Annotated in this window: 54 protein-coding genes (2 of these 54 only partly in view); 34 read left to right on the top strand and 20 right to left on the bottom strand. The window is 65.0% G+C overall.

What is annotated here, in order from left to right:
• The 7 genes from KUV82_RS03875 to KUV82_RS03845 all read left to right on the top strand — a co-directional run.
• Positions 1 to 93 carry the 3' end of a chemotaxis protein CheW gene (locus KUV82_RS03875; protein WP_219955580.1) on the top strand. It extends 342 nt beyond the left edge of the window, so the window shows 93 of its 435 coding nt (coding positions 343-435); its start codon lies beyond the left edge, outside the window; its stop codon occupies positions 91 to 93.
• Positions 94 to 149: 56 nt separating this feature from the next.
• Positions 150 to 515 (top strand): response regulator, encoded by a 366-nt coding sequence (locus tag KUV82_RS03870; protein ID WP_219955579.1) that lies wholly within the window; start codon positions 150 to 152, stop codon positions 513 to 515.
• An 11-nt stretch (positions 516 to 526) separates the two neighbouring features.
• Positions 527 to 1624, top strand: coding sequence for a chemotaxis-specific protein-glutamate methyltransferase CheB (gene cheB, locus KUV82_RS03865; RefSeq protein ID WP_258319840.1), 1098 nt, complete (start codon positions 527 to 529; stop codon positions 1622 to 1624).
• The gene (locus KUV82_RS03860) at positions 1615 to 2478 is read left to right on the top strand and encodes a CheR family methyltransferase (protein ID WP_219955578.1); all 864 of its coding nucleotides are present in this window, start codon (positions 1615 to 1617) and stop codon (positions 2476 to 2478) included. The genes cheB and KUV82_RS03860 overlap by 10 nt, the downstream gene beginning before the upstream one ends.
• A 106-nt stretch (positions 2479 to 2584) precedes the next feature.
• The gene (locus KUV82_RS03855; protein WP_258319839.1) at positions 2585 to 4123 is read left to right on the top strand and encodes a putative bifunctional diguanylate cyclase/phosphodiesterase; all 1539 of its coding nucleotides are present in this window, start codon (positions 2585 to 2587) and stop codon (positions 4121 to 4123) included.
• Positions 4120 to 5937 carry a methyl-accepting chemotaxis protein gene (locus KUV82_RS03850; RefSeq protein ID WP_258319838.1) on the top strand — a complete coding sequence of 606 codons (1818 nt, stop codon included), beginning with the start codon at positions 4120 to 4122 and terminating at the stop codon, positions 5935 to 5937. Before KUV82_RS03855 ends, KUV82_RS03850 begins: the two co-directional genes overlap by 4 nt.
• Before the next feature lie 58 nt (positions 5938 to 5995).
• Positions 5996 to 7339 carry a methyl-accepting chemotaxis protein gene (locus KUV82_RS03845; RefSeq protein WP_219955577.1) on the top strand — a complete coding sequence of 448 codons (1344 nt, stop codon included), beginning with the start codon at positions 5996 to 5998 and terminating at the stop codon, positions 7337 to 7339.
• Positions 7340 to 7405: 66 nt separating this feature from the next.
• Here the strand turns inward: KUV82_RS03845 and KUV82_RS03840 are convergent, their stop codons facing one another.
• Both KUV82_RS03840 and KUV82_RS03835 read right to left on the bottom strand, forming a co-directional pair.
• On the bottom strand, positions 7406 to 10732 hold the full coding sequence (locus tag KUV82_RS03840) for an amidohydrolase family protein (RefSeq protein ID WP_219955576.1): 3327 nt from the start codon (positions 10730 to 10732) through the stop codon (positions 7406 to 7408).
• A gap of 31 nt (positions 10733 to 10763) precedes the next feature.
• Positions 10764 to 11792 carry a LacI family DNA-binding transcriptional regulator gene (locus tag KUV82_RS03835; protein WP_219955575.1) on the bottom strand — a complete coding sequence of 343 codons (1029 nt, stop codon included), beginning with the start codon at positions 11790 to 11792 and terminating at the stop codon, positions 10764 to 10766.
• A 131-nt stretch (positions 11793 to 11923) separates the two neighbouring features.
• On the opposite strand from KUV82_RS03835, the gene KUV82_RS03830 reads away from it, so the two are divergent.
• The 6 genes from KUV82_RS03830 to KUV82_RS03805 all read left to right on the top strand — a co-directional run bounded on the left by KUV82_RS03830 (position 11924) and on the right by KUV82_RS03805 (position 17939).
• A complete protein-coding gene (locus KUV82_RS03830; RefSeq protein ID WP_219955574.1) occupies positions 11924 to 12229 on the top strand; it encodes a PilZ domain-containing protein in 306 nt (101 codons plus the stop codon).
• Complete coding sequence (locus tag KUV82_RS03825) at positions 12226 to 13614, top strand: hypothetical protein (protein WP_219955573.1); 1389 nt, start codon at positions 12226 to 12228, stop codon at positions 13612 to 13614. Before KUV82_RS03830 ends, KUV82_RS03825 begins: the two co-directional genes overlap by 4 nt.
• A gap of 92 nt (positions 13615 to 13706) precedes the next feature.
• Complete coding sequence (locus KUV82_RS03820) at positions 13707 to 15215, top strand: flavin-containing monooxygenase (protein ID WP_219955572.1); 1509 nt, start codon at positions 13707 to 13709, stop codon at positions 15213 to 15215.
• A gap of 33 nt (positions 15216 to 15248) precedes the next feature.
• Positions 15249 to 16007: a competence/damage-inducible protein A gene (locus tag KUV82_RS03815; RefSeq protein ID WP_219955571.1), complete on the top strand. Its 759-nt coding sequence runs from the start codon at positions 15249 to 15251 to the stop codon at positions 16005 to 16007.
• A 52-nt stretch (positions 16008 to 16059) separates the two neighbouring features.
• Entirely contained in the window at positions 16060 to 17028 is a 969-nt protein-coding gene (locus tag KUV82_RS03810; RefSeq protein ID WP_219955570.1) for a hypothetical protein, read from the top strand.
• Complete coding sequence (locus KUV82_RS03805; protein WP_219955569.1) at positions 17025 to 17939, top strand: GNAT family N-acetyltransferase; 915 nt, start codon at positions 17025 to 17027, stop codon at positions 17937 to 17939. The genes KUV82_RS03810 and KUV82_RS03805 overlap by 4 nt, the downstream gene beginning before the upstream one ends.
• Before the next feature lie 103 nt (positions 17940 to 18042).
• On the opposite strand, the gene rplA is transcribed toward KUV82_RS03805, so the two are convergent.
• The gene (gene rplA, locus KUV82_RS03800) at positions 18043 to 18735 is read right to left on the bottom strand and encodes a 50S ribosomal protein L1 (protein WP_219955568.1); all 693 of its coding nucleotides are present in this window, start codon (positions 18733 to 18735) and stop codon (positions 18043 to 18045) included.
• A gap of 4 nt (positions 18736 to 18739) precedes the next feature.
• On the bottom strand, positions 18740 to 19171 hold the full coding sequence (rplK, locus tag KUV82_RS03795) for a 50S ribosomal protein L11 (RefSeq protein WP_219955567.1): 432 nt from the start codon (positions 19169 to 19171) through the stop codon (positions 18740 to 18742).
• Positions 19172 to 19531: 360 nt separating this feature from the next.
• Between rplK and KUV82_RS03790 the strand changes: the two genes are divergently transcribed.
• The 3 genes from KUV82_RS03790 (at position 19532) to KUV82_RS03780 (ending at position 23451) form a co-directional block, all read left to right on the top strand.
• Positions 19532 to 20479, top strand: coding sequence for an aspartyl protease family protein (locus tag KUV82_RS03790; RefSeq protein ID WP_219955566.1), 948 nt, complete (start codon positions 19532 to 19534; stop codon positions 20477 to 20479).
• A 98-nt stretch (positions 20480 to 20577) separates the two neighbouring features.
• Positions 20578 to 21480, top strand: coding sequence for a hypothetical protein (locus tag KUV82_RS03785; RefSeq protein ID WP_219955565.1), 903 nt, complete (start codon positions 20578 to 20580; stop codon positions 21478 to 21480).
• A gap of 282 nt (positions 21481 to 21762) precedes the next feature.
• The gene (locus tag KUV82_RS03780) at positions 21763 to 23451 is read left to right on the top strand and encodes an alpha/beta hydrolase (RefSeq protein WP_219955564.1); all 1689 of its coding nucleotides are present in this window, start codon (positions 21763 to 21765) and stop codon (positions 23449 to 23451) included.
• On the opposite strand, the gene nusG is transcribed toward KUV82_RS03780, so the two are convergent.
• Both nusG and secE read right to left on the bottom strand, forming a co-directional pair.
• Positions 23444 to 23980, bottom strand: a complete 537-nt coding sequence (nusG, locus tag KUV82_RS03775) for a transcription termination/antitermination protein NusG (RefSeq protein ID WP_219955563.1) — start codon at positions 23978 to 23980, stop codon at positions 23444 to 23446. The genes KUV82_RS03780 and nusG overlap by 8 nt on opposite strands.
• 30 nt (positions 23981 to 24010) lie before the next feature.
• The gene (gene secE, locus KUV82_RS03770; protein WP_219955562.1) at positions 24011 to 24214 is read right to left on the bottom strand and encodes a preprotein translocase subunit SecE; all 204 of its coding nucleotides are present in this window, start codon (positions 24212 to 24214) and stop codon (positions 24011 to 24013) included.
• 254 nt (positions 24215 to 24468) lie between these two features.
• Here secE and KUV82_RS03765 point away from each other — a divergent pair, with 254 nt between their 5' ends.
• Complete coding sequence (locus KUV82_RS03765) at positions 24469 to 25992, top strand: alanine/glycine:cation symporter family protein (RefSeq protein WP_219955561.1); 1524 nt, start codon at positions 24469 to 24471, stop codon at positions 25990 to 25992.
• A gap of 78 nt (positions 25993 to 26070) precedes the next feature.
• Here KUV82_RS03765 and KUV82_RS03760 read toward each other — a convergent pair whose 3' ends face one another.
• The 6 genes from KUV82_RS03760 to KUV82_RS03735 form a co-directional block, all read right to left on the bottom strand.
• Positions 26071 to 26220, bottom strand: a complete 150-nt coding sequence (locus tag KUV82_RS03760; RefSeq protein WP_219955560.1) for a hypothetical protein — start codon at positions 26218 to 26220, stop codon at positions 26071 to 26073.
• 48 nt (positions 26221 to 26268) lie between these two features.
• Positions 26269 to 27432 (bottom strand): glycosyltransferase family 87 protein, encoded by a 1164-nt coding sequence (locus KUV82_RS03755; protein ID WP_219955559.1) that lies wholly within the window; start codon positions 27430 to 27432, stop codon positions 26269 to 26271.
• A gap of 104 nt (positions 27433 to 27536) precedes the next feature.
• Positions 27537 to 29360, bottom strand: coding sequence for a DUF885 domain-containing protein (locus KUV82_RS03750; protein WP_219955558.1), 1824 nt, complete (start codon positions 29358 to 29360; stop codon positions 27537 to 27539).
• Positions 29361 to 29465: 105 nt separating this feature from the next.
• Positions 29466 to 29864, bottom strand: a complete 399-nt coding sequence (locus tag KUV82_RS03745) for a hypothetical protein (protein WP_219955557.1) — start codon at positions 29862 to 29864, stop codon at positions 29466 to 29468.
• An 8-nt stretch (positions 29865 to 29872) separates the two neighbouring features.
• Complete coding sequence (locus tag KUV82_RS03740; RefSeq protein ID WP_219955556.1) at positions 29873 to 31432, bottom strand: flavin-containing monooxygenase; 1560 nt, start codon at positions 31430 to 31432, stop codon at positions 29873 to 29875.
• Positions 31433 to 31509: 77 nt separating this feature from the next.
• Positions 31510 to 32352, bottom strand: coding sequence for a MipA/OmpV family protein (locus KUV82_RS03735; RefSeq protein WP_219955555.1), 843 nt, complete (start codon positions 32350 to 32352; stop codon positions 31510 to 31512).
• Positions 32353 to 32466: 114 nt separating this feature from the next.
• Between KUV82_RS03735 and KUV82_RS03730 the strand changes: the two genes are divergently transcribed.
• The 7 genes from KUV82_RS03730 to KUV82_RS03700 all read left to right on the top strand — a co-directional run bounded on the left by KUV82_RS03730 (position 32467) and on the right by KUV82_RS03700 (position 41089).
• A complete protein-coding gene (locus KUV82_RS03730; RefSeq protein ID WP_219955554.1) occupies positions 32467 to 33183 on the top strand; it encodes a hypothetical protein in 717 nt (238 codons plus the stop codon).
• 62 nt (positions 33184 to 33245) lie between these two features.
• Positions 33246 to 34421, top strand: a complete 1176-nt coding sequence (gene crtY / locus KUV82_RS03725; RefSeq protein ID WP_258319837.1) for a lycopene beta-cyclase CrtY — start codon at positions 33246 to 33248, stop codon at positions 34419 to 34421.
• Positions 34418 to 35968 (top strand): phytoene desaturase, encoded by a 1551-nt coding sequence (locus tag KUV82_RS03720; protein WP_219955552.1) that lies wholly within the window; start codon positions 34418 to 34420, stop codon positions 35966 to 35968. Before crtY ends, KUV82_RS03720 begins: the two co-directional genes overlap by 4 nt.
• Positions 35969 to 35976: 8 nt before the next feature.
• Complete coding sequence (locus KUV82_RS03715) at positions 35977 to 36558, top strand: LOG family protein (RefSeq protein WP_219955551.1); 582 nt, start codon at positions 35977 to 35979, stop codon at positions 36556 to 36558.
• A gap of 32 nt (positions 36559 to 36590) precedes the next feature.
• A complete protein-coding gene (locus KUV82_RS03710) occupies positions 36591 to 37577 on the top strand; it encodes a phytoene/squalene synthase family protein (protein ID WP_258319836.1) in 987 nt (328 codons plus the stop codon).
• 37 nt (positions 37578 to 37614) lie between these two features.
• The gene (locus KUV82_RS03705; RefSeq protein ID WP_219955550.1) at positions 37615 to 39486 is read left to right on the top strand and encodes an acetyl/propionyl/methylcrotonyl-CoA carboxylase subunit alpha; all 1872 of its coding nucleotides are present in this window, start codon (positions 37615 to 37617) and stop codon (positions 39484 to 39486) included.
• Positions 39487 to 39541: 55 nt separating this feature from the next.
• Complete coding sequence (locus tag KUV82_RS03700) at positions 39542 to 41089, top strand: acyl-CoA carboxylase subunit beta (protein WP_219955549.1); 1548 nt, start codon at positions 39542 to 39544, stop codon at positions 41087 to 41089.
• Between the two features lie 166 nt (positions 41090 to 41255).
• On the opposite strand, the gene KUV82_RS03695 is transcribed toward KUV82_RS03700, so the two are convergent.
• Positions 41256 to 42521, bottom strand: coding sequence for a multidrug effflux MFS transporter (locus tag KUV82_RS03695; protein ID WP_219955548.1), 1266 nt, complete (start codon positions 42519 to 42521; stop codon positions 41256 to 41258).
• Positions 42522 to 42588: 67 nt separating this feature from the next.
• Here KUV82_RS03695 and dinB point away from each other — a divergent pair, with 67 nt between their 5' ends.
• Positions 42589 to 43707, top strand: a complete 1119-nt coding sequence (dinB, locus tag KUV82_RS03690) for a DNA polymerase IV (protein ID WP_219955547.1) — start codon at positions 42589 to 42591, stop codon at positions 43705 to 43707.
• Here the strand turns inward: dinB and KUV82_RS03685 are convergent.
• The 4 genes from KUV82_RS03685 to KUV82_RS03670 form a co-directional block, all read right to left on the bottom strand.
• Positions 43704 to 44174 carry an NUDIX domain-containing protein gene (locus tag KUV82_RS03685; protein WP_219955546.1) on the bottom strand — a complete coding sequence of 157 codons (471 nt, stop codon included), beginning with the start codon at positions 44172 to 44174 and terminating at the stop codon, positions 43704 to 43706. The two genes, dinB and KUV82_RS03685, sit on opposite strands and share 4 nt — an antisense overlap.
• Entirely contained in the window at positions 44162 to 44782 is a 621-nt protein-coding gene (locus KUV82_RS03680) for a 6-phosphogluconolactonase (protein ID WP_219955545.1), read from the bottom strand. Before KUV82_RS03680 ends, KUV82_RS03685 begins: the two co-directional genes overlap by 13 nt.
• 75 nt (positions 44783 to 44857) lie before the next feature.
• Complete coding sequence (locus KUV82_RS03675; protein ID WP_219955544.1) at positions 44858 to 45319, bottom strand: Dps family protein; 462 nt, start codon at positions 45317 to 45319, stop codon at positions 44858 to 44860.
• 91 nt (positions 45320 to 45410) lie between these two features.
• On the bottom strand, positions 45411 to 45974 hold the full coding sequence (locus tag KUV82_RS03670; RefSeq protein WP_219955543.1) for a hypothetical protein: 564 nt from the start codon (positions 45972 to 45974) through the stop codon (positions 45411 to 45413).
• Positions 45975 to 46053: 79 nt separating this feature from the next.
• Here KUV82_RS03670 and KUV82_RS03665 point away from each other — a divergent pair, with 79 nt between their 5' ends.
• Entirely contained in the window at positions 46054 to 46848 is a 795-nt protein-coding gene (locus tag KUV82_RS03665; RefSeq protein ID WP_219955542.1) for an SDR family oxidoreductase, read from the top strand.
• Positions 46849 to 46882: 34 nt separating this feature from the next.
• On the opposite strand, the gene KUV82_RS03660 is transcribed toward KUV82_RS03665, so the two are convergent.
• The 3 genes from KUV82_RS03660 to KUV82_RS03650 form a co-directional block, all read right to left on the bottom strand.
• A complete protein-coding gene (locus KUV82_RS03660) occupies positions 46883 to 47134 on the bottom strand; it encodes a DUF6356 family protein (protein ID WP_219955541.1) in 252 nt (83 codons plus the stop codon).
• A 23-nt stretch (positions 47135 to 47157) separates the two neighbouring features.
• Positions 47158 to 48207, bottom strand: a complete 1050-nt coding sequence (locus KUV82_RS03655; protein ID WP_219955540.1) for a YeiH family protein — start codon at positions 48205 to 48207, stop codon at positions 47158 to 47160.
• A gap of 143 nt (positions 48208 to 48350) precedes the next feature.
• Positions 48351 to 49019: an OmpW/AlkL family protein gene (locus KUV82_RS03650; protein ID WP_219955539.1), complete on the bottom strand. Its 669-nt coding sequence runs from the start codon at positions 49017 to 49019 to the stop codon at positions 48351 to 48353.
• Positions 49020 to 49198: 179 nt separating this feature from the next.
• Here KUV82_RS03650 and KUV82_RS03645 point away from each other — a divergent pair, with 179 nt between their 5' ends.
• The 8 genes from KUV82_RS03645 to KUV82_RS03610 form a co-directional block, all read left to right on the top strand.
• Positions 49199 to 49867 carry a helix-turn-helix domain-containing protein gene (locus tag KUV82_RS03645; protein WP_219955538.1) on the top strand — a complete coding sequence of 223 codons (669 nt, stop codon included), beginning with the start codon at positions 49199 to 49201 and terminating at the stop codon, positions 49865 to 49867.
• An 82-nt stretch (positions 49868 to 49949) separates the two neighbouring features.
• Positions 49950 to 51614 carry a cytochrome-c oxidase, cbb3-type subunit I gene (ccoN, locus tag KUV82_RS03640; RefSeq protein ID WP_219955537.1) on the top strand — a complete coding sequence of 555 codons (1665 nt, stop codon included), beginning with the start codon at positions 49950 to 49952 and terminating at the stop codon, positions 51612 to 51614.
• A gap of 126 nt (positions 51615 to 51740) precedes the next feature.
• On the top strand, positions 51741 to 52439 hold the full coding sequence (gene ccoO / locus KUV82_RS03635; protein ID WP_258319878.1) for a cytochrome-c oxidase, cbb3-type subunit II: 699 nt from the start codon (positions 51741 to 51743) through the stop codon (positions 52437 to 52439).
• The gene (locus KUV82_RS03630; protein ID WP_219955535.1) at positions 52436 to 52600 is read left to right on the top strand and encodes a cbb3-type cytochrome oxidase subunit 3; all 165 of its coding nucleotides are present in this window, start codon (positions 52436 to 52438) and stop codon (positions 52598 to 52600) included. The genes ccoO and KUV82_RS03630 overlap by 4 nt, the downstream gene beginning before the upstream one ends.
• Entirely contained in the window at positions 52590 to 53501 is a 912-nt protein-coding gene (gene ccoP / locus KUV82_RS03625; protein WP_219955534.1) for a cytochrome-c oxidase, cbb3-type subunit III, read from the top strand. Before KUV82_RS03630 ends, ccoP begins: the two co-directional genes overlap by 11 nt.
• Positions 53488 to 55086 (top strand): cytochrome c oxidase accessory protein CcoG, encoded by a 1599-nt coding sequence (gene ccoG, locus KUV82_RS03620; RefSeq protein WP_258319835.1) that lies wholly within the window; start codon positions 53488 to 53490, stop codon positions 55084 to 55086. The genes ccoP and ccoG overlap by 14 nt, the downstream gene beginning before the upstream one ends.
• A 3-nt stretch (positions 55087 to 55089) precedes the next feature.
• Positions 55090 to 55536: a FixH family protein gene (locus KUV82_RS03615; protein WP_219955533.1), complete on the top strand. Its 447-nt coding sequence runs from the start codon at positions 55090 to 55092 to the stop codon at positions 55534 to 55536.
• Positions 55533 to 56001, top strand: partial view of a heavy metal translocating P-type ATPase gene (locus KUV82_RS03610; RefSeq protein WP_219955532.1) — the start only. It continues 1655 nt past the right edge of the window; the window shows 469 of its 2124 coding nt (coding positions 1-469); it begins with the start codon at positions 55533 to 55535; its stop codon lies beyond the right edge, outside the window. Before KUV82_RS03615 ends, KUV82_RS03610 begins: the two co-directional genes overlap by 4 nt.

Below are 56001 nucleotides of genomic sequence, written 5' to 3'. Positions count from 1 at the left end.
GCCGCGCGGGGCATGGTCGAAACCGACGGCGGTCCCACCCTGCTGATCGACGTCGAGGCGCTTGTTTCCGGGCCCGTCGCAAGGGCTGCTTAAGCGATTAGTTACTCACCGGCGGTACGATAAGCCGGAAAGCACCAGAGGTCATTGAAATGAAAACCTGCCTTATCGTCGACGATTCGCGCGTTATCCGCAAAGTCTCGCGCCACATCCTCGAAACGCTCGATTTCAAGGTCGAGGAAGCCGAGAACGGTCAGGAAGGCCTCGACCGGTGCAAGGAAACCATGCCGGACGTCGTGCTACTCGACTGGAACATGCCGGTCATGACGGGGATCGAGTTCATCACCCAGCTGCGCAAGCGTGAAGGCGGTGACAAGCCCAAGGTCGTTTTCTGCACCACGGAGAACGACGTCGCGCATATCCGCGAAGCGATCAGCGCCGGTGCCGACGAATACGTCATGAAGCCGTTCGATCACGAGACCCTGCAGATCAAGCTCCAGCTTGTCGGCATGGCTTGAGGAGGCGTGACATGGGCGCGCTCCTCCGTTCCGAAGACCTAGAGGCGGGCAAGACCCGCAAGCCCTGCGCCGATCCGGTGCGGGTGATGATCGTCGACGATTCCCTGACCGTGCGCACGGTGTTCTCGCGCATGATCAAGCAGGAAACCGACATGCGCATCGTGGCCACGGCCACCACGGCGGAAGGCGCGCTTGCCGAACTCGCCGTGGCCAAGCCGCACGTCATGATGCTCGACCTGGAAATGCCAGGCATGGGCGGCCTTGAAGCGCTGCCCAAGATCATGGCTGCGGCGCCCGACACCAAGGTGCTGGTGATTTCGTCGCTGACTGCCGATGGCGCGGAGGCGACGGTCAAGGCGCTCTCGCTGGGAGCAGCCGATACGATGCTGAAGCCCCGTCCGGGCGGCTTCAACGAGGATTACAAGGCGAACCTGCTGGGCAAGATCCGCGCGCTCAAGGGCATCAAGCCTGAAGAGAAAGCCAAGGTCGTCCCCGCCACGCCTGTCAAACGACGCGCCGCCAAGGCGCCGCAGGTGGTCGCCATCGGCGCCTCGACAGGCGGCATTCACGCGCTGAACCTGTTCCTGCGCCAGGTGCCGAAAAATTTCGATCTTCCGATCCTGATCACCCAGCATCTGCCGGCCAGCTTCATTCCGGTGTTCGCCAAGCAGATGGAAATGGCCGCAGGCCGCGAGGCCGTGCTGGCGGACGAGGGTGTCGAGATTGAACGTGGCAAGATCTACATCGCGCCGGGCCACGGCCACATGGTCGTGCGCAAGACCGCCGGCCGCCTTGTGACCGCCCTCGCCTATCATCCGGTCAAGAGCGGCTGCACGCCGTCGGTCGATCCGATGTTCGAAACGCTTGCCGAAGCCTGCGACGGCCATGTCGCCGGGGTCCTCTTGAGCGGCATGGGCCGCGACGGCACCGATGGCGCGCACTCGATCGTTTCGGCAGGCGGCAGCATCTACGCCCAGGACGCCGACACCTGCGCCGTGTGGGGTATGCCGCGCGCCGTGACCGAGCTGGGCCTGGCGACCGCCGTCCTTCCGCCCGCCGAACTGGCGGACAAACTCCTCGCCGGAGCAGGAGCGGCCGCATGGCAGTAGAAGACGCTTCGCACCGCATTATCGGTGAGTTGCTTGCGCAGCGTACAGGACAGCAATTGACGGAAGGGCGCCGCTGGCGAATTTCGAGCGCCCTGTCCGGCCTCTTCCGCGAATTCGGTATCGAGAACGTCGACCAGCTTGCCTGTATGCTTGAGCGTCCGGGCGAACACCGCCTCGCCACTCGCGTTGTAGAAGCGCTGCTCAACAACGAGACCTATTTCTTCCGCGACCACGCCTATTTCAACATTCTGTCGAACCACGTCCTGCCCGACCTCGCACGCAAGCGCGAGGCGACCAAGCGGCTGACGATCTGGTCGGCTGGCTGTTCAACCGGGCAGGAAGCGCTGAGCCTGGCGATGATCTTCGCCGAGCAGCCGGGGCGCTGGCAGGGCTGGACGATCGAGATTCTCGGCACCGACGTGTCGAGCAAGGCGATCGAGACCGCCCGCAGCGGCCTCTACACGCAATTCGAAATCCAGCGCGGCATCAGTGTCGCGCAGATGCTGAACTTCTTCGCGGAGACCAAGGGAAACTGGCAGGCCTCGGACAAGATCCGGTCGATGACGCGCTTCCAGCAGCACAACATCCTCGAATTCCCGCCCTCCCCGGGCCGTTTCGACCTCGTGATGTGCCGCAATGTCCTGTTGTATTTCGACCCGAAGACGCGAGCAGCCGCTTTCGATCGTCTAGCAAGCGGCATTGCGCACGACGGCTGGTTGATGCTGGGCGCGGGCGAGACCGTGGTCGGCCAGACCGACAAGTTTGCTCCCGCTTCGTGCGGTTCGTCGCTTTACACACCGGTTGCCAGCGATGCGGCAAAGGCCAGACCGCGCCTTCGGGCGGCCGCGTCCTGACCCGCAGCGAAACTTACCGAACAGGGTAAACCGAACGTTTACGCTTCCTTAGCGAATGCGCCGTAATCCCGGATCTTGGGTAGCAGATAGGGGCGTTAGTCAGGGGATGAACGTGGGATCGTACACGTCAAAGGAAAGCGGCAACACGCAGACCATGATCTTTGGTCCGATTGCCGCGCTTGGCACGATTTTCGTGGCCACCTGGCTCGCCGCCGTGCTCAACCGCTATCTGGCCTTTGCTTCGCCCTACACGGTGCTTGGCATTGGCACTCTCGTCTTCACCAGCGCCACGGCCATCTGCGCCTGGCTTGGCGTGCGTCACTTGCGCTATGTCGACAAGCTGTCCCGCAGCGACAGTCTCACGCAACTGCCGAACCGGCGTGCGCTCCACACCGACATCCAGCAAGAATACAAGCAGGGGCACGAAGTCGCCCTCGCCATGATCGATCTCGACGGCTTCAAGCTGATCAACGACCATTACGGTCACTTCGTCGGCGACGCCGCCATTCGCGAGTGCGCGGAAATCTTCAAGCAGGTGAGTGACGGCGAAGCCAAGGTCTACCGCCTGGGCGGCGATGAATACGCCATGATGATTGGCGGGCCGGTTGCCGGCACGCTGCTCGAAGGTCTCAGCCGCCGCGTCATCGAACGCCTCGCCAAGCCGGTCCACGTCGAAGATCGTCGCCTGACCCTTGGCGCCAGCATCGGCCTCTCGCGCCGCACGCCGCAGGACGAGGTGACCTCGTCCGAACTGCTGCGGCAGGCCGATATCGCCATGTATGCGTCGAAGCGCGGCGGCAAGATGCGCTGCACCTGGTTCAACCCGGCCTTCGATCGCAGCCGCGAGCAGATCAAGGAAATGGACGACGAGCTGCGCAACGCGCTCGCCAACAACGAATTCCGGCTCAACTACCAGCCGCTGGTCGACAGCACATCGCGCATGGTGGTGGCGGTCGAGTGCCTGATGCGCTGGGAACGCCCCGACGGCAAGCGCGTGGGCCCGAACATCTTCATCCCGGTTGCCGAGGAAAGCGGCCTGATCAACTCGATCGGCCTGTGGGTCCTGCGCCAGGCCTGCTGCGATGCACTCGACTGGGACGACATCACGTTGTCGGTCAACATTTCGGCCGCGCAGCTGCGCAACCCGGAATTCCCGATCCAGCTCGGTCACATTCTTGAGGAGACGGGCTTCGATCCCGAACGCCTCGAGCTCGAAATCACCGAGACCTGCCTGGTGCTCGATCCGGTGGTTGCAGAGCGCAGCCTGGCGGTCATCCGCGGCTTCGGCGTCAAGATATCGCTCGACGATTTCGGCACGGGTTACGCCTCGATCGGCTTCCTGCGCCAGTTCCGCTTCGAGAAGCTCAAGCTGGATCGCAGCCTGGTCGTCCAGGCAAGCGAAGACGATGGCAGCCGCGCCATGATGCTCTCCAGCATCACCGTGGCACGGGCCATGAAGATGGGCGTCACCGCCGAGGGCGTCGAAACCGAAGAACAGGCCGACATGGTCCGCGCCGCAGGCTGCGACCAGATCCAGGGCTGGCTCTATTTCAAGGCGATGCCGGCCGAGGAAATCGCCCAGCATCTTGGCAAGCCCGTTGGCCTGCCGCTCGATATCAAGGACGAGGACAACAAGGTCGCATGAGCGCACTGCAAGACATGGTCAACGGCATGGTTGCCGAGCACGAGGCCGCGCCCGGAGACATTCGCCGCGAGGTTGAAACCGTATCGCAGTTCGACGGTATCGTCGAACAGCCCGAGGACGTTTCCGACGACTACGAAGCGCCCAAGGGCGTCAAGGGCTGGCTGTACAACAAGTCCGTCGGGGAGAAGCTGCGCGCAATCTCCATGGGCAATATCGCCGTCGTATTGCTGTGCCTGATCGCCACCTGTGCCGGGGGCTACTTTGCGCTGGAAGCGCGTGCGGAGCGCATGGCCATTCAGAGCGCAGCGCTTGCAGCCGAACGCATGATCGCCGATGTCGATCAGGGGCGCCTGTTCGTGCAGCGCTACACGGTCAGCCGCGACAAGAACGACCTCAGTTCGGCGGCCGCATCGTTCGACGAAACCGACCGCGACCTTTCGCGCTTCAAGACGCACGCCGCAGACGTCGCGCCTAGCGTGCTGCCGCAGCTCGACGAACTCGATTCCATGCTCGCCAAGATCCGTACCCGCGTCACCGCGGCTCAACGTTCGGGCGGCTCGCAGGACCAATGGCAGGAATTCTCCGACAGCGTCTATTTCGAGGGCGAGGAATTCGTCGACGAGGCGATTGCTGCTCGCGAGGAAATCGAGCGCATCGGGGCAGAATCGGACGCCGCATCGCAGACGATGGTCATGTGGCTGTTCGTCTCGTTCTTCACGGTCGCGCTCCTCGGCATCACGATTGCCTGGATGAGTTCGCGCTACCTTGGCCGCGATGTGTCGTACACGCTCGGCCGCATGACCGACGTTGCCACCCGCCTCGCAAAGGGCGAGAAAGACATGCATATTCCTGCCACGGGCCGTCCTGACGAGATCGGCGACCTCGCCCGCGCGCTCGAAGTCTTCCTTCAGGCCGCCTGGCAGTACGAGAAAATGGCGCAAGAACGCGAAGCTCTGCGCAAGGAACGCGGCAAGGACATGGTCCGCCTCGCCCAGCAGTTCGAAAGCACTGTAGGCGACGTCGTGAACGGTGTGGCCTCGGCCTCCGCCCAGCTTCAGAGCACGGCCAGCGCCATGGCGTCTGCCGCCGAACAGGGCACCGCCCAGACCGAAATCGTAACCGCATCGATGGAAGCCGCATCCGGGGGCGCTACGGCCGCAGCCGCCGCCTCGGACGAGTTTGCCATGTCGATCGGCGAAATCAGCCGCCAGGCCTCGCACTCCGCAGAACTCGCCCGCAAGGCGACCGATGCGGCCGCCGGCGCCGACGAGACCATCTCGGCCCTCTCCTCCTCGGCTGACCAGGTCGGTCAGATCGTGGAACTGATCCAATCGATTGCCAAACGCACCAACCTGCTCGCACTCAACGCCTCGATCGAAGCGGCTCGCGGCGGCGAAGCGGGCCGCGGCTTTGCCGTGGTTGCCAGCGAGGTGAAGGAGCTGGCTGCTCAGACCAGCCGCGCTACCGAAGAGGTCGCCGAACAGATCCGCACCATGCAGAATTCGACCGGTGCGAGCGTGGGCGCGCTGCGCTCCATCGCCAGCCAGATCAAGGAGCTGGAGAGCACCGCCATCTCGATCGCCAGCGCGGTCGACCAGCAATCGGTCGCAGGCCAGGATCTTGCCCGCAGCATCGATCTGGCCGCGCGTTCGACCGACGAGGTCTCGTCCAACATCGCGCAGGTTCGCGAAACCAGCCTTGCGACGGGCGCTGCTGCCAGCCAGGTTTTGAATTCGTCGACCGAGCTTGAATCGCAGGCCACCACGCTGAAGGCCCAGGTCGCACAATTCCTGCAGCACGTGCGCGCAGCTTAACGCGATATCAAGCAATTACCTCTTAGGGTTGATGCAACCTTAAGGGGGATTCTTGGGGATGAACGCATACAATTCCAACATGGCCGACGAGCTGGTCAAGGAAATCGCCGACGTCAACGTGGGCTACACTGAAGCAGAACACGAGGGCTCAGGCCTGTCCCGCTGGTTCATGCAGAAGACCCTGGCGGAAAAGGCCAAGCTTGCATCGCTCATTTCGCTGGGCGGAATGGCGTTGATTTGCGGCTTCGCAATTGCCGGGCTGAGCTATCCTGACTTCGCATCGACCGCGCGAACCGTTGTCGTCGTCATCGGAGCCATTTCTCTTGTGGGCGGTCTTGCCAGCCTCAAGTTCATTCTCGACCAGGTCATCGATCCGTTTCTGCGTGTTTCGAGCGCAATGGCCAATCTCGCCGCCGGCGGTCGCGACATCGAAGTATCCGGCGTCGACCGTCCCGACGAGATCGGCGATCTTGCCCGTTCGCTCGAGGTGTTCCTCAAGTCCGGTCACAAGCTCGACGAGCTGTTTGCCGGCCGAAAGGAAGCTGCCGAGCAGCGCAAGGCCGAACTGATGCGCATGGCCAGCGAATTCGAGAACGGGATCGGCGATGTGGTCAGCGGTGTTGCCGCTGCAGCAAGCCAGCTGAACGCCACCGCTTCGGGCATGGCATCGACCGCCGAACAGGCCTCGAGCCAGTCGGAGCTCGTCAGCGCCTCGATGGAACAGGCAAACAGCGGTGCGACCGCTGCGGCCGCGGCTTCGGACGAGTTTGCCATGTCGATCGGCGAAATCAGCCGCCAGGCCTCGCACTCCGCAGAACTCGCCCGCAAGGCGACCGATGCGGCGAGCGGCGCGGACGAAACCATTTCAGCCCTCTCCTCTTCGGCCGAGCAGGTCGGTCAGATCGTCGAGCTAATCCAGTCGATCGCCCAGCGCACCAACCTGCTGGCGCTCAACGCCTCGATCGAAGCCGCGCGCGGCGGCGAGGCAGGACGCGGCTTTGCCGTGGTTGCCAGCGAGGTGAAGGAACTGGCCGCACAGACCAGCCGCGCCACCGAAGAGGTCGCCGAGCAGATCCGCACGATGCAGGATTCGACCGGCGCCAGCGTGGGCGCGCTGCGCTCCATCGCCAGCCAGATCAAGGAGCTGGAGAGCACCGCCATCTCGATCGCGAGCGCGGTCGACCAGCAATCGGTCGCAGGCCAGGATCTTGCCCGCAGCATCGATCTGGCCGCGCGTTCGACCGACGAGGTTTCCTCGCACATTGCCGAAGTTCGCGAGACCAGCCTCGCAACCGGGGCGGCCGCCAGCCAGGTGCTGAATTCGGCCACCGAACTCGAAGGTCAGGCAGGCGCTCTCAAGAGCCGCGTAGACGCTTTCCTGAACCACATTCGCGCAGCCTGACCGCGGCTGGACAGGTGCGCATGAATGGGCGGCCCGGGTTGATCCCGCGCCGCCCTTTTTTCGCGCCTATTCCCACCAATAGGGGCGGCGCTGTTCGCTCCCGGTGGTAACCTCGTTCATGGTCCGCGCGTCATAGAGACGGCCACCCAGCATGACGCTGTCGATCTTGTCCGAATTGCGGATGTTCTCGCTGGGATCCTCGTTGAGGACGACAAGGTCGGCCAGCTTGCCAACCTCGAGGCTGCCGATGTCGCGGTCCATGCCCAGCGAGCGCGCCGGCTCGATGGTCCCGGCCCGCAGCGCCTCGACAGCGCTCATGCCGCCGCGCGCGAAGCTCCACAGCTCCCAATGGGCGGCGACACCGGCCTGCTGGCCGTGCGCGCCGATGCTGACCTTGACCCCGCGCTGCGCGAGCTTGCGCGCTTCCCGCGCGGCTTCGTCGTCGACAAAGGCCCAGTCGGGTGCGGTGACGCGGCGCGCGGTCTGCGCCGTAAGCAGGCGCGGCGGCGTGTGCACCATGAGCGGGTTATCGAAGACGTTGGTCGCCTGGCGCCAGTAGGGGTCGGCAGCAAGCCCGCCATAGGTCACCACCAGGGTCGGGGTGTAGTTGGACTGCGAACCGGCCCAGAACTGCAGGACGTCCTCGTAGAAGACCTCACCGGGCACGTTGTGTTCGATGGTCGAATTGCCGTCGGCGATCAGGTTCATGTCCATGCCGAACAGCGACCCGCCCTCGGCAACTACCAGCATGTTCTCGGCGCGCGCGGCAGCGACAACCTGTTGGCGCTGGTCGCGCCGGGGCTGGTTGTAGTTCTTGATCGAAATACCACCCTGCGCCTTGATCCGCTGGATATGCGCCAGCGCGTCCTCATAGCTGTCGATCCGGGCATAAACGCTCGGCGCCTTGGCGCCGTAGACGATCTCGGCGGTCGAGAAGATGCGCGGGGCGAGCAAAGTGCCCGCCCGCTGGCGTTCGGCTGCGGCAAAGATCATGCTGGCGCGCGAAGACGGATCGTGGATCGTCGTCGTGCCCATGGCGAGGTTCTGGACCAGCGACCAGTTCTGCTGCGGGACAAGGTCGCCCGTGCCCTGCGGCCCGTGCGCATGCGCGTCGACGAGGCCCGGCATGATGGTCTTGCCAGCCGCATCGATCACCGTCGCGCCCTGCGGCACCTGCACCGAGGCTGCGGGGCCCACGGCGGCAATCCGGTCGCCCGTGATCACGATGGTCCCGTTCTCGATCACGCCGGCGCCGTCATCCGCCATGGTGAGGATCTTCGCGCCGGTGATGGCCACGGTGCCGCTCGGCTTGGCGGCCGCCACCGTCCGCTCGAGCGAGGTGCCGCTGGTCGGCGGCACGAAGGCGGGCGCATCCTTGTCCTTTGGCGCATTGGCGAACATCGAGGCGATGCTCGCGCGGTAGAGCACCGGCCCCATGGTCCAGGTCAGCGTGTCGCCGCCCTGGGCCCAGCCGATGTAGTCCGCCCCGCCCTTCGAGGCGCGCACGACCGGCAGCGAGCTGGCCTTTTCGCCCACCGTCACCGCTTGCCCGCCGGGCATCAGCGGCGTTGCGAAGACTTCGTAGTTCTCGCGGAATGCGACGAAATCGCCGCGCGGGCTTACATGGTACTGCGTTGCCAGGTCGCCCTGCGCGTGTACCTGCCGCGCGCCGCCATCGAGATCGGCGGAGAGCAGCTGGAGCTTGCCGTCCTTGCGACCGAGCATGAACACCCGGTCGCTGTCCGCCCCGAACTGCGGATCGGAGGTATCGCGCGCCACAAGCTGGGCCGAACCACCCGCCGCGCTCACACGATACACGCCTTCGTTCTCGGAGAATTCGGGCGAGGTCAGGTAGCCCCCGCCGCGCTTCTCGAACACGATCGTGCTGCCGTCGGGCGAGAATTTCGGCAGGGCGTAATGGCCGCGCATCCGCGTCACTGCACGCGCGCCAGAGCCGTTGGAACCGGCCACCATGATCTGGCCCAGGCCCTCATCTGTCCAGCGCACATAGGTGAGGCGGCGGCCGTCGCGCGACCAGGACGGCCACAGTTCGAGCGCGTCGCTGCCATCCGACGTCAGGCGGCGCGCCGTGCCCCCGGCGACCGGCTTGGTGTAAAGCTTGCCGAGGCTTTCGAACACGACCGTACGCCCATCGGGCGATACGCTGGCAAAGCGCGGGATTTTGGCCGTGAAACTATCGGGCGAGACCGGGATGACCGGGTGCGGTGCGTCGGCCACGCCGCGCGTGTCGTTGATTGAAAACGGGATGTCGGTCGCGCCGCTGCCATCGGCCGCCACGCGTTTGAGCTTGCCGCCGGCCCACAGGACGATGGCCTCGCCGCCGGGAACCCAGTCCATCAGCGGGTAGAAGCCATAGACCGCCCAGGTCTCCTGCATATCCATGTCGAGATCGCCGTAGATCATGCGCTGCTCGCCCGTGGCGAGGTCCTTGACCCACAGTTCGGTCTCGTCCTTGTCGCGGCGGATGAAGGCGAGGCTGCGGCCATCGGGCGACGGCTGCGGGCGCACCGCGCCGCCGAAGCCGCTGACCGCGGTGGTCACTTCGCCGGTGCCGAGCTCGTAACGCTCGATCGCGAAGGTCCCTTGCGTCGAATCCTGCGCGTATTCGAAGATCGGACCCGGCGTGACGTTGCGCGAGTAATAGACCGCCTCGCCATCGGGCGAATAGACCGGCTCGCCCAGCTCCTTCTGGAGCGCCTCGTTGGCGCGCGCGACCAGCTTGACGCCGCCTCCGCCCGAAACGTGGTAGAGCCAGATTTCGCCCGTGCCGAGCGAACGCTGGGTCGTGAAATGCTTCTTGGCGACGATGTAATTGCCGTCGGGCGACCAGCTCGGCTGGTTGAGCAGGCGGAAGGCTTCCTTGGTCAGCTGGCGCTTGTCCGAGCCGTCGGCGTTCATGATCCAGATGTTGTCGCCGCCGCCCCGATCGCTCGTGAATGCGATACGGCGGCCATCGGGCGAGAAGCGCGGCTGCACTTCCCACGCCAGGCCTTCGGCAATGCGGGTCGGCGTGCCGCCGGTGATCGGCATGGTGTAGATATCGCCCAGCAGCGAAAAGGCGAGCGTGCGGCCATCGGGCGAGACATCCACGTCCATCCACGTGCCTTCGCTGGTGCGGATGGGCACCTGGCGGATCGTTGCCCCGCGCGGCGCGGTGACGTCCCACTTTTCATCCGAGGCGGCCGTAGCCGACGCGTTCGCCGTCGCAGGCGCGGCGGAAACCGCCATGCCGGAGCCTTCGGCAGGGCCTTCTTCTGCCGAAGAGCTGACTTCCTGCTCCTCGACCGGGTTGGGGCTTTCGTCGGCATCCTGCGCATGAGCAGCAGACGACGCGAGGAGGACGGCGAGCACGGAGGTTACACTGGTTTTCATCACTCTCTCCGGATGGGAAACTGGGGGGCGGTCAGCGCACGCTTGCGCGTTCGACCAGATGGACGGCGACGCGGCGATCGGGCCGCTCGTCCTCGCTGGACAGCGCGGTGTCGACGAGCAAGAGGCCAGCCTGCGCGAAATCGGGTTCGACCGTGGTCAGCGGCGGCGCGCTGAATTCGCCCGAGCCGAGACCGTCGAAACCGATGACGCCCACATCGCCAGGCACTGCAATGCCGCGCGCGGCCAGCTCCTCGAGCGCGCCGAGGGCCATCGCGTCGCAGGCAAAGAAAAGTCCGTCGAATTTCGCGCCGCCATCGACTAGCTTGGCGATCGCGTTGCGCCCCTGCGAGACGCGGTCCTCGCCTTCGCTTACGATGGCATCACCCGGCGTGAGCCCGGCGGCCTCCATCGCGCTCCGGTATCCGTCGTAGCGCTCGCGGAACTGGCGCTGGGAAGACGTAGTATCGCCGACGAACTCGATCGCCTTGGCGCCGCTCTGCGAGAGCCGTTCCACCGCCAGGCGGCCGCCTTCGCGGTTGTCGGAACGCACCCATACGCTCTCGTCGAAAGGCGAGCCCCAGAAGGCCATCTTGCCCGATTCCTCGGCGCATTTGCGGAAGTATTCCCAGGCGGCTTCGTTGGTCGCGGTGCCGATCACGACCACGCCATCGGCCTGTCGGCGGGCGACATAGTGCCCGAAGAACTCGTCGGGCTTCGCCTGGAATGAGACCAGGGCTTCGTATCCCCGTTCTGCCGCGGCGGCGCAGGTGCTTCCAAGCAGGCTGTAGTAGAACGGGTTGATCGCCGCCGGTCCCTGCCCCTCGCGCCCGATCACCACGATCGCGATAGTCCCGGTTTCGCCGCGCCTCAGGCCGGCCGCGCGGGCGTTGACGTGGTAGCCCAGCTCCTCGGCGGCCAGTTCGACCCGGCGGCGGGTCGCTTCGGTAATGGTTTCGCTGCCCGACAGGGCGCGGCTGACCGTCGACTGGCTGACCCCGGCGCGTTCGGCCACATCGATCGAAGTGACCCGCCGCGGCGCGGGCTTATCACTGTTAGTCATTTGTTTCAGGCTCTCCCCTAGGGCTACGCTCCTAACGCAGGCCTTTCCCGAAAGCGAGAGGCAAGCCTTGCTTGCGTCACAGTGGCCTACGCCGCTATTAACTTAAGGCGCGAACCATCGAGGGCTGGAATTTGTCGGAAGAACACCGCCGTGAAACACGCCACATGGTCACGGTCGCGGGGCGTTATCGCCCGCGCCAGGGCGGATCGCGCGATGTCTGGATCAAGGACATCTCCGAATATGGCTGCCGATTCTTCGACAAGTTCTCGGTGCTGGACACCCACACCTCCATCCTTGTCCGGGTCGGCAATGTGGGCCCGATCCCTGCGGATGTGAAATGGCGCGAAGGTCATGTGGTCGGCGCCCAGTTCGAGCGACCGCTGCACCCCAGCGTGCTGGAACACATCATCCGCGAAATGGACCAGGGCGAGACTTGAGCCACCAGCCACCCGCCGCAAACCGGCGGCTAGCGCGCGGAATTGCCGCCTTCCTCGGCAGCGCAGCCATGCGCGTCGCAGTGCAAATTGCCACGCTCCCGATCCTGTTTGCCAGCTGGAGTCCGGAGCGCGTGGGGGGATGGCTGCTGCTGTTCGCCCTGCCCGCCTATTTTGCCGTCGTCGGCCAGGCCTTTGCCGGCGCGGGCGGCAATGTCGCGCTCGCTTCCGCGCAAGAGGGACGCTGGGAGAAAGCGCGCGATGCGCTGCGCGCATCCTGGCTCACATCCTCGGCGATCACCGCCACCCTTCTGGCCGCGGCGCTTGTGGCCGTGTTCGTATCGAAGGATGCGCTCTCCTCCTCTCTTGCGGTGGTGCCAGCCGATGAGCTCGTAGCGGCCGCAGCGTGGCTTGCGCTCTATGTCGCCGCCGTCGCGCAATCCGCCGTTGCCGGGATCACCTTCCGCGTCGGGCAGGCATACCCGCAATTCGTTCTTTCCAACGCGGCCGCCATGCTGCTGGAAGTCGTGGTGCTGGCCGTGTGTGTGCTGCTGTCGGACAGCTATGTCGTGCTGGCTGCCGGGCTCGCGCTGCTGCGGGTTGCGGTTGCGCTGGGCCAGTATGCCTACGGCCGAAGAGCAGCCCGCGACCTTTTCTCCGCCACGAAGGGGGATCGGCGCAAGGCTCTGCGCGAACTCATCAGGCCCACGCTTGCGTTCATGCTGCTGCCGGTCGTCTATGTCCTCAACCTGCAGGCCTACACCGTCCTTGTCGGCGCAGCCTACGGAGCCGCCGTCCTTGCCGCCTTCGTCGCCACCCGGACCATCGTGCGGCTGATCGACCTCGTAACCAACACCCTCTTCGGCATCCAGTTCTTCGAAGCGGGCTACCTCGGTGCGAACAAGCAGGCCGTGCAGCAACGCCAGCTGGCCACCATGACTCTGGCGACGCTTGCCCTCGCCATCGCGTTCAGCGTGTTCCTGCTCATCTTCGGCCCTCTCGTCCAAAGCGTCTTCACCGTCGGCAAGACCGCGTTTGCCTATGATCTGGCGCTGGTCCTGCTGGTATCGGGCACGATCCGGGCGCTGGCTGTCACGCCGCAAGCGCTGGTCTCGGCAGAGAACCGCCACGCCAGCTTTGTCGCCGTGTACTTTGCAGGCTCGATGGCCTGCCTGGTCATCGCCGCTGGCCTGGCTGCCGGCGGAGCCTCGCTGGCAATGATCCTCGCCCTGCTAATTCCTGCCGAGCTATGTCAGGCAATCCCGGCCTTTCGCAGCGCCCTGCAGCAGGTCGGGATGACCCCGAGCGGGTTCCTGCGTTCGCTCGTCTCACGCCAGCGCTTTGCGGATGTTGGCGAGCTTTGGCGCTTTCTGAAAGATCGCCCTTAGATCGAGCGCAGCACCAACTAGGTTGCGCCCTGCAACCGAGACTGGCGCAAAGGCCCAGTCTGCGTTAGGTTCGCCGTTCTTGGGAGAGTCAGATGAAAAACACGGCGACCGATTTTGATGTGATGATCGTGGGTGCGGGGATTTCCGGCATCGGCATGGCAGCGCACATGAAGGAGAAGGCGCCCGACCACAGCATGGTCATCGTCGACCGCCGCGACAACATCGGCGGCACCTGGGACCTGTTCCGCTATCCCGGCATCCGTTCGGACAGCGACATGCACACGCTGGGCTTCGACTTCGAGCCCTGGAAACACGAGAAATCGATCGCCGACGGCCCTTCGATCCTCGAATATCTCGAGCGCATCGCCGACGAGCGCGACATCCGCAAGCACATCCGTTTCGGCCACAAGGTCCTTGCAGCCGACTGGCGCGAAAACGAAGCGCGCTGGCATGTCACTCTCGAAACCACCGAGGGCGAGAAGAAGCACCTGACTGCCAACTGGCTCTACCTCGGCTCGGGCTATTACGATTATGACGAGCCTTATGATCCCGGTTTCGATTTCGGGGAGTTCGAAGGCCAGGTGATCCACCCGCAGTTCTGGCCCGAGGACCTCGATTACGCCGGCAAGAACGTGGTGGTGATCGGATCGGGCGCGACGGCGGTCACGATTGTCCCGTCGATGAGCGACAAGGCTGCCAAGGTCACGATGCTCCAGCGCACGCCGACCTGGATGTTCAGCCGCCCGGCCAAGGATGGCCTCGCCAATTTCCTGCGCAAGGTCCTTCCCGAAAAGCTCGCCTACCGGATCACCCGGTGGAAGAACATCACGCTGCAGGACTACGCCTTCAAGACCGCGCGCGACAAGCCGCAGAAGGTCAAGGATGGCCTCCACAAGCGCATCAAGAAGTCGATGGGCAAGGATTACGATCTGACGCCATTCACCCCGCCCTACAACCCGTGGGAACAGCGCCTGTGTCTGGTGCCAGACGATGATCTCTTCGAGGCGATGAAATCGGGCAAGGCCGAGGTCGTGACCGGCCATATCAAGGCCTTCGAAAAGGGCGGTGTCCGCCTGACCGACGACAGCTTCCTGCCCGCCGACATCGTGGTGACCGCGACTGGCCTCAAGCTGGCCGTCGCCGGCAAGATCGCGCTGTCGAAGGAAGGCCAGCCGATCGATCTGTCCAAGCACTTCTATTACAAGGGCTGCATGTTCTCGAACGTGCCGAACCTTGCGGTCGTGTTCGGCTATCTCAACGCCAGCTGGACGCTGCGCGCGGACATCAATTCCGACTACATCTGCCGCGTGCTGAACGAGAGCAAGGCCAAGGGTGTCGACGTGGCCGAGCCGGTGCTGACATCGGAAGCCGAAGCGGCGATTGAGGAAGATGACATCTTCGATTTCTCCTCGGGCTATATCCAGCGCGGCAAGCACATCATGCCGCGCAATTCGATCGCCTATCCCTGGCGGCTCAACCAGGAATATGTCGAGGACCGCAAGCGGATGAAGGACGATCCGGTGGAGGACGGCCTGCTCGAATTCCGCCGCCATGGCGCCAATTCGCGCGGGGCGGACGAACAGCTCGAAGCTGCGGAGTAGCATTCCGCAGCCGACCGCGTTACGCCAGAGCGCATGACCGAACGCATTTACACCGCAGGCCTTGTCGTGATCGGCGACGAGATCCTTTCCGGCCGCACGCATGACAAGAACATCGCCCAGGTGGCCAGCTGGCTGCAGGTGCAGGGCATCCGCCTGTCCGAAGTGCGGGTGGTGCCCGACGTGATCGAGCGGATTGTGGAGGCGGTGAACGCGCTGCGCGAAGGTTACGACTACCTCTTCACCACCGGCGGCATCGGCCCCACGCATGACGACATCACGGTCGACGCTGTGGCCGAGGCACTGGGCGTCGATGTGGTTATCCATCCCGATGCGAAGGCCATGCTGGAGCGGTATTACGCCAGCATCGGCAAGGAACTGACCGAGGCGCGCCTGCGCATGGCGCGCGTGCCCGACGGCGCCGAATTGATCCCCAACCGCATGTCCGGCGCGCCCGGCATAAAGCTCGGCAACATCCACCTGATGGCGGGCGTACCGCATATCACCTCCGGCATGCTCGATGCGCTCACCGGCACGCTCGAAGGCGGCGCGCCGCTGCTGTCGGAAACGGTCGGTTGCTGGACGCCCGAAAGCGAGGTCGCCGATATCCTGCGCCAGGTCGAACAGGCGCATGAGGGATGCCAGATCGGCAGCTATCCCTTCTTTCGCGAGGGGCGGGTCGGTGCCAATTTCGTGGTCCGTTCGACCAGCGAGGAGGAGCTGCGCAGCTGTGTCGACAGCCTGTGCGATGGGCTCGCCACGGCAGGCTTCGATTTCACCCCCGGCGGCATCTGATTGGCTGCCAGGGTAATCGCCCCATTAACCCTCCCGTGGTAGGGTAGCGCCCATGACGGCGGTCTATATCACCATCGACACCGAATACTCGGCGGGTCTTGCCGTGCGACTGGGTGCGCACGCGCGCCAGGAAGTGTTCGACCGCTCGGTCGCCTGCCGCACAACGGATGGCGATGTCGGGATCGAGCACCAGATGGCGGTGATGGATGCAAATGGTATCAAGGGCGTGTTCTTCGTCGACCCCATGCCCGCGCTGATCTGGGGCACAAAAGCCGTGGCCGCCGTAGTCGAACCCATCCTGAAGCGCGGACACGAGGTGCAGCTGCATCTCCACACCGAATGGCTCGAGATCGCGGGCGACGCCAACCCGCTGCGCGGCCGCACGGGCCGCAACCTCCACGATTTCAGCGAAGCCGAGCAGACCGAACTGCTCGAGCTCGCCCGCGAATACCTGATGGCCGCCGGCGCGCCGGCGCCGACGGCCTTCCGGGCAGGCAACTACGGCGCGAACGACGCAACGCTGCGGGCCCTCAAGCGCATCGGCATTCGCTACGACAGCAGCCATGTGCCCGGCATCGCTTCCTCCGATTGCCGTATCTCGCTGGGATCGAATGACCGCACGGTCGTTCGCCACCAGGGCACCATCGAAGTGCCGGTGGGATCGATCCGCAGCTTTCGCGGTCAGCGCCACGCGCAGATCACAGCCCTTTCGCATTGGGAGATGGCCGCAGCGCTGCGTTTCTGCGTCCGCGAGGGCGTCGAGATGCTCAACATCGTCAGCCACAGCTTCGAACTGATGAGCCGCGACCGCACCCGCATCAACTCGATCGTGCGCGATCGCTTCACGAGCTTTTGCGAAACGATTGCCGAGACGGCGGGGGCGCGGGGCGCGACATTTGCCAGCCGCCCACCGCAGATCGGTGACCGCACAGGAGCCGCTCAGATGCCGCACAGCGAGATCCGCAGCGCGGCGCGCATTGCCGAGCAGGCCCTATCCAACGCGCTATACGGGTCCTCGTGAGCCAGACGCAGCGCCACGCCATTCCCTTCACCATTGGCTCGCGGCGGATACTGACCGCCACGCGCACGGTGGCAACGCTCCCCTTTTCGCTGGAGGATATCCTGACCGAGCGCATGCCGCCGGTGCCTTCGCTGACGAATACCGACGGCCTGCGCGTGCTCTCGGCGCCAACTTATGCGGAGGACAGACTGCGCGAAGCCATGCCCGGCTTCGCCGTTGGCGCCTACGAGGCGTATGAGCGCAGCTACATCGATATGGCGGGCAGCTACGATGGGTACCTCGCCCGGTTCTCGGGCAAGACGCGTTCGACGCTGCGGCGCAAGCAGCGCAAGTTCGCCAAGGAGAATGGCGGCACGCTCGACATGCGGGCCTACCATTCACCGGAGGAGCTGGACACGTTCCTCAGCCTCGCCCATCCGCTTTCGCAGCGGACCTACCAGGCGCGCTTGCTCGATGCCGGCCTGCCCGAAGGCGACGACGCCATCGCGCACATGCGCGCGCTTGCAGCGCAGGATCGGGTGCGCGCTTTCCTTCTGTTTCTGACCGGGAAGCCAGTCGCCTATCTCTACCTTCCGGTGGTGGGCGACACGCTTGTCTACGCCTTCCTGGGCTATGATCCGGCGCAGGCCCAGCTCTCTCCAGGAACGGTCCTGCAGATGGCCGCGCTCGAGAGCCTGTTTGCCGAAGAACGGTTCCGCTTTTTCGATTTCACCGAGGGCCAGGGCGCGCACAAGGCGCTGTTCGGGACCGACAGCGTCGCCTGCGCCAGCTTCCTGATGCTGCGCCCTGGACTATCGAACCGCACTCTGCTGGCCGGGTTGGCGGCGTTCGATGGCGCGGTTTCGCGCGCCAAGAAGCTTATTGGCGCCACCGGTCTCGAAGCCAGCGTCAGGAAAATCCTGCGCCAATAGAAACGGGCCGGAGGTCTCCCCCCGGCCCGCTTCTTTTCTGCGTTACCGCCTTACGACTGCCTGAGTGCGCAACGCCCTCAAGCAACGAAGCGATCGGACAAACTCAGGCGCCTTCGACTTCGCCGAGGTCGACCTTGAGGCCCGGGCCCATCGACGAGGTCAGCGTGACCTTGCGGACATACTTGCCCTTGGCGCCCGAGGGCTTCGCCTTGACGATGGCGTCGGTCATGGCCTTGAAGTTGGCCTTGAGGTCCTCGTCCTTGAACGAGAGCTTGCCGATGCCCGAGTGGATGATGCCCATCTTCTCGACGCGGAATTCGACCTGGCCGCCCTTGGCGTCCTTAACGGCCTGTTCCACGTTCGGAGTCACGGTGCCCAGCTTCGGGTTCGGCATCAGGCCCTTGGGGCCGAGAACCTTACCGAGACGGCCGACGACGCCCATCATGTCCGGCGTGGCGATCACGCGGTCATAGTCGAGGTTGCCGTTCTGCATGTCTTCCATGAGGTCTTCCGCACCGACCTTGTCGGCGCCGGCGGCAAGAGCCTTCTCGGCGTTGTCGCCCTTGGCGAACACGGCGACCTTCACGTCCTTGCCGGTGCCGCTCGGGAGCGAAACCATGCCGCGGACCATCTGGTCGGCGTGGCGCGGGTCGACGCCGAGGTTCATCGCGACTTCGACGGTCTCGTCGAACTTCGCCTTGTGCTCGCGCAGCGTGGCGATGGCTTCATCGACGCTGTAGAGCTTCTCGCTGTCGAGCTTGGCGACGAGCTGCTGCTTCTTGGTCTGCTTCGGCATGTTCTTAGCCCTCCACCACGTCGAGGCCCATCGAACGCGCGCTGCCTTCGATGATCTTGGTAGCCTGTTCGATGTCGTTCGCGTTCAGGTCCTTCATCTTCGTCTCGGCGATTTCCGCCAGAGCCGAACGCTTGATGGTCCCGGCCGAAACCTTGCCCGGCTCCTTCGAGCCCGACTTGAGCTTGGCGGCCTTCTTGATGAGGAAGCTGGCCGGCGGGCTCTTGGTGGTGAAGCTGAACGAACGGTCTGCGTAGACGGTGATCGTGGTCGGGATCGGCATGCCCTTTTCGAGGCTGTCGGTCGCGGCGTTGAACGCCTTGCAGAATTCCATGATGTTCACGCCGCGCTGGCCCAGTGCGGGGCCGATCGGGGGCGAGGGGTTGGCGGTGCCGGCGGGCACCTGCAGCTTGATATAGCCGTCGATCTTCTTGGCCATGAATGGCCTCCTTTCTCACTGTCGCTCCGCCTGTTTCCAGCCGAAGCTCATGGTAAGCGGTCAAGCGGCCTGCCTCAGGCAGACCTCCCGCACGAGTTTCCCGAAGATGCCTTGGGAAGGCGCGCACATAGCGCTTTTCGCCCGGAATGCAAGCGATTCGCCCCCCTTTCGGGGGCACCGGGCCGCCCCACCAGTCGGGCGTAGTTGCCGCCTCGTCGATAGTTGCTCGCAGCGCCCCGGCGGGGTTCCTATGTTGCCAGAATGTTGAAGGGACTTTGCACAATCACCCTCGCAGCAGCGCTCTGCGCTGGCACGACCGCGTCAGCACGGCAGGCTGCGGATGAACCCATTGCAGGACGGATGGCCGACCTGCCGCCCGCCCAGATCGACCAGGAGCTGGCGATCGGGGGCGAAGAGATCGACGCGCGCAAGCTGCGCAGCCGCATGACGGTCGACGTCATGGTCAATGGCGAAGGTCCCTACAAGTTCGTGGTCGACAGCGGCGCCGACACCTCGGCCGTTGGCTCGGCGCTGGCCGGCAAGCTGGCCCTGCCCGATGGCGACCGGGTGCTGCTCCACGGCGTGACCGAAAGCAAGGTGGTCGACCGCGTGTGGGTCGACGAGCTCCAGCTCGGGCCCACCGTCACCACCAATCTCGAAGTGCCCGTGCTCGACGAACGCGATATGGGCGGTGACGGCATGATCGGCCTCGACGCGCTGGTGAACCAGAGGCTCATGCTGGACTTCGAAGACCGCGTCATCACGGTCGACGACGAACTGCGCGGCCGGGGGAACTCGGGCATGAGCGGCGACGGGATCATCGTGGTCACCGGCCGGCTCCAGCGCGGGCAGCTGATCCTCACCGAAGTGTCTGCCGGGCGCGAGAAGGTCGATGCGGTGGTCGATACCGGTTCGGAAGTCACGATCGGCAACATGGCGCTGCGCAACAAGCTGGTGCGCGGCCGGCGTGACGGCTTCCAGACGATCAAGGTCTACGGGGTCACCGGCGCGCCGATGGACATCGAATTCACCGTGATCCGCAATCTCAGGATCGGTTCGATCACCCTGCAAAACGTGCCCATTGCCTTTGCCGACATCCCGCCCTTCGCGGTCTTCGGGATCGACAAGAAGCCCTCGCTCCTGCTCGGCACCGACCTGATGGAAACCTTCCGCCGCGTGTCGCTCGATTTCGATGACCGCCGCGTGCGTTTCCAGCTGCGCAAGTGCCGCCATGCGGGGATTACCATGCGAACCTCGACCACCTCCTCGCGAATTCGGACGGACGACGAACGCGCCTGCGCGCGGTAGGCGCACTTTTTTGCGCCGCTTGTCCCATATGGGACATTCAGGGTCTCTGGAGACCTCACTAACGGACACGAACCTTTTCGAACCAAGGGATCGTGTTCATGAAAAACCAGATACTTATTGCGGCCGCCATCGCCGTGGCGGCTACGGGGATCGCCGCTTCGCCCGTGCAGGCCGGCCCCTTCGACAAGCTCAAACGCGCCGTCAAGAAGGTCGAGGAAGTCGCCGAGGACGTCGAAACCGTCGTCGAAGTGGCTGAGGAGACCGAGCGCACCGGTGGCCGCAACATCGTCGGCGCGGCCGCAGCCGTGACCGGCGGGCGCAACGCCGCAATCGCCACCGGGGTTGCTATGAGCGCGGCCAGCCGATCAGGCTGCGACGCCACCGGTGGGACGGGCCGCTGCACCGCCAAGCGCCCCGGCTATGCCGGCGTCGCTCCGACGCCTTCGGCCAAGTTCACATCGATGACCCAGTGCGCAGGCCTGCCGATCTCGAACGCCTTCGTCGGCAGGTTCGGCGACTACACTTTCCAGCAGGGTCTCTCGCAGGAAGAGCGCAGCGGCATTGTCGATCGCGAACCGGTCAGTGCCAGCCAGGGCTGCATCATGCCCTCAATGGCTTCGGGCGACGTGCTCTATCTTGAGGTGCCCGCCAAGCAGTGGGCCTCGATGAAGGGCGGCTGGAAGATGCAGTGCGTCGAAATGCGCACCGGCAAGAACGCCAACAGCGAAGCCTTCCCCCGCTGGAGCAACATCGCGGGCAAGGACATCATGCTGCACACGGGCAACTCGCTCGGCTACGAACCGACCGCCAGCGGCAGCAATTCGGACCGCTCGCGCGCCTGGGACAAGGATCTGGAGCGCCGCGGCAAGCACATGCTCGGCTTCAACATGCCCGATCTCCACAACGACAAGGGCACGGATTTCTACTGCCAGTACTACAACGCGGCCTCGGGCAAGAGCGTGGCAGCCTTTGCATACCGTCGCGGTGCCACCCGGCGCTGATCTACGACGGCGGCGCGGCCTGCACCCGTTCCTCTCCTGCGTCCCGTCGAGGTCAACGCAGGCCGCGCCACACCCATTTCACCAGGCGACCCGGGCGACCGGCCGGGGCCGGTCGCCTTCACCAGCTGCCCGGCATCGGCCATCATCCCCCTCACGGGTGTGTCCGAATGCAAGCAGCCAACTTGAATGCGGGGGCAGGCTTTCCTGCCCCCGCCTTTTTCGTGGAATTCCAAAGCACTTTCGCGTTAGCGCGGGTTTTTGCGAAGCAAGGCGACGGGGCGCATGGACAACGAAACTGACACCGCAATCCGCGACCGGTTGATCCGCGAGGCTTATGAGGTCGTCGCGCAGCCCGAACGGCTGTTCGATCTCCAGCTAAGGGTTGCGCAGGTCGCGGATGACGGCGGCGACGCGCCCGAGATGCTCGCACCCCATATCGAACAGGTCAGCGCGATTTTCGACAAGGTCCACTTCGCCGATGATGCCGACTTCGGCGGCGTCGCGCTGGGTCCCAGCGTGCATGGCGATGAGAACGGATACGATACCGTCTTCACGGTCGATGCGGCCTTGTGCGTGGTCGGCTCGCCCGCCCTTGCCGATCTTGCCGCAGGCCAGCCCCTGCCCGACTTCGCGACCGGACTCGAGCCCGACCGCCGCGCGCGCCTGAAGCGCTTTGCCGAGGGGCGCGACACACGACAATCGATGATCCTGCGCGTCCATCCGACGCCCGATGACACGCGCGGTGCGCCGATGATCGCCACGCTGCGCACCGAGGGCAGCGAGCGCAGGGTCGATTTCCGCAGGCTCAATCTGACCTGGGACGAGCAGGTTGCGCAGGAGTTCACACTCGGCATGGGGCTCAGCGCGGCGGAGAGCGAACTGATCCGCTATCTCGTCGAAGGGCGGAGCCTTGCCGATTTTGCAGGCGATCGGGAGCGATCCATCGGAACCGCGCGCAACCAGTTGAAGGCCGCCATGCGCAAGCTCGGCGTCGCCTCCCAAAGCGAACTCGTCGCGCTTTACGCAGGTTTCGCGCAGGCCTGGCGGCTGCGGCAGCTCGGTCCCGGTGGCGGGGTGCAGACCGAGATCGTGCAACATGCGGTCGCGCGGCTGGGTGACGGCAGCGAAATGGCCTTCGAGCGGTACGGCGTGCCCGGCGGCATTCCGGTGCTCATGCTGCACGGAGCGATCGAAGGGCCGTTCCTACCGCCCGACCTCGAACAGCGCGCGCGCGACGAAGGCTTCGATCTCGTCATTCCGTGGATGCCTTTCTACGCCCAGCGCAGCGCGTCGGACGACATCCTCGGCACCGTCGAGCGCTTCGCCGAGCGCGCACGGATGCTGCTCGATGCGCTGGGCATGAGCCGCTGCGTGATCCTGGCGACAAGCTTTTCCTCGGTCTACGGCCTCGCCGTGCGCGCGCTGCTGGGCGAACGTGTCACGGGCGTTGTCCTGACCGGCTCGCCCATACCCCTGCGCGATGGCCGCACCATCGCCACGCGCAATCCCTTGTGGCGCGCCCCGCTGATGCTCGCTCGCACGAGTCCGGTTTTCCTCGACATGCTGGTGCGCGCGGTCGTACGCCTATCGATGCGGGGTGAAACCTACCGCTATTTCGACCGGCTGCTCGAGAAAAGCCCGCTAGACCGCGAAACGCTGCGCCGGCCCGACGTGCAGGCGACCGTACGCCGCGCGTTCATGGCCCGCCCCGACCGCGCGGCGCGCGGAATGGCCATGGGGCTCTTGATGATCCTTCAGGACTGGTCGCGCTGGCTCGACGCGCCGGGCGCGCCGGTGCGCGTATTGGTGGGCGAGGAGGACACGATACACGACATCGCCGTCCAGCGCGAGTACTGCGCCGAACACGGGTTCGAAGCGGTCGGCCCGATAGCCGGGGCCGGCGCCTTCACGCTTTTCCAAAGGCCGGGCCTGGTGCTCGCGCATCTGCGCGAGCTGGCGCCGGTTACTTGACCAGTTCGACCTGTTCGAAGTCGAGTTCGACCGGCGTAGCGCGGCCGAAGATCGAAACCGAAACCTTGACCTTCTGCTTGTCGAAATCGAGTTCCTCGACGAGGCCGTTGAAGCTGGCGAAGGGGCCGTCGAGCACCTTGACCTGGTCGCCGATTTCGTAATCGACGCTGATTTCCTTCTTGGGCGCCGATTTGGCTTCCTCGACCCCGCCGAAATAGCGCGCGGCTTCCTTCTCGGAAATTGCCTGCGGCTTGTTGTTGTTGCCGAGGAATCCGGTCACCTTCGGGGTGTTCTTGACGAGGTGGTAGACATCGTCGGTCATGTTCAGCTTGGCGAGCACGTAGCCCGGCATGAACTTGCGTTCGACCTGGACCTTCTTGCCGCGCTTCACTTCGGTGACGGTTTCGGTCGGGACTTCGACCTCTTCGACGCCTTCCGAAAGACCAAGGCGTTCGGCCTCGGCGATGATCGAATCGCGGACCTTGTTCTCGAAGCCCGAATAGGCGTGGATGATGTACCAGCGTGCCATGTGCGTAAAACTACCCTGTCGAAATGCGGCTTAAGCGAGCGAAAGCAGCCAGCCCACAATGGCGCTGAACAGCGAATCGACCCCGAGGAAGAAGAGCGAAAGGATCACCGTGAGGATGAACACGAAGATCGCCGTGCGCACCGTTTCCTCGCGCGTCGGCCAAACGACCTTGCGCCCTTCGGTCTGCACCTGCCGGAGGAATTCCGCCGGGCTGGTCTTCTTCTCGTCTGCCATGGTCCACGTCTCTCGCGTAAAAATCGTGCCGCCTTCCGTCACGTCCCTTTCAGGTAGGGTCTCTCGCCGCCCCGGTTCAAGTCCGGGAGGGGCTTTTTCGATTCCCAATGTCGGAAGACGCCGACGCATCTAGTCCTGCGCGGCGCAAAACGCAAGCCGGGGGACTCGGCGGAAATCGGGCCTTTGCAAGCGCCCTTCATCCCACTAGCCTTGTCGCTTTCACGTCAACGGGACGCACGAGGGGAATTTTCGCAATGGCAACAGGCCAGGCACCGAGTCTGGGCGAGCGGTTGGTAGAACCGGTCACCAACGTATCGGACTTTATCTGGGGCGGCACATGGAACGGGGTCGAAGTGCTCCCCTTCCCGCCCATGACCATCATCCTGTTGGGCATCGGCCTGTGGATCATGGTCGGCCTCAAATTCTATCCCATCCGCAAGCTCGGCAGCGCCTTCGCGGGCCTGTTCGCCGGGCGCAAGAGCCAGGGCGACGGCGAGATTTCGCCCTTCGCGGCGCTTTCGACGGCGCTTTCCGGTCAGGTCGGCACGGGTAACCTCGCCGGTGTAGCCACCGCCATCGCGCTGGGTGGACCCGGCGCGATCTTCTGGATGTGGGTTACCGCCCTGTTCGGCATGGCGCTGGCCTTCGCCGAAGGTTCGCTCGCCATCCGCTACCGCGAACGCACCAGCGACGGTGTGCTGCGCGGCGGCCCGATGACCTACATCATGATGGGCCTGGGCAAGAAGTGGACCTGGCTTGCCGTTGTTTTCTGCCTCGGCACGTTGTTCTCCGCGCTGGTTACCGGCAACTCGATCCAGGCAAACGCTGTGGCCGACGGCCTCAACGAACTCTTCGGTATCGAAGAATGGCTCGGCGGGCTGATCGTCGCGATCCTCGTCTTCATCGTTATCATCGGCGGCATCAAGTCGATCGGCAATGTGGCGGAAAAGGTCGTGCCCTTCATGGCGGCGGCCTACATCGTCATGGCGATCATCGCGCTGATCCTGAACTTCGGCGACCTGCCGGAGACCTTCGGCCTGATCTTCCACGGCGCATTCAACCCGCAAGCGGCGACCGGCGGCTTTGCCGGTGCGGCGATCATCATCGCGATCCGCGCCGGTGTGGCACGCGGCCTGTTCTCGAACGAGGCCGGCCAGGGTTCGACCGCCATCGCCCACGCGGTGGCGCAGACCAACGATCCCGAACAGCAGGGTCGCATGGCGATGCTCGGCACCTTCATCGACACCGTCGTGATCTGCACCATGACGGCGCTGGTTATCCTCACCGTGCGCGGCGACTTCACCGCAGGCGGCGAAGCGGTGGCGCATGCCTGGCAATCGGACCGTGTCGGCTTCGAGATGACCAGCGGCGCCTTTGCCGCGGCCTTCCCGGTCGAGATCGCCAGCATTCCGGTGGGCACGCTGATCGCTTCGATCGCGCTGATCCTGTTCGTTTTCACCACGCTGCTGACGTGGAGCTATTACGGCGAGCGGGCGATCACCTTCCTCTATGACCGGGTGAAGGGTTCGAGCCGTGCGGGCGAGAAGAAGCTACACATGGCCTGGCGCGTACTGTGGTGCGTGGTGATCTTCCTGGGCGCTGCGCAGCCGAGCGAGCTGGTCTGGCGCCTTGGCGATATTTCCAACGCCGCGATGGCGCTGCCGAACCTTCTGGCGCTGGCTCTGCTGAGCGGCGTGGTGTTCAAGCTGGCCCAGGGCCAGAAGGACGCCGGCCCCACGCACACCGCCGAAACACCGGAAGAGCCCGAAGAGTACTAAGTCTCTTCAGGCCGCAGGGCACAAAGAAGGGGCCGGGGATCCACACGGATCTCCGGCCCCTGTCCTTTGACTGAACCGTCAGCCGCGTCCGAAGAGGCGGGCCAGGAACCCGGGCTCCTCCATCGGCTGGATCTTGCCGTGCATCTTATAGCGCAGCGAGCTGTCGCTATAGGGCTTGGGCGCAACCCAGCGATCGGGGCGGCTGCTGTGGAAGGACAAACTCGACATGGCTGATCTCCATGAAATGTCTTCCCTCCGTCCTGATGAGTAGAAACCCTAGGCCCCTGATCCGGTTCCCGAATTTCGCGCCCCGCCCCGGCTCCACACCAGCGCTAGGAGCGCAAGCGCTGCGAGCGGCATCAGGTTGACGCCGAGCGGAAGAGCCGCAGCCCGGGTGGCGTAGGGCGCGACATAGAGCGCGACGAGCGCGAGCTTCTCATAATCCCGGAAGCCGCGATCCAGACCCTGCCCGACCAACCACAGCGTGGGAAAGATCAGGAACGGCAGGTCGTAATTAAACAGGTATGGCGATGCGAGTGCGGTAGCGGCCAGCACCGCTGCTCCGGACGCCGCGGCATCGCCATGGAAGCGCCTCCAGGCAAGAAGCGAAGTTGCAACCGCCAGCAGCGCGGAAATCCCGCCAACGACCCACGCGGCGCTATCGCCGGCAAGCAGGCGCGCCTGCGAGAAGAAGGTCGTCATCCGCAGCAGGAAATCGGGGTTGATCCCCTCCATCAGCAAGGCGCTGGCCTGCCAGCTCGTGGTGTAGCCCTCGAGCGTTGCCGAGCCGAAAGCGAGCCAAGACAGCGCCACCAGACCCAGCGCCGATACTCCGGCGGCGACAAACGCACGCCATTTGCCTCCGGCGGCCAGCCAGAAGGGCGCGAGCACGGCAAGATGAGGCTTGATGACGAGCGCCCCGATCGCCGCACCCGAGAGCGCGGGCCGTTTGGCAAGCTCATGCGCAGCAAACACCAGCAGAGCCCCGGTGAGCAGGCCGTTCTGCGCATGCCCTGCCGCAATCAGCGCGCCGGGATAGGCAATTACGAGCGGCCACAGGCGCGGAAAGGCGCGCACGCTCGCCCAGGCCCAAAGACCCCAGGTCACTGCGACCCACACTAGCCAGGCGATCGGAAAGGGAAGTAGGCCAAAGGGTGCGACGGCGAACAGGAAAGGCGGCGGATTGACGAAGGCAAACCAGCCATTGCTGCCCGTCCCGGTCTGGACCCGCTCCTGGACGGCAAGGTCATACGCGCCGGCAGGGTCTCCCGCAGCCGTGACGTGTCCAGCCCCCCAGAAGGCGAGGAAGTCGGTGCCGTCAGGCCCCATCGCCTTGAGGTAGGAATTGGCCAGCAGCGCGAGGCTGGCGATAGCCAGCAGGAAGGCGTAGCCCCGCGCACGGTCGCGCGTCAGCCAATCCGCCCGGCGCAGGAAATCCATCGGCGCTCGCCCCTCACGTCACTAGTGCACGCGGAAGGGACTAGCGCGCCCGGCAGGGCCAAACCAGTTCGGGCGGGGAGCAATCCCCGCCCGCGCTTGGAAAATCAGCTGGCCTTGGAAGCGATCCAGCGGTCGATCTTGGCTTCGAGGACCGGCAGCGGAAGCGAACCGGTGTTCAGCACCTCGGCGTGGAATTCGCGCAGGTCGAAATCGTCGCCAAGCTGCCCTTCAGCCTTCTCGCGCAGTTCCTGGATCTTGAGCGCGCCGACCTTGTAGGCAAGCGCCTGGCTCGGGATGGCGATGTAGCGCTCGACTTCCGAGACGACCTCGGTGCGGGTCATGCCGGAGTTTTCGAGCATGAAGTCGATCGCCTGCTCGCGGGTCCAGCCCTTGGCGTGGAGGCCCGTGTCGACGACCAGGCGCATGGCGCGCAGCTGTTCGTCCTGCAGCGTGCCGTAACGGTTCCACGGATCGTCGAAGAAGCCCATCTCGTAGCCCAGCGTCTCCGAATAGAGCGCCCAGCCCTCGATGTAGGCGGTGTTGCCGCCAAAGCGCATGAAGGCCGGCAGCGCGTCGTTCTCGCGCGCGAGGCTGATCTGGAAGTGGTGGCCGGGCGCGCCTTCGTGGAGGTAAAGCGTGACGTTGCCGGTCGTCAGGCGGCTCGGCAGGTCATAGGCGTTAAAGTAGAAGGTGCCCGGACGCGAACCGTCGGGTGCGCCCGACTGGTAGGACCCGCCAGCCGAGAACTGCTCGATCGAGGGATCGTAGGGCTTGATCTCCAGCGGGGTCTTGGGAACCAGGCTGAAGTAGTCGCCGATCTTCTCGTCGACCTCCTTGCCGATGTCGTAATAGCTCTGAGTCAGCGCTTCGCGGCTTTCCGGCTTGAACTGCTCGTCGGTGCGCACATAGTCGAAGAACTCGTTGAGCGTACCGGTAAAGCCGACCTCCGCCTTGATCTCCTCAAGACCGCTCTTGATGCGGGCGACTTCGGAGAGGCCCAGATCGTGGAGGTAATCGGCGGTCAAGGGCAGCGTCGTGGTCTGCTCGATCAGCTGCGCGTAGAGCTTGTCGCCGCCCTTCATCTGGCTGAGGCCGACGCTTTCGCGTGCCACCGGCAGGTATTCGTCACGCAGGAAATCGCGCATGCGCGCATCGGCGGCGTAGAGTTCCTTCGTCTTCGCTTCATAGGCCGCGGTCAGGCGCGCCTTGTCTTCCTCGGAAAAATCCTCCGGGAAGTTCTGCACCGGCTTCATGTACTGCGATTCCTCGATCGGAACCGCGAGCAGCGTGTCGAGCTGCTGGACAACGTTGTTGATCGTCAGCTTGGTTTCGAGAACCCCGCTCTCCATGCCTTCGCGGAACTTGTCGATCGCACGCGCCGAGATCACGATGTAGTCGTCGTGACGCGAGAGGTTGTCCTCGTAATTGGCCAGCGTCTTGAACTGAGCAGCCGAAGCGCCGCTGGCGAAATTCGGGTAGAAAGTGTGGAAGCCCGTGAAGTGGTTCACCGGCCGCACTTCAGTGAGCGCGCGGATCTCGTCCGTCTGCGCGCGCAGCGAGGTTTCCTGGTTGTACTTGAACACGTCATAGGCGAGCTGGTCGGTCTCGCTCAGCTTGCTGCGGTCGATCAGCGCCAGCTTGGCAAGGTTCAGCTGGGTATCGAGCCGGCCTGCGTAGAATGAGCTGTCGGTCAGGAAATCACCGAGGCGGTCGGCGTTGCGATCGTCGCCGCGGAACAGGCGGCCAAGCGGGTTGAGTTCAAGGCCGCGCTTGTCGGAATCGGCGAAGAGCGCGAACAGCTTGTCGTGTTCGGTCACCTCGGCAGCGGCTTCGGTGCCGGCGGCACCATCCTGCGCGAAGGCGGGAGCGGCGGCGAGCGCAAGCGAAAGAGCGGCGCCCGAAGCAAGGGCGTGGCGAACGAGTTTCATGAAGTTTCCCCTATTGTGTATTGCCTGCGTGATACACGTACTGGACGTCAGGGCAAGCGGGCGGCCCGACGAGGGGGCAATCCGCCTCGACGGGCGACGTTGCGCCTAGGCCAGCCGTGCCAGCCCCGCGCCCGCCAGGGCCAGGCTGGCGGCCATGGTGACGATCGGCCAGAGGCGATGGGAGGCGGCCAGGTTCTTGAGCCAGACGTGGAAATAGAGATCGCTCAGCGCCATCACGACCAGCGCTTCGGCCATCATCAGACCGCCGAGCGCCTTCATGATCATCGCCAGCACATCGCCACTCGCCCAGGGGTTCATCAGGTACACCGCCGCGCCGATCGCCAGCTCGCAGAAACCGCACAGCAGCTGGAGCGCGGGCGAGGCGTCGATCTCGTCGACCATCTGGCGCCACAGGCCGGGCCGTCGAAGCGCGCCGATCGCGACGGCGATCCCGAACAGGCCGAGCAGGCTGGCGCTCCACGCCGTGGGGTCGAAGGGGTCCATGGCGTATCTTAGGCGGCGGTGGCCGCCGGCTCCTTGCTGGCGGCTCCAAGGACAGGGTCGCCCGAGTAAGCGAACTCGGGTCCGTCGAACGCGATCGCGGGGAACTCCTCGCGTTCGCGCCAATAATCCTGGTTGTGGCGCCATTCCGGCTTGTCTCCGCGGCGCGGCATCTTGTCGAGACCGCGCATCAGGTAACCGGGGTTGAAATTGTCGCTCTCGATCCAGGGCAGGATGTCCATGCCCTCATCCTCGGACCGGAAACGCACTTCGACCTGCGAGACACCGGTGTCGTGCATGTGGTTGAGCAGCCCGCAGACGAAATCGCCCATCATGTCGACGCGCAGCGTCCAGCTCGCGCGCCAGTATCCCATGACCCAGGCCGAATTGGGCACGCCGGTGTGCATGGCCCCGCGGTATGTCACGGTCTGCGACCAATCGACCTCGTTGCCGTCAACGGTGAAGGGAATACCCCCCATCACCAGCAGGTTGAAGCCGGTGCAGGCGACGATCAGGTCGGCCTCGATCTCCTCGCCCGATGACGTCATGACACCGTTTTCGGTGAAATGGTCGATCGTGTCGGTCACCATGGTCAGCTGGCCAGCGACCGCGGCGCGGAAGACATCGCCATCGGGGCAGAAGGCCAGGCGCTGCTGCCACACCCGGTACTTGGGCGTGAAATGCGGCTCGAACTCGAAATCGGGCTTGCCGGTGAATTCACGCACCAGTTCCTTGAGCTCTTCGAACACGACCTCTGGCTCTTCCCGGCACCGCTTGGTGAGCTGGTCCTGGTCGTAATTGATCTGCTGGCGGACCACGCGGTGCACGGTTGGTTCGTCGATCCCGACCTCGCGCAGCCGGTCGGCCAGCTCGTTCTTGTTCTCGTTGCAGAAGAAATAGGTCGGCGACCGCTGCAGCATGGTCACATGCGCGGCCTTCTCGGCAAAGGCGGGGACAACGGTGGCCGCGGTCGCGCCCGAGCCGATCACCAGCACGCGCTTGCCGGCATAGTCGTAGTCGGGGTCCCACTTCTGCGCGTGGACGAAATCGCCCTTGAACGCATCCAGCCCCTTCTCCTGCCATTCGGGCGGGATGTAGGGGTTCTCATGGTCGTAATAGCCCTGGCACATCCACAGGAAGGAGCAGGTGAAGGTGTGCCCTGCACCATCCGCCAAACGCGTTGCGGCTACGGTCCACAGATCTGTGTCGCGCGCATAAGCGCAGGAGGTAATCCGGTGGCCGTAGCGGATGTGCTCGCCGATCCCGTTCTCCTCGATCACCTCGCCCATGTACTTGAGGATTTCCTCGCCGCTCGCGATGGGTGCGCCCACCCAGGGCTTGAAGCGATAGCCGAAGGTGTAGAGATCGCTGTCCGATCGCACGCCGGGATATTTGTGCGTGTCCCAGGTCCCGCCGAACGTGTCCTTCATCTCAAGAATCGTATAGCTCGCCCAGGGGCACTGCTCCTGCAGGTGGTAAGCCGAGCCGATCCCCGAAATGCCTGCCCCGACGATCAGCACGTCCACATGCGTGGCCGCGCGATCGCCCTCGATCGCTCCAACAGCGTTCATACGCCTCTCCTCTCGCGAGCGATCCTATCACACGCGAGGGCGATGTGCCGCATTGATCGAAATCAAAGCGCCGTGGGTTAGAAGGTGTAGCCGATGCCCAGCGCGCCCATCCACTGATCCGCATCGCCCCGGATCGAGGTAAAGGGCGAGCGCTTCGCATCGCCCAGCATGCGCGAATAGCCGCCCATCACGATGATCGCGAGACCGCCGTCGGCGAGGTTTCCGTTGAGATCGATGCCGGCAAGCACGTTCACACCAACACGCTCCCATCCGCCGTCGGCCTGAAAGGCGGGCAGCGGACCGCCGCCGGGCACCGAATAGTAGTAATTGGCGTAGTCGTCATCGACGTAGGCAGCCCCGAAACTGAGCGAAACAGCTGCGCCGCGGCTTACCGGCGTGAAATAGGTCATCGTGGGGCTGACCACGATCCCGTCATGCGCTCCGGCGACGTCGAACACGGTGTCGACGCTGAGGCTGAGGCTGTCGTAAGGGTTCAGCAGCTCGGGGAAGCGCACGCCGACGGATGGCCCAACCTCGATTGCCGTGTCGAGCTCGCCGTAGGACAAGACGACCGCGTCTTCGATCTGTGCGGCGCGGTTCCGATTGAGGCCCACCGCGAGGCCCGCCGACAAAGTGGTGCCCTCACCCTGGTCGTTCACGAAATCGAAGGTCACGCCGCGAGCGCGCGGGCTGATGCCGACCGGGCCAAGGCGCCCCTGCACCACCGGGATTGGCGAGAAGACGTAGTCGTCTGACCCGTTGTAGCTCGGCGAATAGACCACGCCGACGCCGACCGAGAGCCAGTTGTCATCGAACACGGTCTCTTCCGCGCCAGGCAGTTCTTCTATGTCTTGGGCGGCAAGCTGGCTGCCGCTTCCAAGAGCTGCGCAGGCGGCGAGTGCATAGGTAAGCGTCTTCATTTCCGGTAATTTCCCTCTTTCGCTTCCCAACACGCAACCCTGCCTCCTGTTCCTAGCCGTGCATAAGCGCCGCCATGCATTTCTTCCGCCAAGCGCATGATCTAATGGCGAATCATGATCAAACGCCTTGCCTTTTGCGCCCTCGCCGTCTCGCTCGCCCATGCCCCGCTCGGCGCCAGCGAAGACCCCTACCAGAAGCTCCTCGATGCGATGGCGAGCGAAGAGTTCATGATGGAGGGGACCGAGGACACGATGCGCACCATGATGGTCAGCGAGTTCGAACGCGATGCGGACATGGTCGCATTCGAAGAAGAGTGCCCGGGCGTCTACTCCAGCATGACCGATGCGATGATGCCGACGCTGCTGCGCTCGCACCGCCGCGCGGTTGGCGAATACCGGACAGACTTGCTGGCGCTCTTCCGCGACCGGCTTTCGGTCGAAGATGCAGCAGGCGCAGCCGAATTCTACGCATCGGAAAACGGCCAGGCGCTTGTCAGGCTGGCGGGCGACAGCGTGCAGTACGGCAACGCCATGGACGAAATCCGCGACAGCGAAGACATGGTCGTCTCGGAAGAAAGCTTCGCGGCGGACAAGGAAGCGACCCGCAAGGAGATAAAGGCCAATCTGGAACCCGTCCTCGCACGCGAAGTCGGTCTGAAACTGCTGGGAGAGCCGTGGTTTGCGCGCTTCCTGGCGCTGCGACCTGAGATGGACGCGCTCGAACTCAAGCTGATGAACGATGACTTCACGCCCGAAGAGGACGCCGAGGTCGATGCAGCGCTTGACCGGGCGCTCACGGCGAAGATGGACGAGTGCTACCCGGCCGAGTAGTAAAAAGGGCGATTGCCGACCCTGCCCTTGCCCCCTAAGCCCATCGCGCAATGAGCGGGCGCATGATCGATATGGCGATTGTCGGAGGCGGGCTGGCCGGAGGGCTGGCCGCGCTGGCCGTGCACCGCGCCAATCCCGAGCTGCGCATCGCCCTGTTCGAGGCCGGAGACGCGTTCGGCGGAAACCATCGCTGGAGCTGGTTCACGAGCGACCTCGATCGCGATGGCACGGCGCTGCTCGGCACCTTCCGCAAGACCGAATGGCAGGCGGGCTACGAGGTTTTCTTCCCCGGCCACGCGCGCACGCTCGGCTCGACCTACCGCTCGCTCGCCAGCCGCGATTTCGACGCGGCATTGCGGCGCGAACTGCCGCAGGAGGCGATCCGCACGCGCAGCCGGGTGGCGGAACTCGCGCCCGATGGTCTGACGCTGGAAACGGGCGAGCACATCCCCGCACGCACCGTGGTCGATTGCCGCGATTTCGAGCCCTCGGCGCATCTTCGCGGTGGCTGGCAGGTCTTCATGGGCCGCCACCTGCGCACCAACGGATTGCACGAGGTTTCTCGCCCGATCGTGATGGACGCGCGGGTGCGCCAGCACGGGGCCTATCGCTTCGTCTATACGCTGCCGCTTGGTGCCGAGGAGCTCTTCGTCGAGGACACCTATTACGCCGACAGCCCCACGCTAGATCGCGGCGCGCTGTCGGGCCGCATCGATCGCTATTGCGAGCGGATGGGCTGGTGGGGCGATATCTTGGGCGGCGAGACCGGTGTCCTGCCGGTCATCACAGGCGGCGATTTTGCCGCCTACCGCCGCAGCCTTGGCGGCCCGGGCGTCGTGCGCGCCGGTGCTCGCGGCGGCTTCACCCACCCGCTGACCAGCTACACCCTGCCCTTTGCCGTCGCCAACGCGCTGGCGCTGGCGCAAGAGGCAACCCTGCCCGGCGAACAGCTCGCCGCGATGTTCGACAAGCGCGCCCGCGACCACTGGCGCGCGACCCGTTTCTACCGCCGTCTTGGCCGCATGCTGTTCGACGCGGCGAAGCCCGAGGAACGCTATCGGGTGTTCGAGCGCTTCTATCGTCTGCGCGAGCCATTGGTCGAACGGTTCTACGCCGGCCGGCCAACGCGCGCGGACAAGCTGCGCATCCTTTCGGGCCGCCCTCCCGTACCTGTGATCGCCGCAATCCGCGCGCTGCTTGGCAAGGGCAGCCCGCTCGTCCATGAAAGATCCCAATGAACGCTGAAATTACCCATCCCACGACCCCCGCCTCGTCCGATGGTCCTTTCGTACCCGCTCCCACGGGGCGCACGGCCTGCGTGATAGGCTCGGGCTTCGGCGGACTTGCGCTTGCCATTCGCCTACAATCGGCCGGTATCCAGACGACCGTGGTCGAAGCGCGCGACAAGCCGGGTGGCCGCGCGTACTTCTGGGAAAAGGATGGCTTCACCTTCGACGCCGGCCCGACGGTCATCACCGATCCCGATTGCCTCAAAGAACTTTGGGCGCTGACAGGCCATGACCTCGCCGAAGATGTCGAGCTGATGCCGGTCATGCCGTTCTACCGCCTGCACTGGCCCGATGGCACGCAGTTCGACTATTCGAACGACGAAGAGCAGCTCTTCCGCGAAATCGCGCAGCTCAACCCCAAGGACGTGGCTGGATACCAGCGCTTTCTCGAATATTCCGAAGCGGTTTACGAAGAAGGCTATGTGAAGCTCGGCCATGTGCCGTTCCTCGACTTCAAGTCGATGATCAAGGCCGCGCCCGCGCTCGCCAAGCAACAGGCCTGGCGCAGCGTCTATTCCATGGTGTCGAGCTTCGTCGACAACGAGAAGCTGCGCGAGGCGCTCTCGTTCCACACCCTCCTCGTCGGCGGCAACCCGATGAAGACCAGCAGCATCTACGCCCTCATCCACAAGCTGGAGAAGGACGGCGGCGTGTGGTGGGCCAAGGGCGGCACGAACCGCTTGATTGCCGGGATGGTCAAGCATTTCGAGCGCATTGGCGGGACCGTGCGGATGCATGATCCGGTGGTCCACATACACACGCTCGGTACGCAGGTGACCGAGGTGGAATCCCACTCGGGCTGGCGCGAACGCTTCGATGCGATCGCCAGCAACGCCGACATCATGCACAGCTACAAGGACCTGCTGGCGGGCTCCAAGCGCGGGGCGGATTACACCAAGTCCCTCTCGCGCAAGAGCTACAGCCCCTCGCTCTTCGTCGTGCACTTCGGGATCGAGGGCAGCTGGCCGGGCATACCCCACCACATGATCCTGTTCGGCCCGCGTTACAAAGGCCTGCTGGAGGACATTTACGACCACGGCGTCCTGCCGCAGGATTTCTCGATCTACCTCCACCACCCGAGCGTGAGCGACAAGTCGGTCGCTCCCGAGGGCATGAGCACCTTCTACGCGCTTGTGCCGGTCGCCCACATGGGCAAGCTGGCGGTCGATTGGGAGGAAATGGGCCCGATCCTCGAAAAGCGTATCCTCGACGAGCTGGAGCGCCGCCTGATCCCCGACATTCATTCGCGGATCGTGACCAAGTTCCACTACGCTCCGCGCGATTTCGCGATGGATCTGAACGCCCACATGGGCAGCGCCTTCAGCCTCGAACCGGTCCTTACCCAGAGCGCCTGGTTCCGCGGGCATAACCGCGACGACGTGCTCGACAACTTCTACCTCGTCGGTGCGGGCACGCACCCGGGCGCAGGCATTCCCGGCGTTGTCGGCAGCGCCAAGGCAACGGCCGGCTTGATGCTGGAAGATCTGACGGTATGAGCGCCGGCATGAAACGTCTTGCAGTTTATTGCGGCTCGGCCTCGCCAGATGATCCGCGTTACATCCAGCTCGCCTACGATGTCGGCAAAGGCCTTGCCGAGCGCGGCATCGGCGTCGTTTATGGCGGTGGCCGTCTCGGCCTGATGGGCGCCACGGCGCGCGGCGCGCTCGAAGCGGGCGGCGAAGTTATCGGCGTCATACCCGAAGCGCTCGCCAACAGCGAAGTCGCCAATCACGATTGTACCGAGCTTTACACCGTTTCGGGCATGCATGAGCGCAAGCAGCGCTTCACCGACTTGTCCGACGGCTTCGTCACCATTCCGGGCGGCGTCGGCACCATGGATGAGCTGTGGGAGGCCATGAGCTGGGCGCAGCTTGGCTATCACGACAATCCGGTCGGCCTGCTCAATGCCTTCGGCTTTTACGACGAGCTGATCGCCTTCAACCGCAAGATGGCCGAAGTCGGGTTCGTGCGGCCGGTGCACCAGGGCATTCTCGTCCACGACACCACGCTTGATGGGCTGGTCGACAAGATGGCGGCTTACGAGCCGCATACGCCGATCTTCCAGATGAAGGCCGACGACCTCTGAACAAGCCCCGCCCCCTTGTCGCCTCGCGCTTCATGAAGGCCACCCCGGCCAAGGCGGGCGGCGGGCGGCACCGGGCGGTGCTGGTCGAGAAATCGCTCGCCGCGATCGAGGAGGGCAGCCATTCCTTCGCCGCCGCCTCCAAGCTGTTCGACAAGACCACGCGCGAACGCAGCTGGCTGCTCTACGCCTGGTGCCGTCGCTGCGACGACATTGCCGACAACCAGGACAAGGGCGGCCCGCTCGGCGACCAGGGCACGGCGAAGGAAGCCGAAGACCGTGTGCAGGCGCTGCGGGTTCTCACCAAGCGCGCCTTCGAGGAACAGCCCACCGCCGACGCGGCTTTCGACGCCTTCGGCCTTGTTGCCGACGAATGCGGGCTGACGCTGGACGAAGCCTATGACGTGATCGCAGGCTTCGCGCTCGACGCCACGCGCTGGAGCCCGAAGACCGAAGCCGACATGCTGCGCTACTGTTACCACGTGGCGGGCGCGGTCGGCATCATGATGGCGCGCATCATGGGCGTGCATTCCGACGATGGCGAAACGCTCGACCGCGCCTGCGACCTCGGCCTCGCCTTCCAGATCGCCAACATCGCACGCGACATTGTCGAGGATGCGGAGGCGAACCGCTGCTACCTGCCGCAGAGCTGGCTCGACGAGATGGGCTGGGAACAGGGCGAACACGCGCTGCCCGAGAACCGTTTCAAGCTGGCGAGCCTCATGCCGCGCATGATCGCGCTAATGGAAAAGCACGAAGCGGCCTCGAAACTCGGCGCGAAACGCCTGCGCTTCCGCCAGCGCTGGGCCGTGCTTGCCGCTGCACGCATCTACGGCGCGATCGGGCGCAAGGTGCTGACCCGCGGCCAGCTCGCATGGGACACGCGCACGCGGGTGAACGCGCTGGAAAAGGCCTGGCACATGGTCGCCGCCTTCTTCGAGGCGATCTGGAACCGCCCGAGCGGCCCCGAGGAACCGATCCTGTGGTCGCGCCACGATTTCAAGCCATTGGCCGGTTGGTAGCTTGAAGCGCGGCGACGCTACGGCTAGCGCGGCGTCCATGATTTCAAAGCTCCTTATCGCCAACCGCGGCGAAATCGCCTGCCGCATCATGCGCACCGCCCGCGAGATGGGCGTTGCCACGGTGGCTGTCTATTCCGACGCCGACGCCAAGGCGCTGCATGTGCGCCAGGCCGACGAGGCGGTGCACATCGGCCCCTCGCCTGCTGCAGAGAGCTATCTCGTGGGCGAGAAGATCATCGCGGCGGCCAAGCAGACCGGGGCGGAGGCGATCCATCCGGGCTATGGTTTTCTCTCCGAGAACGCCGATTTCGCGCGCGCCGTGATCGAGGCGGGGCTGATCTGGGTTGGCCCGAAGCCTGAAAGCATCGAGGCGATGGGCCTCAAGGACGCCGCCAAGGAGCGCATGATCGCTGCGGGCGTTCCGGTAACACCGGGCTATCTGGGCGAAGACCAGTCGGTCGAGCGGCTGACCAAGGAAGCCGACGCCATCGGTTATCCGGTGCTGATCAAGGCGGTCGCGGGCGGCGGCGGCAAGGGGATGCGCAAGGTCGATGCCGCAAGCGACTTCGAAGCCGCGCTGGAAAGCTGCCGGCGCGAGGCCAAGGCAAGCTTCGGCAATGACGAGGTGCTGCTGGAAAAGTGGATCACCTCGCCCCGCCATATCGAGGTGCAGGTCTTCGGCGACAGCCACGGCAACGTCGTCCACCTGTTCGAACGCGACTGCTCATTGCAGCGCCGCCACCAGAAGGTGATCGAGGAAGCCCCCGCCCCCGGCATGGACGAGGCCACGCGCGAGGAAATCTGCGCCGCAGCCGTGCGCGCCGCCAAGGCGGTCGATTACGAGGGCGCCGGCACGATCGAATTCATCGCCGACGCCAGCGAAGGCCTGCGCGCCGACCGCATCTTCTTCATGGAGATGAACACTCGCCTGCAGGTCGAACACCCGGTGACCGAGGAAATCACCGGTGTGGACCTGGTGGAGTGGCAACTGCGCGTGGCGAGCGGCGAGCCGATCCCGCTGAAGCAGGACGACCTCTTCATCGATGGCCATTCGATAGAGGCGCGCCTCTATGCCGAGGACCCGAATGGCGGCTTCCTGCCCTCGACCGGAAGGCTCGAGCATTTCGACCTCGGCGTGGAAGGCCGGATCGAGACCGGCGTGGAAGAAGGCGACATGATCTCGCCCTTTTACGATCCGATGGTGGCCAAGCTCGTGGTCTGGGGCGAAACCCGCGCAGAAGCCATCGAACAGCTCGCGGACATAGCCGAGGATGTCGAAATCTGGCCGGTGAAGACCAACGCGGCGTTCATTGCTAACTGCTTGCGCGATGAGGATTTTGCGGATGCGCGCCTGGACACGGGCTTCATCGAAGCCAAGCTCGAAACGCTCATTTCTTCGGACGAAGCCGATGAGGACATCTGGCAAAGCGCCGCAGACTTCGTAGCGCTGGCGGAAACCGAGCCCTTCGATGACCTTCCGATCGGCCTTCGCCTGAACGCTCCAGGCGTGTTGAGCACCACTCTCACGCATAAAGGCGAGACGCGGACCGTCGCGGCGGCGACGTCGAACATCGAAGCCTTTGCGACCGGTTTTGTCGATCCGGCACGCGCCGTGGTCTTTGCAGACGGCCAGAGCTTCGTCTTCGAACGCCAGTCGCGCGGTTCGGGCGCCGCCTCCGCCGCCGACGGCGCCATCCTCGCCCCGATGCCGGGCAAGGTCATCGCGGTCGATGTGGCCGAGGGCGATGCGGTCACCGCTGGCCAGCGGCTGATGGTGCTCGAGGCGATGAAGATGGAACACGCGCTCACCGCGCCCTTCGACGGAACCGTCACCGAGCTTTCGGCTGCGACGGGCGGGCAGGTGCAGGTCGAGGCGGTGCTCGCGGTTGTGGAGCCGAAAGAAGAATAAGGCTTTCCTTTCCGCCCATCCCTTGCAAGCGTGCCCCCGAGGAGAGAGGGCACGCATGAGCTGGCAGAAAGAACTCGATGAACTGCGCGCACGCGAGGCGCTCGCCGAGCAGATGGGCGGCGAGGAGAAGGTCGCGCGCCAGCATGGCCGGGGAAAGATGGATGCCCGCGCCCGGCTCGCCGCGCTGGTCGACGACGGCAGTTTCCGCGAGATCGGCAAGATCGCGGGCAAGGGCAGCTATGACGAGGACGGCAATCTCGAGAGCGTCCTCCCCGCCCCTTTTCTCTTCGGCAAGGCGCTGATCGGCGGGCGTCCCGTCGTCGCCACGGCCGACGATTTCACCATTCGCGGCGGCGCGGCCGATGCGGGAATTTCCCGCAAGATGGTGCAGGCCGAAAAGATGGCGCATGAGCTCAAGATACCGCTTATCCGCATGATCGACGGCACGGGCGGCGGCGGCAGCGTAAAGACACTCGAACAGATCGGTGCGACCTACATTCCGGCCGTCCCGGGCTGGTCGGACGTGGTCAAGAACCTCGACACCGTGCCCGTTGTCGCCTTGGCTCTCGGCCCGACAGCAGGCCTAGGCGCGGCGCGCACGGTCGCCAGCCATTATTCGATCATGGTCAAGGGCCTGAGCCAGATCTTCGCCGCAGGCCCGGCCGTGGTCGATGGCCTTGGCGAAAGCTACAAGGGCTCCGCCGATCACCAGCAGGCCAAGGAAGATTTGGGCGGCAGCGGCATCCATACGCGCAACGGCGTGGTCGATGACGAGGTCGCAAGCGAAGCCGAGGCCTTCGCCCGCGCGCGCCATTTCCTCTCCTTCATGCCCGAGCATGTCGGCCAGCTCGCCCGCCGCGCAGAATGCGAAGACCCCGCCGACCGGCGCGAGGACTTCCTCATCGACCTCGTCCCGCGCGAGGAGAAGCAGGTCTATTCGATGCGCCGCTGCATGGATGCGGTGTTCGACCGCGGCACGGTGTTCGAGATCGGCCGTATGTGGGGCCGCGCCTGCATCACTGCGCTTGCCCGGTTGGACGGCTGGCCGGTGATGGTGCTCGCATCCGATCCCAGCTACCTCGGCGGATCGTGGGATGCGAAATCGAGCGAGAAGGTCGAACGCTTCGTGAAGCTCGCCGACCAGTTCCGCCTGCCGATCGTCCACCTGGTCGACAACCCGGGCTTCATGATCGGACGCGAGGCAGAGATGGCAGGCACGATCCGCTACGGCGTGCAGGCGATGAACGCGGTGTACAAGGCGACTGTGCCCCTCGCCTCCATCGTGCTGCGCCGCGCCTATGGCATTGCCGGCAGCGCCATGAGCAACGCTGAGACTTACCAGTACCGCTACTGCTGGCCCTCGGGCGATTGGGGGTCCTTGCCGATCGCGGGCGGGCTGGAAGTTGCCTACAAGTCCGAGCTGGAAGCCGCCGAAGACCCGGCAGCCGAGCTGGAGGCTATTCGTGCCCGGCTGGACAAGGTCACCTCACCCTTCCGCAGCGCCGAGCGCTTCAATGTCGAGGACATCATCGACCCGCGCGACACGCGCCCGCTGCTGTGCGAATTTGCAGGGCTCGCCTGGCGCAGGCTGAAGAGCGAGTAGGGGAGTTTCTTGTCGGGTGCGGGACGGACATCCATCCGTCCCTTCGGCACCGGCCCTCACCCCCACCCGGCCACCCACGGCACTATACTGATGGGTGGCCGGGTGGGGGTGAGGGCCGGTGCCGCCGCAAGGTCGGGACGCATGTCCTGACCGCACCCCAACAAACCTAATCCATATCCGGTTCGGGCGGGCCGAACAGGCTGCCGCGTTCCGAATACAGCACGAAGATCAGGCTCACACTCGCCGAGACCAGCAACGCCAGCGCAAGGGGGCGTGCGGTGCCGTCGTAGGCGTAGCCGATGGCTGCGCCCAGCAGTGCGCCGGTGGTCATGCGCAGGAAGCTCTGCGCGCTCGACGCAGCGCCGGCGATATGGCGGAAGGGCTGCATTGCAATCGACCCGAAGTTCGCACCGATGAAGCCGAGCAGGCTCATGTTCGCGGCCATCAGCGGGATGAAGGTCCACAAATCTTCGTCGGGCTGGGTCGCAAACCAAAGCTGCGCGGCGGCCACTGCAATGAAGACGAACAGCGCGGTGTGGCTCACCCGGCGCGCGCCGAAGCGTTCGACGATGCGGCTGTTGGACCAGTTGGCAAGCGCCATGCAGCCGGCGCAGATCGCAAAGAGCAGCGGGAACATGTCGCCAGCGCCAAAGGCCTCGCCGATCAGCTGCTGGCTCGAATTGATGAAGCCGAACAGCGCCCCGAACACCAGCGCGCTAGCCAGCGTGTAGCCGATTGTCGAGCGCATCGTCACGGCGCTGCGCATATTGGACGCAATGACGGAGATGTTGATCTCCTGCTTGTCCTCCTCGTGCAGCGTTTCCGGCAGGCGGACATAGACCCAGGCGGTCATCGCGAGACCCAGGACGGCCATCGAGACGAAAATCCAGCGCCAGTCGCCAAGCAGCAGCATGACCCCTTGCCCGATGCTGGGGGCGACTGCCGGAACCAGCAGAAAGATCACGAAGATGAGGCTCATCATGCGCGCCATCTTGTCGCCGCCCACGCGGTCGCGAATGATCGCGGGCGGAAGCGCGATGATGCCGGCGGCGAAGAAGCCTTGCAGCGCGCGCAGCACGATCAGCTGCTCAAAGGTCGTTACCGCCGCGCAAGCAAGTGAGAGCACGATGTAGAAAGCAAGCGCGGTGAACAGCACCGGCCTTCGCCCATAGCGGTCGGCAAAGGCGCCCGGGATCAGCGTGCCGATGCCTGCGGCGAGCAGGTAGACGCCGACCACGAACTGGCGGTCGTTGCCCTCGGCGCCCAGAGTGCTCGCCAATTCGTCGAGCGCGGGGAGGATGGCGTCGATGCCAAAGGCGTTGCAGGCCATCAGCAACGCCATCATCCAGATAAGCTCGCGCTCCCCGATCAGGGGGCGCCGGGCCGTTTCGGCCGCAGGGCGTTCTCCGCCGCTCAGAGGATCGCTTCGCATTTGCACAAAATGGCAGGTGACGGACAAGGTTCCGCTTTGCAACCCATGCGCCTATCTAGAAGGAATAATGAGTGACGCGAAAGACACGGATGAGGACGGCGAGGCGGATGGCCTGCGCAAGATTATCCATGTCGACATGGACGCCTTCTTCGCCAGCGTCGAGCAGCGCGACAATCCCGAACTGCGCGGCAAGCCGGTCGCGGTTGGCGGATCGAGCGGGCGCGGCGTGGTGGCGGCAGCGAGCTACGAGGCGCGCAAGTTCGGCGTGCGCAGCGCGATGCCCAGCGTCACCGCCAAACGCAAATGCCCGGACCTCATCTTCTGCAAGAGCCGCTTCGATGTGTACCGCGAGGTGAGCCAGCAGATCCGCGCAATCTTTCGCCACCACACCGACCTCGTCGAACCCTTGAGCCTCGACGAGGCCTATCTCGATGTGACCGAAGACAAGCTCGGCATTGGCAGCGCGACCCGTATCGCCGAGCTGATCCGGCAGGAAATCCGCGCCAAGACGAAGCTGACCGCGAGCGCCGGCGTGTCCTACAACAAGTTTCTCGCCAAGATCGCCAGCGACCAGAACAAGCCCGACGGGATGTGCGTCATCCGCCCGGGCGAAGGTGCGCAGTTCGTCGCCGGCCTGCCGATCCGCCGGTTCCACGGCGTCGGCCCCAAGGGAGCGGAGAAGATGGCGCGCCTCGGGATCGAAACCGGCGGCGACCTTGCTACCAAGGACATCGAATGGCTGCGCGCGCATTTCGGCAGCTTCGCCGACTATCTCTACCGCGCCGCGCGCGGCATCGATTTAAGACCCGTGCGATCCAGCCGGATTCGCAAGTCGGTCGGCGGGGAGCGGACCTTCAGCCGCGACCTGTCCTCCGGCAGCGAGCTGCGCGAGACGATGGAGGACATTATCGACATCGTGTGGGGCTATATCGAACGCGCTGAGGCGCGCGGGCGTACGGTGACGCTGAAGATGAAATACACCGACTTCCAGATTTTCAGCCGCGCGAAGACGGTCGACCGCGCGATCACAAGCAAGGAGGAATTCGCCGCCATCGGCCGCGCGCTGCTCGAAGAGGTGCTTCCGCTGCCCATGCCGATACGGCTGATGGGCCTGACGCTGTCGAAACTGGAGCGCGATGGCGAGGATGAGGCGCCGCGCCCCGACGCGCAGCTTTCCCTGCTTTAGCTCCTGCGCGCTTCCCAAAGCTCGAGGCGCGCCTTGGTACGCGGGCTCAGCGGCTCGGGCAGTGAGTGGGTAGGAAAGAAGCGCGCTTCGATGATTTCGCGCCCGTCGGGCTGGGGCATGGCGTCGATTACGCCGTCGAAGATGTGCGCACGGTGCGGCGCGCCGGAAAGGGTTTCCTCAATCACGCCGACAAGGCGCATGCCGTCGACCCGGCAGCCGACTTCCTCGCGGATTTCGCGGTGCGCTGCGCTTTCGGGGGTTTCCTTGCGGCCGACGCCGCCGCCCGGGAAATACCAGCCGTCCGGTCCGTAGCTGTGGCGCACCAGCAGGATTTGTCCCTGCAGGTCCCGTCCGATCACGCTTACGCCTTCGCCGGTCGTACCACGAACCTGCCGCCAATGATGGCGGACGCGGTGACCAATCTTGAGCACCAGCTGGTGCAGCGGCTTGGGTATCAGGTGAAGCATGTCACCGGTTGTTTAGCCGCGGCGAGCAGCCGCGCAACCGGAAGATCGTGTTTTTTCGCAAGGGCTTGGTCGAGAACTTCGCGCTTTTCCTCGCCCCGGATCACGAAGACCAGCACGTCGCTGGCGAGCAGCGAAGGCATGGTCAGGCTGATCCGATCGAACGGGGCCTCGGGCGGCAGGGGATCGGGCGTCAGGCGCACGACCGCCTCGCGCGCATCGACCTGCGGATCGGTGTTGGGAAACAGCGAGGCGATGTGCCCGTCGGCGCCCATCCCGAGCCAGGCGATCGCGAAGTGGGGGACCGCTTCCATTTCGGACAGCGTCACCACCTCTGCGCCTGCCGGTTCGAACAGATCGCGCAGCTTACCGGTGTTCGACGCGGGGTGATCTTCGGGGACGACGCGGTCATCGCCCGGCCACACGACCAGTCGCGTCCAGTCGAGGTCGTGGTGGAGCAGCAGCTCCATAATCGGGAAGGGAGTCGAACCGCCCGGGACCGTTATCGTGACCGGCCCCTCGCCGTCACCCATGGCCTCGCCAAGGCGCGCAGCGAGCCAGTCGGCAATGGTGGCATCGCTCGCGCCTTCGATGATTTTCGCGTTTTCCATGGGCCCTAGATACACCAAGGCCGCCCGTCCCCAAGGGGAAAGGCGGCCCGGCTGAGCGTTCGCATAGCTATTCGCTTACTTGCTCGTCTGGTTGAGGAACCAGATGCGTTCTTCGGTCTGGTCGATCCAGTCATCGACGATCCCGCTGGTGGCGTTGTCGCCCACCTCCTCGGCCGCTTCCTTCACTTCGAGCAGGCGGTCGTGGAGCACCTTGTTGTCGTCGCGCAGTTCGACCACCATCGCATCGGCGGTCAGCGTGACATCGTCCTGGTCTTTGACGCGCGTGTGCTTGGCGACACTACCGATCGAGGTCAGCGTGTATTCGTCGTTCTTGCGCACGCGCTCGCCAAGGTCGTCGATCGTGCCGACCAGCTGGGCGGCCTGTTCGTCGAACAGCACGTGAAGGTCGCGGAAACGCGGGCCCGCAACATGCCAGTGGAAGTTCTTGGTCTTGAAATAGAGCGCGGTGGTGTCTGCCAGCGCACCGTTGAGAGCGTTTACGAGACCAGCTTTCGAATTGTTGCCGAGTTCGGCCATGGGAATTCCCCTTTGTCTGATTTGACCTTTGCCTCACCAACGGCCCATCCCTCAAAGGGTTTCTCGATTAAAGGAATTCGCAGTGATCGGTTTATCCGATGATTCCACGCGCAGTCAGGCCCGTGATGATCGCCAGGGTGAAGAGGATGACCGCAAGGCCGATCCGCAGGGTGCGCAAGGGCGCCCTCTCCTCCAGTGCGTGGCCCAGTGCCCAGCCCGCAGCCACCGCTGCCCCGCCGCCTAGTGCCCCGCCCAGCCCGGCGAGCGGCCAGGATGAAAAGACAACCGCCATAGCCGCGACCAGGAAGCGCGAAGCGTCGGTCAGTTGGCGGGCAAACAGCACGATTGCGATAGCGCCCAGCGAGCGAGTGGGCTCGGCGGGCGTCTTCTCCCGATTGGGCCAGGCGCATTCGAAGGCGGCAAGCAGCAACGCGATCGCGACGAACATGATCGAGGCGTTCTCGGACATGGTCTGCGCCAGCCGGTCCCCGAACCAGGCCGCTATCGCCGCCGTGGCGGCCGAGCTGGCAAGCGCAACGGCAAGCAGCCCGTTCGAAGGCCCAAGCGTGCCCGAGAGCCGGGCGACCAGCACTTGGTCGCGCGCGCCGGTGGCGGCAAGGAAGCTGGCGACCATGGCAAACAGCAGCGATGTCATGGCGGCCCTTTCGCCTCCCCTTCCTATGCCGGTTCCCATGCGATAGCACGCAGGGAGAGGAAACCTAGGGAGAGAGAGTTTGGAACTCACAGCGGGCATGGCCGCCGTCGTCACGGGCGGCGCATCGGGGCTTGGCAAGGCGAGCGCGCAGGCGCTGGCGGACGCAGGGCTCAAGGTCACGATTTTCGACGTCAACGAAGAGGCGGGCGAGGCCCATGCCAAGGCCATCGGCGGCACGTTTGCGCGGGTCGATATCACCGACGAGCAATCGGTGGTCGACGGCTTTGAAGCGGCGCGTGCCGCGCACGGGCAGGAACGGGTCACGGTCCACTGCGCGATGACCAGCCGTCGCGGGAAGACGCTGGGTTGGGACAAGGAAAACGGGCGCTACAAGCGGCTCGAGACCGAAGACTACGCTTTCGGGGCCGAGGGCATCCTTGTTTCGTCCTACCGCATCGCCAGCCATTCCGCGCTCGGCATGGCCAACTCCGAACCGCTCAACGAAGATGGCGAGCGTGGCTGCATCACTTTGACCGCCAGCGTCGCGGCGCAGGATGGCCAGATCGGTCAGGTCATCTACGGCAGCTGCAAGGCCGGCGTGAACGGGCTGGTGCTGCCTATGGCGCGCGACCTGATGGACATCGGCATCCGCGTGAACTCGGTCATGCCGGGCATCTTCGCGACGCCGCTGATGCTGGGCATGAAGGACCGCAACCCGGCGATGTGGGCGCAATTGAACGCCTCGGTGCCCTTTCCCAAGCGGCTCGGCCATCCGGAGGAGTTTGCCTCGCTCATTTGCGAGATCGCGCGCAACAGTTACATCAACGGCCACCAGTTTCGCCTCGACGGAGCGATCCGGATGCCGCCGAAGTAGAAACCTCCACGCTCAGGGAGCGTGTCTAGAAAACCTAGATGCACCAGTCCTTCTGTTCGCCCTGGCGCCGGTCGCCGGGGCCGAACTTTTCGCGTCCGTGAATCATCTCGGCCGAGAGCTTGTGCACCGCCTTGCTGCCCGTGGCCTTGCACCAGAACGGGAAGATCCCGTGCACGATGCAGGCAAGGCCCGCCACGATCAGCCGCCGGCCAAAGCGCGAGGCGCTGGCGAGATGCTCGAAATAGCTCTCGCCGATCGAATGCGGGTGGTCGGTGAAAATGGACATGGCAGCGAATCCTCAGGGGGTGATCAAAGCGCCCACGCCACGCTGAGCGCGAGAGCGAAAGCGGTCAAGGTTGCAGCGGCTACGGGCACGAAGGCTTTCCAGCCATGCGCCAGGATGCCGGAAAGGTCCGCCTTGATCGCGGCGGCGGTCACGGCGAGCAGGAGGAAAAAGCTGGCAGCCGAGGCGCCGTATCCGGCAAGCGCGGCAGGCACGGCCACAAGGCTGTTGAGCGCCACCACCGCGACGAAGCCGGCGATGAACCAAGGCACGCCCTGGCGCAGCGAGAAGCGCTTGCCCTCGCCCTTCTGGCCCAGCACCAGCGCGACCAGCAGCAGGAGCGGCACGAGCAGCGTGACGCGCGAAAGCTTGACCACGGTCGCGACTTCGCCCGCCTTTTCCGACACGGCAAAGCCGCCGCCGATGGCCTGCGCCACATCGTGGATCGAAGCGCCGACCAGGAATCCCGCCTGCGTGTCCGAAAGCTCCAGCATGGCGGCAAGCGCCGGATAGGTTGCCAGCGCCAGGGCGCTTGCAAGCGTGACGCCCAGCACCGTGATGGCGAAGCCTTCCTGGCTGACCCGCTTGGAGCCGATGATGCTCCACAGCGCGAGCGCTGCCGAGACCCCGCAAATGGCCGTCGCGCCGCCAGCGAGCAGGCCAAACCGCAGGTCCTGGCTCGTCAGCCGGGCGGCCAGCACCCCGACGCCGATCACGCCGGCCATGATCGCGGCAAGGCCAAGGAAAGGCAGCAGTCCGAGCGCGGCTATTTCGCCGAAGGTCACGCGCAGGCCCAGCAGCACGATCCCCACTCGCAGCAGCGTTTGCGAGGCCATGTCGAGCCCCGGGCGCAGGCGCGCATCCGCGCTGGTGAAATTGAGTGCAAAGCCGATCAGGAGGCCGAGCAGGATCTGCGGCGCGCCGTAATGTTCGCTCAGCCAGAGCGCGGCGAGCGCCGCGGTCGTGACCAGCAGCAGGCCGGGGATCGGCGCGCGCCAGTTGCGCTTCTCGTCGGACGGGGCAAGCTGAAGCTCCCCGTAGAGATCGGCCATGTAGAAACTGTCGGTCGACTTCATGCCCGCGCCTTATCCCCCGTGCGGCTTTCGCCGTCGGCCGCCCTTACCGCAGCCGCGCAACAGGAGAAAGAGAAACCGCAATCCCGGGGTGGGAGGTGGTGTAAATCCCGGAATCGCGGTTTCCCAACTGCGAAGGCGCCGCCCTAGAAGCGGTAGGACACCCCGGCGCTCAGCACCCAGGGGTCGAGCTTGTGTTCGGTTTCGATCGCCAGCGTGTTGCCCGCGTACCAACGCGCCGTGGTGTCGACGAAGTACTTCTTCGCGTCGAGCGAGACGCCGAACCCGCTGTCGCCGACCGGGATGTCGAAGCCGGCCTGCAGCACGAATCCGAACTCGTCCGACAGGTCCGTGTCGGTCACGCCCAGCGGCACGGTCGCCGCGCCCGGCTTGTCGCTGATCCAGAGGAAGTAGGTGACGCCTGCACCGACATAGGGCGTCACGCCGCCAGCGGGGATGTGGTACTTGGCCGTGAACGTCGCCGGGATAAGGCGCGCGTTCGAAACCAGCTCGGCACCCGGCAGGCCGGACACGGCGTCCACATCGTGCTGCGTGAAGCAACAGATCGTCTCCACAGAGAAATTGTCGGTGAAGAAGTATTCGATGGCCACCGTCGGCACGACATTGTCGTTGGCTTCGGTCTGCGTGGTCGCGGGCAGGCCGACGAGATCGACATTCACATCGGTGATCTTGCCATCGGGCGCGACATAGGTGCCGAGCAGTTTGACCTGTACGTCGCCGGCTTCGGCCAGCGCGACAGAAGGCGATGCGAGGCAGGCCAGCGCACCGATCAGGGCAGCGGTCTTGGTCTTCATGGAATTGTCCATCCTTGCGAAGCAGCGACCGCCCCGTGCGGTCCAGGATGTTTGCTTCGCCCTGGCCGCTCTCTTGCCGAAGCCCCCGGCCCGGTCTTTGACGGAGATCAAGGAATGGCGCGAAGGCGTGCGCCAACCAGCGGCGCATGGTTCAAACCCTCGACAGACCCGAATCCCTGATGGCGCGGCTTGGCGCCGATGATCGGCGCGACGGCCTCCACCTGGCCCTATTGGCCGAAACCGACGGCCTTTGCGTGGAGAAAGACGAGCGCGCATCCTTGGGCGAGCGCGGCGACCGGCTTGTCTTCATCGCCAAGGGGTCAATGAAGCTCGTCGCCCATGCGTCGGATGCACGCGATCAGATCGTCGCCTTTCAGTTTGCGGGTGACCTGGTCTGCGTGCCCGCGCGTTCGGCCCACGCCTATTCGCTGGTGGCGCTTGAGCCGTGCCGGATCGAGGCCATCGGCTACGAGGCGCTCATCGGGATTTGCCAAGGCAACGCAGCGGTGATGGGCAACCTTCTGAGCGCGGCTCGCCTCTCGCTGGCGCGCTGCCGCGAGAAATCCATTGGCCTTGGGCGCAAGAGCGCGCCGGAACGCCTTGCCAGCTACCTCTTGTCGATTGCCGAGCGGATCGGCCGGCACACGGAGGACGGCGTCGCGCTCGACCTGCCCATGTCGCGGCGGGACATTGCCGAAAGCCTCGGCCTGACCATCGAAACGGTCAGCCGGCAGTTCACTCTGCTGCGCGAGGAAGGGCTGGTGGAGACCACGGGACGATCGGGCGTGACACTGCGCGATCCCGCCGCTCTCGCCGCCCGAGCGGGCTTTCTTGAAGTGGGTCGCTGAGGACCTTTGCCAATTTTGCGCTGGATCAATGTTCGCCGGCCGGGCGCGGCCTAGGGCGGACGGGAAATGGACGGAGACTGACATGCATGCGGAGAAAGCCCTGGGCCGGATAGGCCTGTGGTTCGGAGTAATGCTCCTTGCCCTGGCGGCCATCGTGGCGGCGCGCGACGCGGGCTTTGCCGCGCACGCGACGATTATTGCCATTGTGGCGTTCGTGATGATCTGGGTTTCGGCCTCGGGCTTCGACCCGTCGGCCAAGCTCGGCATCCTCGCTGCGCCAAATGCGCAATCGACCTATGACGATGACGTGGTACGCTGGGCGACGCTGGCAACCCTGTTCTGGGGCCTAGCGGGCTTCCTTGCGGGCCTCTTCATCGCGCTCCAGCTGGCCTTCCCGCAGCTCAACTTCGAGCCCTATCTGAATTTCGGGCGCGTCAGGCCGCTGCACACGAGCGCGGTGATCTTCGCCTTTGGCGGCAACGCGCTGCTGGCCACGAGCCTCTATGTCGTCCAGCGCACGTGTCGCGCGCGCCTGGCGCTGCCCGGCATGGCCCGCTTCGTCTTCTGGGGATACCAGCTGTTCATCGTGCTGGCCGCGACCGGCTACCTGCTGGGGGTCACCCAGTCGAAGGAATACGCCGAGCCCGAATGGTACGTCGACCTGTGGCTGACGATCGTCTGGGTCTGCTACCTGATCGTCTTCGTCGCCACGATCGTGAAGCGCAAGGAACCCCACATCTACGTGGCGAACTGGTTCTTCCTCGCCTTCATCATCACCGTGGCCATGCTCCACGTGGTCAACAACCTCGCGGTGCCGGTCAGCTTCCTCGGCTCGCGCAGCTACAGCGCCTTTGCCGGCGTGCAGGATGCGCTGACCCAGTGGTGGTACGGCCATAACGCGGTCGGCTTCTTCCTGACCGCAGGCTTCCTCGCGATGATGTACTACTTCGTGCCCAAGCAGGCCGAACGCCCGGTCTATTCCTACCGCCTGTCGATCATCCACTTCTGGTCGCTGATCTTCCTCTACATCTGGGCAGGTCCGCACCACCTTCACTACACGGCGCTGCCCGACTGGGCGCAGACGCTGGGCATGGTGTTCTCGGTGATGCTGTGGATGCCCAGCTGGGGCGGCATGATCAACGGCCTGATGACGCTGAACGGCGCCTGGGACAAGGTCCGCACCGACCCGATCATCCGCATGATGGTGATGGCGCTCGCCTTCTACGGCATGAGCACCTTCGAAGGCCCGATGATGAGCATCAAGGCGGTGAACAGCCTGTCGCACTACACCGACTGGACCATTGGCCACGTCCATTCCGGCGCGCTGGGATGGAACGGGATGATCACCTTCGCCTGCGTTTATTACCTCGCGCCGCGCCTGTGGAAGCGTGAGCGGCTCTACAGCCTGCGCATGATCAACTGGCACTTCTGGCTCGCGACGCTGGGGATCGTCTTCTACGCCGCCAGCATGTGGGTGGCAGGCATCACCCAGGGCCTGATGTGGCGCGAATACGGTGCCGACGGCTACCTCGTGAACAGCTTTGCCGACACGGTCGCCGCGCTGCACCCCATGTACCTGCTGCGTGCCTTCGGCGGCCTGCTCTACCTCTCGGGCTTCCTGATCATGCTGTTCAACGTCTGGCAGACGCTGGCCGGCCGGGTGCGCGACGAAGCGCCGATGACCGAGACGCCGCATGACGAAGAGGCCGACCGCCCCATTCCTCCCACCGCCGTACCGGCCGAATAAGGGAGCCAGGAGACCATGACCGATAAACCCGAAGACGCGATCGCGGCCCGTCCCCTCTCGCAGGAACCGCCCGATGTGGAAGCGACCGTGAAGGGCCACAAGCGCCTCGAACGCAATGTCACGCTGATGGCGGTGGCGACCCTGCTGACCGTGACCATCGGCGGCATTGTCGAGATCGCGCCGCTGTTCTGGATCGACAACACGATCGAGGAAGTGGACGGCATGCGGCCCTATACCCCGCTCGAGCTGGCGGGACGGGACATCTACATCCGTGAAGGGTGCTACACCTGCCACAGCCAGATGATCCGCCCTTTCCGCGACGAGGTGGAGCGCTACGGACACTACAGCCTCGCCGCGGAAAGCATGTACGACCACCCCTTCCAGTGGGGCTCGAAGCGTACCGGGCCGGACCTGGCGCGTGTGGGCGGACGCTACTCGGACGAATGGCACGTCCAGCACCTCGAAAACCCGCAGGCGATGGTGCCGGAAAGCGTGATGCCGTCCTACGCCTTCCTCAGCAAAACCGAGCTCAAATTTCCCGATGCGGGCGACAATCTCGCTGCGCTGAGGACGGTCGGTGTGCCCTACAGTGACGAAGACATCGCGAGCGCCGATGCCGATCTTGCCGCCCAGGGCAATCCGGACCTTGACCCCGGCGATCTGGAGACCCGCTATCCCAAGGCGCAGATCCGTGATTTCGACGGCAACCCGGGCCGCTTGACCGAGATGGATGCGCTGGTCGCCTATCTCCAGATGCTCGGCACGCTGGTCGATGTCGACAGCGCCGCGGCGCAGGAAACCCTTGCGACGGAGACGGGCCGGTGAGCGACTACGAAACCCTGCGCCATTTCGCCGACAGCTACGGCCTCGCCATCATGGTGGTGCTGTTCCTGATCCTGTGCGCCTGGCCCTTCCGGCCCGGTGCCAAGAGCCGCAACGAAACCGCGGCCAACTCCATTTTCGAGGGGCAAGACGATGGCGAATAAGCGCATCGATGAACCGACCGGCACGGAATATGTCGGCCACGAGTGGGACGGTATCGAAGAGCTCAACACGCCGCTGCCGCGCTGGTGGCTGTGGACCTTCTACGCGACGGTCGTATGGGCCATCGGCTACGTGATCGCCTATCCTGCCCTGCCGATGATCAGCAAGGCCACCGAAGGCCTGCTCGGCTGGTCGAGCCGCGGCCAGCTGGCCGAGGAGATCAGCCTTGCCGACCAGGCGCGCCTGTCGGTGAACGAGCGGATCGCGGTTACCGATATCGAAAAGCTCTCGGCCGATCCCGAACTGCTGCAGAGCGCGCTCGGCGGAGGGGCGGCGGCCTTCAAGGTGAACTGCGTGCAGTGCCACGGCTCGGGCGCGGCCGGTAACCAGGAGCTGGGCTATCCCAACCTCAATGACGACGACTGGATCTGGGGCGGCGATTTGACCGCGATCGAATACACGGTCACGCACGGTATCCGCCAGCCCGATGCAGACGAACGCCAGGGCGCCATGCCCGCTTTCGAAGGCATGTTCGACCGCGATCAGCTCGCCAGCCTCGTCCAGCACGTCCAGTCGCTGAGCGGCCGGGCCGATCCCGACCCGATTGGCGCGCAGGCCTATGCCGACAATTGCGCCATCTGCCACGGACCGGTGGGTGAAGGCGACCGGACGCTGGGCGCCCCGCGCCTTAACGATGCGATCTGGCTGCGTGGCGGCAGCGCAGACGCGATCCGGGCGCAGATCCTGAACCCCAAGATGGGCGCGATGCCCGGGTGGAAGGACCGCCTCGATCCGGTGACGATCAAGATGCTGACCGTCTATGTCCACTCGCTGGGGGGCGGGGAAGACTTCGTGGAGCTGCCGGAAGAAGAGCCGGCCGCCGAAGTCGATGAGCAACCCTGACGCCCCCGGCCCCGGACCTGGCGGCAAGCCCGGCGACGGCCGCGACTGGTCGGTCGTCGTCGAGGATGGCATCGCCAAGACCAACGCGCCCGTGTCGAGCGCGGTGGCATCGCCGGGTGCCGCAACCCGGCGCCACGAGCCGCACGAGCCGCCTCGCACGCATCTGCCCGAGAAGCTCTACGAGAAGCGCAAGCAGGTCCACAACAAGCGCATCGACGGGCCTTTCCGGCGCTTCAAGTGGCTGGTCATGCTGGTCACGCTGGGGATCTACTACCTGACCCCCTGGATCCGCTGGGACCGAGGGCCCTATGCACCCGACCAGGCGGTGCTGGTCGACCTTGCCAACCGCCGCTTCTTCATGTTCGGCATCGAGATCTGGCCGCACGAGTTCTACTTCGTAGCGGGCCTGCTCATTATGGCGGGGATCGGCCTGTTCCTCGTCACCAGCGCGGTCGGCCGTGCGTGGTGCGGCTACGCCTGCCCACAGACGGTGTGGACCGATCTCTACCAGCACATCGACCGCCTGATCGACGGCGACCGCAACGCCCGCGCCCGGCTCGACAAGGCGCCCTGGGGACCGGCCAAGATCGCCCGGCGCGGGTTCAAGTGGCTGATCTACCTGCTGATCGCCTTTGCAACCGGCGGCGCGTGGATTCTCTATTTCGCCGATGCGCCGACGCTCTTCCGCGATTTCTTCACGCTCCAGGCCGATCCGATCGCCTACGCGACCGTGGCCATTTTGACTGCCACGACGTTCACGCTCGGCGGGTTCATGCGCGAGCAGGTGTGCATCTACATGTGCCCCTGGCCGCGTATCCAGACAGCGATGATGGACGAGCATTCGCTGATGGTCACCTACAAGGACTGGCGCGGCGAACCGCGCGGCAGCGTGAAGAAGGCGCAGAAAAACCCGGGCCGGTATGGTGACTGCATCGACTGCACCGAATGCGTGCAGGTCTGCCCGACGGGTATCGACATTCGCGAAGGGCCGCAGATCGGCTGCATCACTTGCGCGCTGTGCATCGACGCCTGCGACCGGGTTATGAAGGACATCGGCCGACCGCGCGGCCTGATCGACTACGCAACGCTCGAGGATTGCGAGCGCGAGGCAGCTGGCGGGCATGCCCGGCCGGCGTGGAAGGCACTGCTGCGGCCGCGCACGCTGGTCTATCTCGGCGTGTGGTCGGCCATCGGCCTCGCCCTGCTCTTTGCGCTCGGCACGCGCACGCGGCTCGACCTGACGGTCTCGCCCGATCGCAACCCGCCCTTCATGCTGCTGAGCGACGGGTCGGTGCGCAATTCCTACACGCTCAAGCTGCGCAACATGACCCAGACACCGCGCACCATGGAGCTGGCCATCGAAGGGCTCGAGGGCGGGCGGATCTGGACCGACACCATCCCCCTCACCGAAGCCGCGCGCCGCCATACGCTCGAAGTACCCGCCGACGAGACCCGCACAGTGCGCGCCTACGTCGCCGCCCCTGCGGGGACGCGCCAGCAGGACTTCGCCTTCACACTCACAACAAGCGACCGGCAGCCCGAGGCCGACCGCAGCGAAACGCGCTTCGACGCGCCGGAGGACTAGGACATGACGACGCGCTTCACCGGATGGCATTTCGCCGCCCTCATGATCGCCTTCTTCGGCACGGTCGCGGCGGTCAATTTCTTCATGGCCAGCCGCGCTGTCGGCAGTTTTGGCGGGGTGTTGGTCGAGAACACCTATGTCGAGAGCCAGCGTTTCAACGACTATCTCGACGCGGCCGAACGCCAGAACCGGCTGGGCTGGAAAGCCGAGGTCGGTCGCAGCGGCGACGGGCGGCTGGAAGTTGTGACGCAGGGCACGCCCGATCACATCTCGGGCACGGCTGAGCTACGCCGCCCCCTTGGCAGCGATGAAACCGTCTCGCTCGCCATCGTGCTCGACGAAGGCGGGCGGCTGCTGAGCACCCAGCGCATTCCCGAAGGCCGCTGGCTTGCCCGGATCACGCTGACCGACGGCGCACGCGAAATGCGGATCGAGAGGCCGGTGGGATGACCGCACACACCGCTATCGAAACGCCCCAGCGCGAGGAGATACGCGACACCCGGCTGACCGTGCCGGGCATGCGCTGCGCAGGCTGCATTGCGAAGATCGAACGCGGGCTCGGTGCGATAGAAGGTGTCGAGACGGCGCGCGTCAACTTCTCCGCCAAGCGCGTCGCGGTGCGTCACGCAGCAAGCCTGGACGAAGGCGACCTCGTCGTCGCCTTGCGCCAGCTCGGCTTCGAAGCGCAGCCAGTGGCTGCCAACCCGCTCGGACAGGACGATCGCGACGCAAAGCAGCTGCTGCGCGCGCTGGCCGTGGCCGGCTTCGGCATGATGAACATCATGCTGCTCTCGGTTGCCGTTTGGTCGGGCGCGGGCGGCGTCACCCGCGAACTGTTTCACTGGCTTTCGGCGCTGATCGCCTTGCCGGTTATCGCCTATTCGGGCCGCCCCTTCTTTGCGAGCGCGGCCATGG

Source organism: Qipengyuania flava (assembly GCF_019448255.1).
In the GTDB taxonomy this organism is placed as follows: domain Bacteria; phylum Pseudomonadota; class Alphaproteobacteria; order Sphingomonadales; family Sphingomonadaceae; genus Qipengyuania; species Qipengyuania flava_A.
Note: the sequence above shows the minus strand (reverse complement) of the source record. Positions and strands in the feature narration are given on the sequence as shown.

What these genes read in the sequence shown, in the direction of transcription:
- KUV82_RS03870 (WP_219955579.1), top strand. Translation starts at nt 150, where the DNA reads ATGAAAACCTGCCTTATCGTCGACGATTCGCGCGTTATCCGCAAAGTC.
- cheB (WP_258319840.1), top strand. Translation starts at nt 527, where the DNA reads ATGGGCGCGCTCCTCCGTTCCGAAGACCTAGAGGCGGGCAAGACCCGC.
- KUV82_RS03860 (WP_219955578.1), top strand. Translation starts at nt 1,615, where the DNA reads ATGGCAGTAGAAGACGCTTCGCACCGCATTATCGGTGAGTTGCTTGCG.
- KUV82_RS03855 (WP_258319839.1), top strand. Translation starts at nt 2,585, where the DNA reads ATGAACGTGGGATCGTACACGTCAAAGGAAAGCGGCAACACGCAGACC.
- KUV82_RS03850 (WP_258319838.1), top strand. Translation starts at nt 4,120, where the DNA reads ATGAGCGCACTGCAAGACATGGTCAACGGCATGGTTGCCGAGCACGAG.
- KUV82_RS03845 (WP_219955577.1), top strand. Translation starts at nt 5,996, where the DNA reads ATGAACGCATACAATTCCAACATGGCCGACGAGCTGGTCAAGGAAATC.
- KUV82_RS03840 (WP_219955576.1), bottom strand. Translation starts at nt 10,732, where the DNA reads ATGAAAACCAGTGTAACCTCCGTGCTCGCCGTCCTCCTCGCGTCGTCT.
- KUV82_RS03835 (WP_219955575.1), bottom strand. Translation starts at nt 11,792, where the DNA reads ATGACTAACAGTGATAAGCCCGCGCCGCGGCGGGTCACTTCGATCGAT.
- KUV82_RS03820 (WP_219955572.1), top strand. Translation starts at nt 13,707, where the DNA reads ATGAAAAACACGGCGACCGATTTTGATGTGATGATCGTGGGTGCGGGG.
- KUV82_RS03815 (WP_219955571.1), top strand. Translation starts at nt 15,249, where the DNA reads ATGACCGAACGCATTTACACCGCAGGCCTTGTCGTGATCGGCGACGAG.
- KUV82_RS03810 (WP_219955570.1), top strand. Translation starts at nt 16,060, where the DNA reads ATGACGGCGGTCTATATCACCATCGACACCGAATACTCGGCGGGTCTT.
- rplA (WP_219955568.1), bottom strand. Translation starts at nt 18,735, where the DNA reads ATGCCGAAGCAGACCAAGAAGCAGCAGCTCGTCGCCAAGCTCGACAGC.
- rplK (WP_219955567.1), bottom strand. Translation starts at nt 19,171, where the DNA reads ATGGCCAAGAAGATCGACGGCTATATCAAGCTGCAGGTGCCCGCCGGC.
- KUV82_RS03790 (WP_219955566.1), top strand. Translation starts at nt 19,532, where the DNA reads ATGGCCGACCTGCCGCCCGCCCAGATCGACCAGGAGCTGGCGATCGGG.
- KUV82_RS03785 (WP_219955565.1), top strand. Translation starts at nt 20,578, where the DNA reads ATGAAAAACCAGATACTTATTGCGGCCGCCATCGCCGTGGCGGCTACG.
- KUV82_RS03780 (WP_219955564.1), top strand. Translation starts at nt 21,763, where the DNA reads ATGGACAACGAAACTGACACCGCAATCCGCGACCGGTTGATCCGCGAG.
- nusG (WP_219955563.1), bottom strand. Translation starts at nt 23,980, where the DNA reads ATGGCACGCTGGTACATCATCCACGCCTATTCGGGCTTCGAGAACAAG.
- secE (WP_219955562.1), bottom strand. Translation starts at nt 24,214, where the DNA reads ATGGCAGACGAGAAGAAGACCAGCCCGGCGGAATTCCTCCGGCAGGTG.
- KUV82_RS03765 (WP_219955561.1), top strand. Translation starts at nt 24,469, where the DNA reads ATGGCAACAGGCCAGGCACCGAGTCTGGGCGAGCGGTTGGTAGAACCG.
- KUV82_RS03760 (WP_219955560.1), bottom strand. Translation starts at nt 26,220, where the DNA reads ATGTCGAGTTTGTCCTTCCACAGCAGCCGCCCCGATCGCTGGGTTGCG.
- KUV82_RS03755 (WP_219955559.1), bottom strand. Translation starts at nt 27,432, where the DNA reads ATGGATTTCCTGCGCCGGGCGGATTGGCTGACGCGCGACCGTGCGCGG.
- KUV82_RS03750 (WP_219955558.1), bottom strand. Translation starts at nt 29,360, where the DNA reads ATGAAACTCGTTCGCCACGCCCTTGCTTCGGGCGCCGCTCTTTCGCTT.
- KUV82_RS03745 (WP_219955557.1), bottom strand. Translation starts at nt 29,864, where the DNA reads ATGGACCCCTTCGACCCCACGGCGTGGAGCGCCAGCCTGCTCGGCCTG.
- KUV82_RS03740 (WP_219955556.1), bottom strand. Translation starts at nt 31,432, where the DNA reads ATGAACGCTGTTGGAGCGATCGAGGGCGATCGCGCGGCCACGCATGTG.
- KUV82_RS03735 (WP_219955555.1), bottom strand. Translation starts at nt 32,352, where the DNA reads ATGAAGACGCTTACCTATGCACTCGCCGCCTGCGCAGCTCTTGGAAGC.
- KUV82_RS03730 (WP_219955554.1), top strand. Translation starts at nt 32,467, where the DNA reads ATGATCAAACGCCTTGCCTTTTGCGCCCTCGCCGTCTCGCTCGCCCAT.
- crtY (WP_258319837.1), top strand. Translation starts at nt 33,246, where the DNA reads ATGATCGATATGGCGATTGTCGGAGGCGGGCTGGCCGGAGGGCTGGCC.
- KUV82_RS03720 (WP_219955552.1), top strand. Translation starts at nt 34,418, where the DNA reads ATGAACGCTGAAATTACCCATCCCACGACCCCCGCCTCGTCCGATGGT.
- KUV82_RS03715 (WP_219955551.1), top strand. Translation starts at nt 35,977, where the DNA reads ATGAAACGTCTTGCAGTTTATTGCGGCTCGGCCTCGCCAGATGATCCG.
- KUV82_RS03710 (WP_258319836.1), top strand. Translation starts at nt 36,591, where the DNA reads ATGAAGGCCACCCCGGCCAAGGCGGGCGGCGGGCGGCACCGGGCGGTG.
- KUV82_RS03705 (WP_219955550.1), top strand. Translation starts at nt 37,615, where the DNA reads ATGATTTCAAAGCTCCTTATCGCCAACCGCGGCGAAATCGCCTGCCGC.
- KUV82_RS03700 (WP_219955549.1), top strand. Translation starts at nt 39,542, where the DNA reads ATGAGCTGGCAGAAAGAACTCGATGAACTGCGCGCACGCGAGGCGCTC.
- KUV82_RS03695 (WP_219955548.1), bottom strand. Translation starts at nt 42,521, where the DNA reads ATGCGAAGCGATCCTCTGAGCGGCGGAGAACGCCCTGCGGCCGAAACG.
- dinB (WP_219955547.1), top strand. Translation starts at nt 42,589, where the DNA reads ATGAGTGACGCGAAAGACACGGATGAGGACGGCGAGGCGGATGGCCTG.
- KUV82_RS03685 (WP_219955546.1), bottom strand. Translation starts at nt 44,174, where the DNA reads ATGCTTCACCTGATACCCAAGCCGCTGCACCAGCTGGTGCTCAAGATT.
- KUV82_RS03680 (WP_219955545.1), bottom strand. Translation starts at nt 44,782, where the DNA reads ATGGAAAACGCGAAAATCATCGAAGGCGCGAGCGATGCCACCATTGCC.
- KUV82_RS03675 (WP_219955544.1), bottom strand. Translation starts at nt 45,319, where the DNA reads ATGGCCGAACTCGGCAACAATTCGAAAGCTGGTCTCGTAAACGCTCTC.
- KUV82_RS03670 (WP_219955543.1), bottom strand. Translation starts at nt 45,974, where the DNA reads ATGACATCGCTGCTGTTTGCCATGGTCGCCAGCTTCCTTGCCGCCACC.
- KUV82_RS03660 (WP_219955541.1), bottom strand. Translation starts at nt 47,134, where the DNA reads ATGTCCATTTTCACCGACCACCCGCATTCGATCGGCGAGAGCTATTTC.
- KUV82_RS03655 (WP_219955540.1), bottom strand. Translation starts at nt 48,207, where the DNA reads ATGAAGTCGACCGACAGTTTCTACATGGCCGATCTCTACGGGGAGCTT.
- KUV82_RS03650 (WP_219955539.1), bottom strand. Translation starts at nt 49,019, where the DNA reads ATGAAGACCAAGACCGCTGCCCTGATCGGTGCGCTGGCCTGCCTCGCA.
- KUV82_RS03645 (WP_219955538.1), top strand. Translation starts at nt 49,199, where the DNA reads ATGGCGCGGCTTGGCGCCGATGATCGGCGCGACGGCCTCCACCTGGCC.
- ccoN (WP_219955537.1), top strand. Translation starts at nt 49,950, where the DNA reads ATGCATGCGGAGAAAGCCCTGGGCCGGATAGGCCTGTGGTTCGGAGTA.
- ccoO (WP_258319878.1), top strand. Translation starts at nt 51,741, where the DNA reads ATGGCGGTGGCGACCCTGCTGACCGTGACCATCGGCGGCATTGTCGAG.
- ccoP (WP_219955534.1), top strand. Translation starts at nt 52,590, where the DNA reads ATGGCGAATAAGCGCATCGATGAACCGACCGGCACGGAATATGTCGGC.
- ccoG (WP_258319835.1), top strand. Translation starts at nt 53,488, where the DNA reads ATGAGCAACCCTGACGCCCCCGGCCCCGGACCTGGCGGCAAGCCCGGC.
- KUV82_RS03615 (WP_219955533.1), top strand. Translation starts at nt 55,090, where the DNA reads ATGACGACGCGCTTCACCGGATGGCATTTCGCCGCCCTCATGATCGCC.